The following is a 54,779-nucleotide window of genomic DNA, read 5'->3' on the forward strand; positions in this document are numbered from 1 at the left end:
TGTAGTGGAGTGTTGTGTGGTTGGTCGTGATTGGGGCGCTTGCGCTGTCGTTTATTCAGATGAGCCGCCGGGCCACTGCTGCAGTCGTGCTTCGGCAATGACTACGCCGGCTGGCACGCCCGAGTTTTCGATCCAGCGCTTTCTCATGGGTGCAAGGATGAACTTCGCGCATACGGCGGCCGCGATCGATATCACCGCCGCCGAGATGAACACGGTGCTCCAGCCGCCGTTGGCCGACAGAAGCGATGCGACCGGTACCAGCATCGCGGCCGTACCCTTCGCGGTGTAAAGGGTCCCCGCATTCGCAGCGGCGTGTTTGCTGCCGAACGTGTCCGCGCACGTCGCCGGGAAGATCGAGAAAATCTCGCCCCAGCACAGGAATACGGCGGCCGCGAAGAACATGAACGCATACGGGTTGTGGCCAAACTGCATCAGCCCCAGCAGCGCGACGCCTTCGCCCAGGAAGATCATGAACATCGTGTTTTCACGGCCAATGCGGTCAGATAGAAAGCCGCACAAGGGACGGGTGAGTCCATTGCAGAGGTTGTCGATCGACAGCGTCATCGTGAGGAGCGGCAGCGTGATGCCGAGCAAATTCACCGGCAGTCTGGCAAAGCCGTATTCCTTCGCGATCGGCCCGAGCTGTGCGGTCGCAATGATGCCGCCGGCCGCAACGAACACGAACATCAGATACAGCACCCAGAAGAGCGGCGATCGGATCATCTCGCCGGACGTGTAGTCGGTCTTGCTTGCGACGATTCGTTTAGCCGGGATCGCGGAGGCGGGGGGCTTCGGCCGCACCAGCATGGTAGCGAGCAGCAGGATGCAGACACCCTGGAAAATGCCGAAGAACATGAACGCGTGCTCGTAGCCCGAACGCTGGATCATGTTGGCAATCGGTATCACCGTGACGGCCGCGCCGGCGCCGAAACCCGCCGCAGTCAAACCGGCGGCGAGACCGCGTTTGTCCGGAAACCATTTGAGCGCCATGCCGACGCAGGTGCCGTACACACAGCCCGCGCCGATACCGGCAATGACTGCTGCGACGTATAGATGGGAGAGACTGGTCGCATGCGCGTTGATGACCCAGCCGAGCGCGGCGCACAACGCACCGCCGATCACAACCGGGCGCGGCCCGAACTTGTCGACGAGCCAGCCTTCGACGGGCACGAGCCAGGTTTCGGTGACGATGAAAATCGTGAAAGCGGTCTGGATTGCCGCTTGACCCCAGTGGTGGGCGTTGTCCATCGGCACGACGAACAGCGTCCATGCGTACTGAAGGTTCGCGACGAGTCCCATGCATACGATGCCGATCGCTAGTTGCACCCACCGGTGATGCCAGAGGGGTGCGCGGCCGCCGTCCGATACATTGGAAAATCCCATGTCTCCGTCTCCTGTATATTCCGTCGCGCTCAAGCGGCGCGTTGGACGTCCGTGATCGAATCGCTTCGCCGCCGGTTTTACCTGCCGGTAATGAAGCGCCAATGGTCGGCCAGAGGGAACTGCACTAACGAAATCTGTTACTCGTTGTTCGCACGACAGGTGAGTCGAAGCTGTTACACGTGCTGCTGTGAGAGAAGATGCTGCGCGAGATCAGCAATAAGTGAAAGTTAAAACATTTTATGGTTTGTATTAGGTAACAGTAATACAAGGGTTCGTTCCGATTGCTGAATTGACCAGAAAGGCTCTGGTCATCGCCCGGCACGGAAAAATCTACGCGCTGACCAACGGCAGGAGCCTCGCGCTGGGCTGCCGAAGATCAAGTGCAGCTGTGTCTTCGGGGGCGCTCGCCGGATTCCCTGCGAGGCCGAAATGGCGGGCAGCGTGGCGGGGGCAGATTGGTGCTCGCCACCGTCGCCGTGGCGGCTTGAGAAATCCATGCATCAACAGAACGCTATTCGTTTTCGTAAAAACTTTAGCCATTGTTAATCTATGCGCCCGTTCAGCGGCGATTGCGACCGTCAGTAAACTTGGCTGCATGGGCGGTCGTGAGCAATGACCCGTTAGCCTTTCTGCACGAGGAATAGCATCTGTGCATCCCACGCGTCGGCATCGAGCGGCTAGCCGTGCGAAAAGATGACGGGTTTACCCTAGCCAATCCTTGAAAAAATGCGCGTGCCGTCTTTGGTGGTTACCGTGTTCATCGTATGACGTTCTCCATGCTGTGTTCGGTGGCGATCTGCTTCAGATCGCGGTGCACGGCAGCGGGGCCGGGCAACGGACGCCCGGCGCTCCACTGGCTTCCTGCGGCCAGCGCGCGTTGTGCCTGCACGGCCTGCCATTCGGTTTTTGCAACGGCGGCCAGCATGCCGCCGTTCCTGATCACCTTGACGACGCCCGGCATCTTCAGAATATCGGACGTATTGGTTTGCATGAGCCTCGCCTCATAGACAGGCGGCAGCACCACGCGCGCATGCAGCATGTCCGGCATGAACATGTCCTGGACATAGCTCGGGCCGCCATCGCCTTGGCCGGAACGTCCAATCGCGGCTGAGATTCCCGCGGGGCGCGTGATGCGCTTGCTAGAGAGCTTCGATGCGAGTCCGCATAACGTCGATGCAGTCGTCCATGCAGCGTATTTGCCCAACCGCCGCCACTCCAGCAAAGTGCGCGCGCTGATTCAGTTTCTCGAAGCGCGCCTGCAAATTTCGCTGGAAGGATGAGCCACGGCGTGCTCACGCCTTGCAAGCGTCTTCACATCACGCGGCGTTATGCGTGACGTCCCGATTCGAGCAGGAACCACACGCGCTGTTCTGCTTCGTCGATCCAGTTTTCGAGCAGACTCGCCGTCGCGACATCGCCGTATTCGCCGCACAGTGAGTGCGTCTCGCGCATGTAGGCGGCGAGCGCCAGATTGTCCGCGCGCAATTCGGCCAGCATGTCGCTGGGCGTCACGAAGTCCGTGTCATTGTCGAGAATCCGCTGCAGCTTGGTGATCTGGCCGGTGGACTGCAGTGTCTTGCCGCCTACCTTGCGTGCACGTTCCGCGATCGCGTCGGTCGTTGCGAAGATTAAGAATTATTAAGGGCTTTGCCAAGGACTCGGTGAAACACCGTCGATAGACTGGGACACAGTTTTTCTCGCACTTCAGGCGAGTGCGGCATGTCTTCCCGTGTTCACCAAATCATTAGGACGTACAAAGCCATGGCAAATCCGAAACTCGAAGTCCTGACACCTGCAAATTCGCAGATCATCTTCATCGACCACCAGCCGCAAATGGCTTTTGGGGTCCAGTCCATCGACCGCCAGGTACTTAAGAACAATGTAGTGGGACTCGCGAAGGCAGCGCGGGTGTTTAGCATTCCCACCACTATTACGACAGTGGAATCCGAAAGTTTCTCTGGATATACGTACCCCGAGTTGTTGGACGTGTTTCCAGGCCACAAAGTGCTGGAACGCTCGTCCATGAATTCGTGGGATGACCAGAAGGTTCGTGACTCGCTTGCTGCAAATGGCCGGAAAAAAGTGGTGGTGGCGGGCCTTTGGACAGAGGTTTGCAACAACACGTTTTCGCTATGCGCGATGGACGAAGGCAACTACGAAATCTATATGGTCGCCGACGCGTCGGGCGGCACGTCGAAGGAGGCGCATGAGTATTCGATGCAGCGCATGATTCAGGCCGGCGTGGTTCCGGTGACCTGGCAACAGGTGCTGCTCGAATGGCAGCGCGATTGGGCGCACAAGGAGACTTACGACGCGGTAATGGCGATTGTCAAAGAACATTCGGGTGCGTATGGAATGGGTGTGGACTATGCCTACACCATGGTGCACAAGGCTCCCCAGCGCGCAGCAGGCTCTCACGAGGTTCTGGCGCCGGCGCCTGCAAAGAAGTAAACAGTCGCGCTACATCGTCCGGCGGGCGGCTCGAACACTGTGCGGGTCGCATCCACTTCGGATCTATGGAGCTGCCGCCGGCACGAACGTGCCGCTAGATGCAGCGGGCATCGAGGGCAGTGCATCGAAGTCCTGAATCCTGCATGCCGGCCGCCATCCATTTTGAATGCTTGATGGGAAGACGACCGCGGCAAGCGTTCGCTTCCCAGGAATAGCTCTGCGCGTGAAAACCGGAGCACTCCCAATGAGGATCGCCATGAATTCCAATACTTCTGAGCCGACGCCGGCCGATGTCGTGTTCTTCAACGGCAAGATCGCCACGCAGGACGACAAGCGCTCGTTTGCCGACTCTCTCGCGGTGGCGAACGGCCGCATCATCGCTTCGGGGTCGCGCGAGACTGTGATGCGCCACTCAAACCACAGCACGCGGCAGATCGACCTCAAAGGGCGCACGGTCATCCCCGGTCTCAACGATTCCCACCTGCACATCATTCGAGGTGGGCTGAACTTCAACATGGAGTTGCGTTGGGACGGCGTGCCGTCGCTGGCGGACGCGCTCGACATGTTACGCAAGCAGGTGGCGCGCACGCCGGCGCCTCAATGGGTGCGGGTGGTGGGCGGCTGGAACGAGTTCCAGTTCGCCGAGCGGCGTGGGCCGACGCTCGAAGAAATCAATGCGATCGCGCCGGACACGCCCGTGTTCATTCTGCATCTCTACGACAGCGCGCTATTGAACGCAGCCGCACTGCGGGCCGTCGGCTATACGAAAGACACGCCGAATCCCCCTGGCGGCGAGATCCAGCGCGACAAGCGCGGCAATCCGACCGGCATGCTCATTGCGCGGCCGAACGCCGGTCTGTTGTATGCGACGCTGGCCAAAGGTCCGAAGCTCGCACCGGAGGATCAGCGCAATTCCACGCGGCACTTCATGCGCGAGCTCAACCGGCTCGGCGTGACAAGCGCGATCGATGCGGGCGGTGGCTACCAGGCCTATCCGGATGACTACGCCGTCATCATGGATATGGCGAAGCACAACGAACTGACGGTGCGTATCGCGTACAACCTGTTCACGCAGAACGCGAAAAAGGAAATCGAAGATTTCGCGAAATGGGTGAAGATGACGAGGCCCGGCGAAGGCGACGATTTCCTTCGTGTTAATGGCGCGGGTGAAATGCTGGTTTTTTCCGCCGCCGATTTCGAGGACTTTCTCGAGCCTCGACCGGATTTGCCGGACTCATTGGAGGTCGAGCTGGAAGCTGTCGTCAAGCTGCTGGTCGCCAACCGCTGGCCATTCCGCCTTCACGCCACCTACAACGAATCGATCGAGCGCTTCCTGAATGTATTCGAACGCGTGAACGCCGAGATTCCGTTTAACGGGCTGCGCTGGTTCTTCGACCACTGCGAGACCATCACACAACAGAATATCGACCGGGTGCGCGCGCTCGGCGGCGGCATCGCGATCCAGCATCGGATGGCCTATCAGGGCGAGTACTTCATCCAGCAATATGGTGAAGAGGCTGTGCAGCACACGCCGCCTATCCGCCGCATGCTGGATGCCGGACTGCCCGTCGGCGCGGGAACGGACGCCACGCGCGTCGCGAGTTTCAATCCGTTCGTTTCACTGTACTGGATGGTGTCGGGCAGGACGGTCGGCGGCACCGCGATGTATTCGAGCGTGAACAAGCTGGACCGAATGGAAGCGCTACGCCGTTACACAGTGGGCAGCGCGTGGTTCTCGAACGAGGAAGACCGCAAAGGCGCGTTGGTTCCCGGCCAGTTCGCGGATTTCGCGGTGCTCAGCGACGACTACTTTACCGTCGAGGAAAGCCGCATCAAGTTCCTGACCTCGGTGATGACGGTAGTGGGCGGCAAGGTCGTCTATGCCGACGACGAATTCGCGCCGCTCGCACCTGCGGATCTGCCGGTGAGCCCGTCGTGGTCGCCAGTGGCGGAATTCGACGGCTACAGCCGTTACAAGCCGACTGCGGTGGCATGCGTGGATGGCTGCGTGAATCTGTGCGGCGTGCATGCGCATGCGCATGGCTGGGCATGGCGTAAAAACGTGCCGGTCAGTGATTCGAACGGGTTCTGGGGTGCATTGGGCTGTAGCTGTTTCGCGTTCTGATATCCGCGAATTCGTGGCGCCAGCAGAGCGAGGATCATGATGCCGACACTGACAGACGGTGTGCTGTTTGGCCTGGGCATCCTGGTCGTCGAATTTCTCGCCTGGCGCTTCATGGATCGGAGGAGCGACCAGACGCGCCTCGCCTTTCGTGCGCTGATGTTTGGTCTATCGACCTACGTGCTGTTCAGTTCAGGGATGAATCCGCTGCGCGCGGCGCCATGGCCGGATGAGCCGCTGCGCCATCTCCTCGCGCAGGCGTTGGAGGTGGTGTGGTGGCTGCAGGCCGCGCGCCTCGTCACCATCATGTTGGATCGGGTGGTATTGCCCGAAACATGGCATAAGGAGCGTCTGTTTCAGGATGTGCTCGGCGCGCTGGTGTTTATGGCAGCCGCAGTGGGGGCGATTGCGTTCGTGCTGCAATTGCCGGTGCGCGGACTGCTTGCGACCTCCGGCGCCCTCGCCGTCGTGCTCGGACTCGCGATTCAGAGCACCCTCAATGATGTATTTTCCGGTGTCGTGCTCAATGCAACCCAGCCTTTCCGGTTGGGCGACTGGATCACCATCGGCGAAGTGGAAGGCAAAGTCGTGGAGAGCAACTGGCGCGCGACGAGTCTGCTCAACGGGCAGGGCAATATCGTCGTGATTCCCAATAGCGTGGCGGCGCGTAGCAATATTGTCAACGCCAATGAACCGTCGCATACGCATGGCATCAGCGTCGTGCTGCCGGTCAAGCCGTCAATCCGGCCGTCCGTCGTACTCGAAGCGCTCGCCAATGCCGCCGCCAGTTCCGAAGATGTGCTGAGCGAGCCCAAGCCGCTCGTGAGCGTGCGCCGCGCGACAAACGACGCGATCGAGTACGAGATCGTTTGCTACGTCGATGCATTGAGCAAGAAGATCGACGTTCGCAACGATCTGTTCGATCTTGCGCATCGCCACCTGCTTTCGCGTGGAGTCGTGCTGCGGCCGCTTTCCGTGCCCGAACCTGTTGTCGGGAGCGAGGATGAAAAACATCGCTTGCTGCGCAGTGTGATGATTTTCCAGACGCTCGACGACGACGAGATTTCGGAACTCGAAACGAAGCTGACCATGCACGAGCTTGATGTTGCGGACACCATCTACACCGCAGCGGATGAGCGCGGCCACGAGCTTCATATTCTGGCGCGAGGCGTAGCGAAAGTGACCGTAGCGAAAGACGGTGTCGAGATCGAACTGCGAAGGCTCGCGCCCGGCGACTCGATCGGCCAGTCAGGAATCCTTGCCGGCGTCAGGACCGGCGTGATCGTACACGCACTGACCCGCGCCACCGTGTTCCGGCTCGACAAGACCGCGTTGACACCAGTCCTTGCGAGACGCCCCGAGGTGGCAAAGGAAATGTGCCGCTTGCTTTCCGAACATCACGCAACCGAAGAGATGCTGCTCGCGTCACCGGTCACTGTCGATGGGACCTCCGGCGGTTTGCTGCAATGGATTCGCGATGGCGTGCGGCGGTTCCATGAGCTGACGCTTTGAGCCGGATCTCTGGATGCCGTGTTGATTAAGCTTTTTTAAGAACCCGCCAAGGTCTTTATTCGATTTATTCGCTACGCTGCAATGGACAATCGGCAAGCTTTCTACCGAAGAGATCCGGCGCAATCAATCATGGAGATTCATGTGAGTACTTTCACAACATGCGACGGCACCCAGCTCTACTACAAGGATTGGGGCGTGGGCCAGCCGATCGTCCTGAGTCATGGTTGGCCGCTGAACGCCGACATGTGGGAATACCAGATGAAGTTTCTCGCCGACAACGGCTTTCGCGTCATCGCCCATGATCGCCGAGGCTTTGGACGCTCGGCTCAGCCGTGGTCGGGATACGACTACGAGACGTTCGCACGCGACGTCAACGAGTTGATCGAGGCACTCGATCTAAGGGATGTGATTCTCGGCGGGTTTTCGATGGGTGGCGGTGAGGTGGCGCGTTATATCGGCCGCTTCGGTACGCGGCGCATCGCCAAGGCGGTACTTGTTAGCGCGGTGACGCCTTTGATGATCCGCCGTGACGATCATCCCGAGGGCATGGATCCGGCAATTTTCGACGGCATCCGCGCCGGGCTGCTGAACGACCGTCCCAGGTTTCTCGACGATTTTGGCCCGCTCTTTATGGGCAGCGATCAGGAAGGATCGAAGGTGACCAGGCAGATGCTCGACTGGACCCTATCGCTCGGGCTTCAAGGTGGATTGAAAGGCACCTGGGACTGCGTGGCGGCTTTCTCCGAAACAGACTTCAGACCGGATCTTGCGAAATTCGACGTGCCCACGCTGATAGTGCACGGTGACGCGGACGCGGTAGTGAGCTTCGAGGTAACGGGGAAGGCGGCAGCCGCGCTGATCAAGAACTCGACGCTACGGGTCTACGCAGGTGCACCGCATGCGCTTTACGTGACGCACAAAGATCAGCTCAACCAGGACCTCCTCGACTTCGCGCGGTCCTAGACATCGCCCGGCTGCGATGGCCGTCTGGCACGCCGGTTGACGCATATCGGGAGGACCTGTCCGGCACGGAGGAGTTGACATGACGAAAACCATTGCGGGAGTCGCTATTCCCGACAGTGCGATGACCCGGAAGGCGACCGAGCAAATCCGGGCCACAGAGTCGCAGTTGATGTTCCATCATGCGCTAAGGGCATATCTGTTTGCTGCGCTGACCGGCTATCGCGAGAAGCTGACATTCGACGCGGAGCTGCTTTATGTCGGCGCGATGTTTCACAACGTCGGCCTGAACTTGAAGCACCAGCACTCTCCGTGGCGGTTTGAAGTGGATGGCGCCAACGAGGCACGTGAATTTCTGCGGCAGCACGGCGTGGCTGAGAGGGCGATCGAAGAGGTGTGGGAGGCAATTGCATTGCATACGACGCCGGGCATTACTGAGCATATGTCTCCACTTGTCGCTCTGGTCAGCGCCGGGGTGCAGATGGATGTTCGAGGCGCCCGCTACGACGAATTCACTGCGCAACAGCGCGACGAAATCGTGCAGGCCTATCCGCGCGAATCCAGCTTCAAGAAGAAAATCATTGAGGCGTATGCGCGTGGTATGGAGCATCGTCCCGAGACGACGTTCGGTACGGTAAACGCCGACGTTCTGGATCGGTGGAACCCGAACTATCGACGGTTGAATTTTTGCGGACTGGTGCTCGGATCGGACTGGCCCAATTGACATGGCTTGACGTGAAGTACTACCGCTTACCGATCGTATCGGGAGCGAACGGCGGATATCGAAAGGACAATCAGAATGGGCTACGTAATTTCATTAGGAGTTGGTTTCGCGGTCGGACTCCTCTATTGGCTACTCAAGGTGCAATCGCCCGCGCCGCCGTTGATCGCGCTGGCAGGTCTGCTCGGCATGGTGTTGGGCGAGCACGCCATACCAGTCGTCAAGGCACAGCTCTTTGCGCAGACGCCGACGGTCCAGGTCGCGGAGCAGATGAAGGGCGCTGCAGCGGAGAAAGCTGCGCCGGGCGCGACAAAAGAGGGCGGTTGATGTCGCTGGCGCGAGTCTTTCGCTTGCAGGGGAATCGTTCGTGAAAAAACATGAAGACACGATTCTTGCGCTGATTGCGGGTTACGTCGACACAGTTGGGTTCGTCGCGTTGTTTGGGCTATTTACCGCGCACGTGACCGGCAACTTTGTGCTGATCGGCGCGGAGGTTGCCGGCGTGGGGCAGGGCATGCTGCTGAAGCTGCTGGCGTTTCCGGCTTTCGTCGTCGGCATCGCATTGAGTAGCGTGATTTTCAAATTCCTCGAACGAAGTCTCTCGGCGCATGCCGCGAGCGCGTTGTATCTGCTTCAGGCGATGCTGCTCGCTTCATTCCTTGTAACAGGCTTGATTGCGACACCGATCACAGATCCGAGCGCAGCGATGGTGTTGGTGTGCGGCGTACTGGGAACGATGGCGATGGGCGTGCAGAACGCGCGCGGCAGGTTGCTGCAGGTGACCAGTCTACCGAATACGGTAATGACCGGAAACGTCACACAGATTGTGCTCGATGTGATTGAACTCATCCACAGGGGCATGGCGGGAGAGCATGGGCAAAAGGTGGAGGAACGCCTCATGTCGACGTTAGCGGCGATGTGCAGCTTTGCCCTCGGCGCGATTTGCGGCGCAATGGCGTATGTCAGTTTCTCTTTCTCCGCGATTGCGCTCCCGGTAGCCGTTTTGCTGTTTCTCGCATGGAGTAAAAGGGCGGCCGACGAGAGGCGATAGCCAGCATGGAAGACATCGCTTCACAAACGTTCGACGAACGATATACGGCCTCGATCAAAGGCTGACCTATCCAGACATTGCTAACACTATCAGGTAACGAAATGCTCAAGTCGCTTCATCGATTCCGCCAGATTGGCCTGCTGTCCGCTGCGATACTGATCGGATTGACGCCAGTTTCATCTGCTTTCGCCGATGCCGGGCCGTCGGAAGTGTCGAACGGTAAAGCCGCGCTCACCGCGAAGCACCCTGACGTATCAGTGGGCGCGCAGTACGACACCACCCACGTGTACGTCGCTTCAGCCGATCTCGATGCATTCGTGAACAGTTTCCTTGCGACGTTCGGCGGCAAGGCGTCACCGCGCGCTGTGTTCACGGTGACGCCCACGCCGAGCAAGACAGCATCGCAGTATGTGCAGACGCCGGTCGGCATGCTCTCCGTGTTCGGGTTCGAAACGCCGATTCCGTATCCATTCGGTAATGAGCGAACCGGCTACCTGGTCACCGATATCGATCAGGCGGTGAAGGCGGCACGCGCGGCGGGCGCGGACGTACTCGTCGACACATTCGATGATCCGATCGGCAAGGACGCGGTCATTCAATGGCCGGGTGGCCTGACGATGCAGTTGTATTGGCACACCAAGGCGCCCAACTACGCACCGTTGCACAGCGTGCCGGATAACCGCGTGTATGTGTCGCGTGACGAAGCGAACAACTTCATTCGCCGCTGGCTGCAATTCTCGCACGGCAAGGTGGTGTCCGACGACCCGCGCGCGGACGCCGGCGTGATCGGCCGGCCGGGCGAGACGATTCGCGAGATCCGGATCAACTCGGGTTTCGGGCGCATGGTGGTGTTCGTCACCGACGGCAAACTGCCGTTCCCGTTTGGGCGCGAAACGACCGGTTATGCCGTCGATGATCTCGCGCAGACGCTCGATCGCGCGCAAGCGGCCGGCGCGAAAGTACTGTATCCGGCGTATGGCAATGGGTCGGGGAAGACTGCCGTCATCGAATTCCCGGGCGGTTACATTGCTGAAGTTCACGATGGCCGATGAAGGGCAAGCAATGAAGCCGCTGAAGGCGCGCGGGCGCCCGAAGCGTAGTTCGGCGCTGCGAGCCGTCCGTGCCCTGCTGATCAGCACGGGTCTCGCGGCCGCGCTACCTGTTTCAGCTGCGGATACGGCGCTTGGCGGCGCTGACGATACTTCCGCGGATAGCACTGCCGCGGCGTCGTGTGCACGGCCCGTGGTCATGTTCAACCGATGGCAGGAAAACTGGTCGGCGTTGGCCAATCCGTGCGTGCCGAGACGGCCTTTCGATTCGCTGAAGTACATCCCGCTGTTCGGCAATCCGGACGCGTATATCTCGCTGGGCGTGGTGTTGCGCGAGCGGTTGGAAGTGAACAACGCGCCGCTGTTCGGACTCGGGACGGCGCAAGACGACACATACCTGTTGCAACGTCTGGAAGTCCACGCGGATGTCCGCCTCGGCCCACATGTGCAGATCTTCACGCAATTCGAAGACGCGCAACCGTACGGCAAGAACGTCGTCACGCCTGTCGACAAGAACCCGCTGGATCTGCGGCAGGCGTTCGTCGCCATCATCGAGCCGCTTGGACCTGGTACCTTCAAGTTCCGGGTGGGGCGGCAGGAAATGGCGTTCGACTTGCAACGATTCATCTCGGTTCGTGACGGCCCGAACGTACGTCAGGCGTACGACGCGATCTGGGCCGACTATGAAACCGGTCCTTGGCGCTGGATCGCCTATGCGACGCAGCCGGTGCAGTATCGCGACACTTCCGATTTCGATGACTTTTCCAATCGCGATCTGACCTTCAGCGGCGTACGCGTGGAGCGCAAAAATGTCGGGCCAGGCGATCTGTCCGCGTACTACTCCCGCTACAACCGCAGCAACGCGCACTTTCTCGACGCGACCGGGGACGAACACCGTGACGTATTCGATGCGCGCTATTCCGGCAACGTCAACCATCTCGACTGGGACGTCGAAGCGATGTATCAGTCCGGACATGTCGGCAGCACGACGATCGGTGCGTGGGCGGTAGGGTCGCTCGCCGGCTACACGCTGGCGACAGTGCCATGGACGCCGCGCGTTGGCATCCAGGTGGATGCCGCATCGGGCGACAGCCATCCAGGAGACGGCCGGCTCGGCACGTTCAATCCGCTCTTTCCGAACGGGTACTACTTCGCGCTGGCCGGTTATACCGGCTACACGAACCTGATTCACATCAAGCCCTCGCTCATCGTCAAACCGAACAGCAAGCTGGCGCTGCTGGCCGGCATAGGTCTTCAATGGCGCGAGACCACCGCGGACGCGGTTTACCAGCAAGGATCCGCGGTCGTGCCGGGCACCGCGGGACGTGGCGGACGCTGGACCGGCTTCTATACCCAGCTGCGCGCCGACTGGGCGGTCAGCGCGAATCTCGCCGCGGCGCTCGAAGCGGTGCATTTCCAGGTGGGACAGTCGCTACGCGACCTGGGTGCCCGCAATGCCGACTACGTCGGCGCCGAAATGAAATTCACCTGGTAGACACGGTATCTGCAAGTGGCCATCGCGTTGAGGTGTTAGATGAGATCGATTTTGTGAGTACCCGCGCTCGGCACGGATCTGTCCTTGATAAGGTTTTCCCAGCGGGTGTCCCACTGATAGACCTCGTCGTACACACGATCGATCAATGCTTCCTTGCTTGGAAAATAGCGGTAGAGAAGCGGCTGCGTCACGCCCAGTTGGCGTCCTGGTTCGCGGGTGCTGCCGGAAAAACCGTGCATCGGGGAATGGTCTATGGCTTTCAGCACGATCTGGCGTTCCCGCACGTCCGGTGCGAGGCGGCGCGTGACGCCCTTCTCGTTGTCATGCGCCTCACTGGTCGAGGTTGTTTCGACCGTCCGTACGTTTCTCGGCATGGCTGTTCGGTACCCCGGTATGTTCGGACGCACGATACAAAGTTTGCCACTGTCTGGCTAGGCGACGACCTGCCTGCGAGCAGGCAGACTGCGCGTGCCGGATACCCTCGGAAGTAGTGCGAACGGCAGTGTGCAGTCGCTGAGCGCCGCCCGCGCAGTGCAAAATTTTTGAACTATACGTTCAGTTTTTTCCGCGCATGCGCGTTCTGCGTTGCTCTAGACTTCGGGGACGTACCGCTGTGCGGTACGTCCTCAGTCGTTCCTCTACCCGCGGTGTCTTGGATACTCAGGCAATGCTTCGAATTGGCCCACTTCAAGTGGACGTCGCCAGCCGGGAACTGTTTCTCGACGGTCAACCTGTGCGGCTGGGAAGCCGCGCGTTCGACATGCTGGCCGTACTGATTGCAGCGAATGGCGCGCTGGTATCGAAGAACGAAATGCTTGAACAGGTATGGCCGGACACGGTCGTTGAAGAGAACAATCTTCAGGTGCACATGTCCGCGCTGCGCAAGGTGTTGGGCGACAATCGCGGACTGATCCAGACCGTGTCCGGACGAGGTTACCGGCTGGTCCGCAGGGCGACGGCGACACCTGATACCAGCCAGGCGGACGGCGGCGACGAACTGGAGGACGCCGATGACCTCATTCATGGCCGGACCGTCCCCAACAATCTGCCTTCCCATTCGTCGGCGCTGATCGGGCGGGACAAGGCTATCCATGACATCGCGCTCGCGCTGACTTCGGCCCGCCACGTCACGCTGGTCGGCTCGGCTGGGATCGGCAAGACCCGCTTGGCCATCGAGGTCTCGCGCGGTTTGCTGGAGCGCTTCCCGGACGGTGTCTATCTGGTATCGCTCGCCTCCACGTGCGACGCAGGCAGTGTCCTCGCGATGTTCGCGAGCAGCATCGGCATGAATCCGGCCACCGGGCCGCTCACGCTCGCGCGTGTCAGCAAGGAACTCGGTGAGCGGCGCGTGTTGTTCATCCTGGACAATTGCGAACATGTGCCCGGCCCTGCCGCCGAACTCGCCGAGACGCTGCAGAGCGTGAGTCCGGCCGTCCGCGTTCTTGCGACCAGCCGTGAGCCACTGCGTGTCGTGAACGAATGCCTGTATTGGGTCGCTTCGCTGGAAGTGCCCGACCAGGACGCGCAGACTCAGGATGTCCTGCAATGCAGCGCGGTGAAGCTGTTCCTGTCGCGCGCACGTGCGATCGATGCGCGTTTTTCGTCCGATGAGAGAAGCATCCATCTGACCGGCACGGTATGCCGCCGGCTCGACGGTATTCCGTTGGCGATCGAACTGGCGGCGGCGCGTGCGGCAATACTTGGCGTCGAGCTGCTCGCAGATCATCTCGACGACCGCTTCAACATGCTGACTGGCGGCAATCGCACCGCATTGCCCCGGCATCAGACGCTGAAGGCGACCCTCGACTGGAGTCATGGACTGCTCGATGACGCTGAGCGCGCGACCCTTCGCAGGCTCGGCATCTTCGTTAACGACTTCACGATGGAAGCAGCTATTGCGGTTGCCGGCGACGGCGCATTGCGCGAGTTCGACGTGATCGCGGCGGTATCGGGTCTGGTCGAAAAATCACTGCTGGTGGCGCGCGTAGAGCGTGGCAAAGCACGCTATCGCCTGCTTGAAACGACGCGCGCCTACGCGCTGCAGAAGCTCGAGGACAACGGCGAACAGCGTCTCGTCACGCTCAATCATGCGCGCTACTTCTTGAGCCTGCTGGAGCGCGATTCGTTGGACGGCGCGAACCCGGTGAGCGCTTTCTATGATAGATGGCATCAACGGATGCGCGAATTGCTCGACGATCTGCGAGCGGCGCTGGCATGGGCTTTATCGCCGAAAGGCGACCAGACGCTGGGCGAAACACTGGCTGTGAAGCTCGTGTTTCTGCTTTATGAGCTATCACTGGTCGACGAGTGCAGGGTCTGGGCACGGCGAGCGCTCGATACCGTGACCGCGACCCATCAACGTTCGCACTCGAGCAGGTACTTGCGCCTGCGTATGCAACTGCTGGCGGCACTCGGCGCGGCACTGGTCTATGTCGACGGGCCGAACCGTGAAGCCCTCGGCATCTGGGCCGAGGTCCTCGCATCGGCGATCGCTCTCGGCGACCAGCGGTTCGAAGCCCGTGCGTTGTGGGGTATGTGGAACGCGAGTCAGTCGTGCGGTGCGGTGCGCAATGCGCTGGCGTTCGCGAGGCGCTTTGCGTCGCGCGCCTCCGAAACCGGCGACGCGACCTGCGCAATCCTCGCCTGCCGGTTGCTGGGTATCGCTTCGCATTATGCGGGCGATCAACAGCAGGCCTGTTCGTCGCTTGAACAACTGCTGCTGCAGAGTGACGGCCTGCAGTATCGTCTGCCGCTCGGGCAGTCCGTCGATCAGCGCATCGCTGCTCGCGCGACGCTCGCACGCGTGCTGTGGCTGCAGGGTTTGCGCGACCAGGCGCTCAGGCTCGCGGAGGATTGCGCGGTGGAAGCATGCAATCAGGAACAGGCCATTGTCACGTGTTACGTGCTGGTTGAGGCGCTCGTTCCGCTGGCGCTACTGTCGGGAAAGCGGGATAGCGCTGCCAAGGCGCTTGCCTTGTTGCAGGAAGTGTCCGTGCGTGCCGGTCTGTGCGTGTATCAAGCGTGCTGCCGCTGTTTCGATGAATACCTGCGCTCGCTGGACGAGACTGCGCCGGAACGTTTGCCTGCTTTCCGCTCGTCGTTGGATGAACTCGAATCGGTCGAGTACGGCGCGCCGCGCGCCATGCTGGCCGCGCAATACAGTCTCGCGCTCGGCCGCGCTGGACGGTGGGAGGAGGGCATTGCTGCCGTCATCTGTGCGCTGGCGCAGTGTGACGACACCGGCGACTATTGGTACGCCGGCGAACTTAGGCGCGTTCATGGCCAACTGCTCTTGATGAGCCAGGCGGGCGGCCCACCATCCGATGACGTGGCGAGGGACGCGGAGGCATGCTTGACCGCGGCGCTCGAGGACACGATTGTGCAAGGCTGCCGTTCGCTGCAATTGCGAGCCGCGACGAGCCTCGGCTGCCTTTGGCACGCGCAAGGCCGAAGCGCGGAAGCCGTGCAACTGTTGAAATCCGCATGCTCGAAGCTTACGGAAGGCCGCGACTGGGACGACTTCAAAGCGGCGACGCACCTGATGCAGATCGCGGCCGCCGCCAGCGAGTCAGACAATGTTTGTACCGACCCACATGTAGTGGACGATTCGTTCGACGAACCGTCGTCCTGCAGCATTGAGGAACGTGGCTAGACGACCGTTATCCGTGCAACATCCTTTGTTGCGCGACCTCTTCGATCAAATCCGGCCGGTCCAACTGCTCGACCCACCAGCGCAGGGCTCTACCGGTCTCATCGTTGCGCCATGCGAGATAGAAATGCGTGGTGTCCCGCATGCCGATCACTTCCTTTTTCACCAGCTCGCCGCGGCTCAGCGGCTCGATAGCAAGACATTCCGGAATCGTGCCCACTGCCAGACCCTTGATCTGGGCGGCGAGCTTGGCTTCGAGCGTGGGTACTGTCAGGTATTCCTGATTGGCAGCGAGTGCGATGGTGCGTGGCGCCAGCTTGCGGGATGTGTCGCCGATCGCGACCGCTCGATGGCGCGCGACGATGTCCAGCGTAAGCGGCCCCGGTGTCGAAGCGAGAGGGTGATGCGGTGCCACCACGAACACATGCCGTAGCGAGCCGATCGGTTTGGCAATCAGATTGGGTATGGCCGGCGGCTCTCCCGCGGCTCCGACGATCAGGTCCGCACGGCGCGTCAACAGTGCGTCCCACGAACCACCCAGCACTTCCTTCGACAGATGCAGCCGCGTGTTCAGTTTCAACCGATAAAACGTATCGACATGTTCCCAGAGCAACTCGAACGGGATGATCTCGTCGATCGCAATGTGCAGCTCGGATTCCCAGCCGTGCTGGATTCTCTTCGCTTTGTTTTCGAGGTCTTCCGCGGCCTCCAGCAAACGGCGCCCTTCCTCGACGACCACGCGCCCGGCATGTGTGAGCGTGGCGCGGCGGCCGGTCCGGTCGAACAGCTTCACGCCAAGGTCGAGCTCCAGTTTCTGAACGAGATATGTCAACGATGACGGGACCTTGTGCAGCGTTTCCGCCGCGCTGGCGAAGGTGCCGGTTCGATCGATCGCATCGAGGACCTGGAGGACTTCAAAGGATAGGTTCATGACAAACTGCCGGATTGAATGGGGAACACGATCTTAAGAACGCTTCATGCGCGCTTCGTTGATGTACGGAGCGCCCGCCTAGGATGACGCACAACATGATTCAGCGCAATACGATGTCGGCATGACCAGGGTGATCGGGTTCAGATCGGGCTATCATGCGATGGTGTCGAGGACGGCCCGAGCGCTTTTCGCTCAAGCGGTTACGCACGGCGCACGGCATTCCCCCGCTTGCGCACGCTAGCAACCGCTCTCAGGTCACTTTTGATTCTGCGGACGCTCACCGCCCAGCGATTCAAGAAGCGGCCGGAGCGCATCGAGTTCCACGCCGAAGCCGGTCCAGTCTCCTGTTTTTAGCCGTTCGAGCGCGCGGTTATAGTGCGCGAGCGCCTCGCGGGCACGCGCGTCGGCTGTGCCTGACGACTTGGATATGGCGGGCGAAGTGTCCTTGAAGAGGGCTTCAAGGGCTTGCGCCAAGGTTTCCTGCATCACGACACGGTCACCATACGCGGCGATAACCCGCTTCAACTCCGGCAGCTGCCCGGACGCTGCGCGCAGGTAGAGCGGGGAAATGTAGAGAATTGAATTTTCGATCGGCACCACCACGAGATGGCCGCGGATGACCCGCGAGCCCATCTGGTTCCACAGTGAAATCTGTTGTGAGATCTCGGTATTCTGCTGGATGCGAGCCTCGATCTGGAACGGCCCATAGACGAGCTTGTCCTTCGGGAACGTGTAGACGATGAGCTTGCCGTACTCGGGCGGATCGCAACGTGCCGCGAGCCAGGCAATCATGTTTTCACGCTGACTGGGCACCATCGGCAGCAGGAGTACGAACTCGGCGCGTTGCTCGCCCGGCAATCGCATGATCATGTAGTACGGTGTCATTTGCGCGCCGGGCGTGTTTCCGGCATCGATGCCGCCCAGTTCTCGTGGAAACTGCCAGAGGTCCTCGCGATTGTAGAAGACTTCCGGCGCGTCCATATGGTAGGTGCGGTAGAGTTGCGCCTGGATCAGAAAGAGATCTTCGGGATAACGGATATGCTGACGCAGGTCCTGTGGCATTGCATTGAGAGGCTTGAACAGGCCAGGGAAGATGCGCTGGTATGTCCGCAAGATTGGATCGGCAGGATCGCTGACAAAGAACTCGACTGTGCCGTTGTACGCGTCCACAACTACCTTGACCGCATTGCGGATGTAGTTGGTACCGTCACCAGTGGCGGGCTGGGAGTAGGGGAACCAGCGGCTCGCGGTGTAAGCATCCAGTATCCAGAACAGCCGGCCGCCGCTCACGACAATATAGGGATCCTTATCGAACCCGAGGAAGGGCGCTATCGTGCGCACCCGGTCCTCGATATTGCGGTGGAGCAGAATCCGGCTTGCGTCAGTGATATAGCTGGTTAGCAGGATGTTGGGATCGCTGAGCTGCCAGGCGAAGAGGACGCGTCGTGTTGCAGTGCCGATGCCGATACCGTCGTGCCCGTTGTAAGCCGTGTAGACATTTTCCTTCCCTTGCGGAAAGTCGAATTCCGGCACGCTGCCCTTCACGATGACGTAGCCTTGACCGCCTTGACCAAAATAGAGGCGTGGTTCGCGAATAACAGGGCCGCCCTTGGATACAGGGGGAATGTCCTGCAGATAAAGTGACGGCAAACCCTCCGCGGATTTCTCGGTGACGGGAGACATCACGACACCATTGCCGTGCGTGAACAGGAGGTGCAGGTTCACCCAGGTCTGCGCATTGGCCGGAAGCATCGACGTATCGAGGTCGCGCGCGGAGAGCATCACCTGCCTGTAACCGGGCTCGAGCCAGTAGCGGTCGATGTCCACGGAAAGAAACCTGTAGTACGTCCTGATCTCCTGCAACTGCGCATAGGTATCCATCAGCGGCCGTATATCCCATAGACGGAGGTTGTCGATGGTTGCGCGATTGCTCTGCAACCCAGCCAGATTCAACTCCTGACCGGCAGAAAATGGTCTGACGGCGATTTGCGCGAGGCCGTAGGCCTTTCGCGTCAGCGCGATGTTGTGCCTGATATAAGGTGTCTCCAGTCTAAGCTCGCTTGGCTTGACATAGAACCGCTGATACAGCGCCGGATAGATGACGGCGAACACAAGCGAGCCGCCGAATACCAGCAGCACCGAGGCAGCGGCAACCCGGTAGCTGCGCCAGCGCATGTTGGCCCAAGAAGCAAGGGATGCGGCGATAGCAAGCCCGATGAGCAGCCACAGCACCGGCAATACGACGTGAATGTCGGTATAGCCCGCGCCGACCACGACGCCGTTGTCGCCATACAGCAGCAGAAAGCGATCGAGCCAGTAGGAGCCCGCTTTCACCGCAAAGAACAAGCCGAGCAGTGCTGAACCGTGAGCGGCAGCGGCTCGTGAGAGTCCGCGCGGCGGCTTCTCGATCTGTATGTCGCCACGCGCGCCATAGATCACTGCTGCAATGATTGCGCTGCAAAAGAGAACTCGTAGCAGCCAGTTCTTGAGCGCCACGTAGAGGGGTAGGGCGAAGAGATAGAAGCCGATGTCGTTGCCGAAGATCGGATCTCGTTCTCCAAATGGCATCTGATAAAGGAAGCGAAGCACGATGTCCCAATTCGAGACCTCGCTAGCTGCGATCAATAACCCCAGCGCAACGGCGGCCCCTGCGATCGCGGAGCGCCAGGGAATGCGCGGCGCGATCTGATCGGGGATTTTGCTCGGGAGTTCGAGAGCAACGGGCGACACATTTACGCCCATAGCGTAACGATGCGCGCAAAGCCCGGATACTGCGATGACCACCGCCGAGATAACGAACAGGGCAGCGAACAGCAGGACCCTGGAGTCGAGGATCGTCCAGAAAACGCCCGCATATCCAATCGAAGAAAACCAGAACCAGTCGACGAGGACACGCGTAATGCGCCCTGTAGCAATCAGGCAGAGGATAACAATACCAACAGTGACCGCGGCGCGTCTGACGCGCACGCGAGATATCGCTTGCGACGGCATCCTTCCTCCTTTCCCGGCGTGTCATTCACGACCAGCTTCGATCAGACTGTTCCTCTCTGCTGACTGCCGGTGCTGCGGCGGAAACTGCACAGCCATGCCATGTCCCGACTGATTGTAGACCGGCGAATACCGGAACCTCTCATCGCTCGAACGGTCTATACGAAGATCTCGCCCTTATTTTTGGGGGATCTCAAATGGCTGCCACGCAATCAGGGGCTATGCCCCTCTCCGATCAGGACGCCCGGCGCCAGTTGCGCCGCGCCGTCATCGCCAGCACGATTGGTACTACGATCGAATGGTATGACTTCTTCCTCTACAGTACGGTCACCGGCCTGGTTTTCGCAAAACTATATTTCCCGGGATCTGATCCACTCGTCGGCACACTGCAAGCTTTTCTGATCTACGCCGTCGGCTTTATAGCGAGGCCGGTTGGTGCGGCCATTTTCGGCCATTACGGCGATCGCATCGGACGCAAGGCCACGCTGATCGTGACGCTGTTGCTGATGGGACTCGCGACGTTTGCCGTAGCCTTTGTTCCGACCTATGCGACGATCGGCATCTGGGGTGCCGTCTTGCTGACGGTGCTGCGTTTCATCCAGGGTGTGGGCGTGGGAGGCGAGTGGGGCGGATCGGTCCTGATGTCGATGGAATGGGCGCGCACCAACGCGCATCGCGGTTTCGTCGCCTCCTGGCCGCAGTTCGGTGTGCCGGCGGGATTGTTCCTGGCCAACCTCGCAGTGCTGGCCATGAGTCAGATCTCCGGCAGCGGGTTCCTCACGTGGGGCTGGCGCGTACCTTTCTTCCTCAGTATTGTACTAATCGCGATCGGCCTCTACATCCGTCTGAATATTCTCGAGACGCCGATCTTCGCGCGGCTCCTGGCTGAACGCAAGATCGAGAAGACGCCGATGCTCGAGGTGTTGCGCCGCCAGCCGAAGGACATCCTTCTCTCGGCCTTTGCACGCATGGCCGAGCAGGCGCCTTTCTATATTTTCACGGCTTTCGTCTTCACCTATGGTGTCTCGGCACTGGGCGTGACACGCGACCTGTTGCTGACCGCGGTACTGGTGGCTTCAGTGCTGGAATTCGGCACCATCCCGCTCTTTGGCCACGTGTCCGATCTGATCGGGCGGCGACGGATGTATATGATCGGTGCCGCCGCGGTTGGCGTATTCGGCTTCCTCTATTTTGCAATGGTCGACACCGGGAATCCAATATGGATCTTCACGGCCATCGTGCTCTCGCTGGTACCGCATTCGATGATGTATGGTCCCCAGGCCGCTTTGATCGCTGAATCCTTCACGGGGCGGCTGCGTTACAGCGGTGCGTCCATGGGCTACCAGTTGGCTTCGGTCATTGCCGGCGGACCTGCGCCGCTCATTGCGACCGCACTTTTCGCTTACTACCATTCGGGCTATGCAATCGCGGGCTATATCCTGGCGTGCGCGGTGGTCAGCCTGATCGCGGCTTCACGGCTGGGTGACTACACGAACAAGGACATTTCGCGGGAATACGACGACGCACCGGCGAGCGGCGATAGCGGACACGCCACCCCGGCCGCCTGATTAATCGGCTTGTCGCGGTTTCCATCAATACGACGGGAAGAGTGTGGGTCAGGCCGGGTTCGGCTCTGATGCCAATAGAGCGATGTCGAATCGGTTAGGGAGTCGGTCTGAACGACCTGAGAGTTGGCAGTCAGCAAGCGGAAGAGTCTGGACAAGCTGTTTGCAGGCCGTCACTTTGACCGTGAGGTGATCATTCTCTGCGTTCGCTGGTACTTGCGCTACAAGCTCAGCTTGGGGCGCCTGGTCGAGATGATGGGGCCGTGAGCTGACACTATTCCGCAAGATCGCCCGCAGCATCCATGACAATATCGAGCTCCAGTTTCTGAACAGCATCGAGCTGATGCTTCGCATTCGCAAAGGCCAGTTCACCCTTGTGAAGTTCGGCCTCGAAGATACGGGAGCATCCGGACTCTGGAGTGCCCCGCGACTAAATGATTCGGGTTCCTCTGTAAGAGGAACCTGCGGTCAAGGTCAGCCATTTGCGTCACAGCCGCCAGTTGCCAAGCACATGGGTGCGCGGGACGACGGTGGCCGCCCGCGACGCGGGCTGAATCAGCCCACGTTTCGAATGCGATCTGCGACTACGACTTCGCGCCAAGTCGGAACTTGTGCAGCAGTGGCTCGGTATACCCGCTAGGCTGCGATCGTCCTTCAAAAACCAGCGCCTTCGCCGCCTTGAACGCGAGCGATGTGTCCAGGTGACCGGTCATTGGCTGGTAATGCGGGTCGTTGGCGTTCTGCGCATCCACCACCTTCGCCATGCGCTTGAACGTTTCGTTCACCAGCGCTTCCGACACCACCCTGTGATGCAGCCAGTTTGCAATGTGCTGGCTCGAAATGCGCAGTGTCGCGCGGTCTTCCATCAGACCGATATCGTGAATATCCGGCACCTTCGAGCATCCGACGCCCTGATCGATCCAGCGCACCACGTAACCCAGAATCCCTTGCGCGTTGTTCTCGATTTCCTTGCGGATTTCCTCGTCCGACCACTGCGCCTTTTCGACGACAGGAATTGTCAGCAAACCGTTGAGCAGTTCATCGCGTACGCTGTCGTAGGCAGTCTTTTCCAACTCTTGCTGCACGGCCTGAACGTCGACTTGATGGTAGTGCAGCGCGTGCAGCGTCGCGGCAGTCGGCGACGGCACCCAAGCCGTGTTCGCGCCCGCTTTCGGATGCGCGATCTTCTGTTCGAGCATCGCGTGCATCAGGTCGGGCATCGCCCACATGCCCTTGCCGATCTGCGCACGTCCGCGCAATCCCGAGCTTAAGCCCGCCAGCACGTTATTACGCTCGTAAGCCGCGATCCACGCCGACGATTTCATATCACCCTTGCGCATCATCGGGCCGGCTTCCATCGCGCTGTGCATCTCGTCGCCGGTGCGATCCAGGAAGCCCGTATTGATGAATGCCACGCGCGCCGATGCCGCCGCAATGCATGCCTGCAGATTGACGCTCGTGCGGCGCTCCTCGTCCATGATGCCCATCTTGATGGTATGACGCGGCAGCCCCAGCAGATCTTCGACGCGGCCGAACAGCTCATTGGAGAACGCGACTTCGGCCGGGCCGTGCATCTTCGGCTTGACGATGTAAATCGATCCAGTCCGCGAATTGAGCTTGTTTTGCAGGTCGTGCATCGCGCCCAGCGACGTCATCACGGCATCCAGAATGCCTTCGGGAATCTCATGACCGTCGCGATCGACAATCGCCGGATTCGTCATCAAATGCCCGACATTGCGGATGAACAGCAACGAGCGGCCGTGCAGCTTCACGGTCGAGCCGTTCGGCGCGGTGTATTTGCGATCGGCGTTCAGGCGGCGCGTAAAGGTCTTGCCGTTCTTGGTGACTTGCTCGGTCAGATCGCCTTTCGCGAGGCCGGTCCAGTTGCGGTAAAGCTGCACCTTGTCGGCGGCATCGACGGCGGCAACCGAGTCTTCGCAATCGATAATCGTCGAGACGGCCGCTTCCATCAGCACGTCTTTCACGCGCGCCGCGTCGGTCTTGCCGATGGAGTCCGTTGCGTCGATCTGGATCTCGAAGTGCAGGCCGTGATGCTTCAGCAGGACGGCGGAAGGGGAGTCTGCGTCGCCTTGATAGCCGATGAACTGCGCGGGAACCTTCAGTGCCGATGAGCCGTTCTTGAGCGTGACGGCGAGCTTGCCGCATTCGACGCGGTACGCGATGGCGTCGACGTGCGAGCCGTTGGCGAGCGGCGCCGCTTCATCGAGGAATGCGCGGGCGCGCGCGATCACGCGTGCACCGCGGACTGGGTTGAAGTAAGCGGTGCGCGCCGCGCCGTCGGTTTCGGGGATAGCGTCGGTGCCGTAGAGCGCGTCATACAGGCTGCCCCAGCGCGCATTCGCGGCGTTGAGCGCGTAGCGCTGGTTCGAGAGCGGTACGACGAGTTGCGGGCCGGCTTGCCCGGCGATTTCGGTGTCGACGTTCTGGGTCGTCGCCTGAACGGCCGCGCTCACCGGCACGATATAGCCGATGCTTTCGAGAAATGCGCGGTATGCCTTCAGATCGCGCACCGGCCCCGGATTTGCGCGGTGCCACTGGTCCAGCTCCGTCTGCAGACGATCGCGTTCTGCGAGCAGCGCGCGGTTTTTCGGGGCGAGGTCGTGGACGAGGGCATCGAAGCCTTTCCAGAAGGCTTCGCTGTCGATGCCGGTCCCGCTCAACGCCTCATCGTCTACAAATTTGCTGAGAACAGCCGCAACCCGCAGACCGTTTCGCTCGATCATTTCACCCATCATGTGCTCCAACAGTTTCAAATATCAATCAATCAGCCGTTGAGGCTGTTTGCTGCGGTTCTGGCCACTTGCGAATCCTGATCCGGCTTGACACCGGACACGCCCACTGCGCCCACAACGTGCCCGTCGACCACGACGGGGACGCCGCCTTCCAGCGTGCCGGCCAGCGGTGCGCTCAGGAACGCCGTCCGCCCGCCGTTGATCATGTCTTCGTACTGCTTCGATTCGCGTCGGCCGAGCGCTGAGGTACGCGCCTTTTCGGTCGCGATGTAAGCGCCTATCGGCGCACAGCCGTCGAGGCGGAGCAGGGCCAGCAGATGGCCTCCGTCATCCACAACCGCGATGGTGACTGCCCACTGGTTTTTCTCTGCTTCCGCGCGCGCGGCTTCGAGGATTTGAGTAGCTTCTACAACGGTCAATACGGCTTTGCTTTGCATGTCGGGGTTATCAAGTCAGTGTTTCGAAGTGAAGTGTCGCCACCGGCGCATGCCGGTGGCCGTGATACGTTTTGCGGCGAACCGGGTTAGCCACCCAGCGCGCCCTGCGTGTTGACGTGCACCGCATAAATGGACTGCGACGACGCCATGAACAGCCGGTTACGCGCGCGTCCGCCAAAACACAAATTCGCGCAGCGCTCGGGCAGGGCAATTCGGCCAATCATCTTTCCTTGTGGCGAAATGACCATGACGCCATCGAGTTCGTCATTGCCCATGCCCCAGCCGCACCACAAATTGCCGTCGATGTCCGCGCGCATTCCGTCGATCGTGCCGGCCCCCGCGTCGTAGAACATCCGGCCTTTACCGATGCCGCGGCCGTCCGCGTCCATTTCATAAACGTGAATCATCCGGTTGGGCACACCACGCGATTCGATGATGTAAAGCAGCTTCTCGTCGGGTGAAAAGCACAGGCCGTTCGGCCCTTTCAAGTCGCGAGTGACGATGGACGCTTCGCCGGTCACGCCATCGATCCGATATACGGAGTGCGGGAGTTCCTGCTCTGCCTTGATTCCTTCGTAGTGCCCGGAAATGCCCATCGGCGGGTCAGTGAACCAGATAGAGCCATCCGACCTCACTACCAGATCATTGGGGGAATTAAGCGGCTTGCCTTCAAAGGAATCGAGAAGGACGGTGATGCTGCCGTCGTATTCGGTGCGTGTGACGCGGCGGCCGTGTTCGCACGTAACGAGCCGCCCCTGCCTGTCGCGGGTGTTGCCGTTCGCGTAGTTGGAAGGTTTGCGGAATACGCTGACCACGCCAGTTTCCTCCTCCCATTTCAGCATCTGGTTGTTGGGAATGTCGCTCCAGAGCAGGTAGCGCCCATCGCCGAACCATACGGGACCTTCGGTCCACCGGTAGCCGGTAGCCAGCCGCTCGACAGCCGAAAAGGCCACGCGGTATTTATCGAAGGAAGGGTCTAGCGAAATCACCCGAGGGTCGGGGTATCGCTCAGCTTGTTGCCACATCTGAATCTCCTGTTCGGGTGCCCGGCATTTCCGCCTATGCGGCGGCACGACCGGTAGTATAAAGGGAAACGAGTAAGCGCTTTCTCTTGAATTAGCAACTGAACTACCATAAGATGCCGGAAATGTTTAAGCTTCGAGCAACGGTGCATCGAATGTAGGGGTAATGTGAGAAAGCGATTACTCAATTCAACCCCTTTTTTGACCGCCCGGCGCAAATTTCTAGAAGGCAATGCCTGATGACTGAGATGACGAGCAAGAACGTAACCGGGCCCGTGATCCGGTTGCATCCCGCTGACAATGTGGTAATCGCGCGCATCGACGTCGCAATCGGCACGCCGGTTCCGGCGGAAGATTTTGTTTGCCGCAGCCAGGTGGCCGCAGGTTATAAGATCGCGGCGACGCCCATCAAAAAAGGCGAGCCGGTTCGCAAATACAACGTGGTGATCGGTTTCGCCGCGACGGATATTGCGCCAGGCACGATGGTCCATAGCCATAACGTCGAGTTCCGCGAGTTCGACCGGGACTACGCATTTGGCGCGGACTACCGGCCCGTCGAGATGGTGCCCGAAGCCGGGCGCGCCACGTTCCAGGGCATCGTGCGAGATAACGGCGAGGTTGCTACGCGCAACTACATCGGCGTGCTGTCGACAGTCAATTGTTCGGCCACGGTCGCGCACAAGATCGCCGAATGGTTCACGCCGGAACGGCTAGCGGACTACCCGAACGTAGACGGCGTGGTCGCATTTACGCACTCGATCGGTTGCGGCATGGAAATGAGCGGTGAGCCGATGGCGCTGCTGCGCCGGACGATGGCGGGTTATGCGCGCCATCCCAATCTCGCTGCGGCGTTGATTGTCGGGTTGGGATGCGAGCGTAACCAGCTGGCGGGACTGATGGATCAGGAAGGTCTGAAGGCTGATTCGCGGCTGCACACGTTCATCATGCAGGAGAGCGGTGGCACCCGCCGGACCATCGAGGCCGGCGTGGCTGCGGTCCGGGCGCTGTTACCCGATGCCAATCGTGTGAAGCGCACGACGGTTCCCGCAAGCCACCTGAAGATCGGTCTGCAATGCGGCGGCTCGGACGGCTTTTCGTCGATCACCGCCAATCCTTCGCTTGGCGCGGCGATGGACTTGCTGGTCCGTCATGGCGGCACGGCCATCCTCTCCGAAACACCCGAAATCTACGGCGTGGAACATACGCTTACGCGGCGTGCGGTCAGCCGCGAAGTCGGCGAAAAGCTGGTTGAGCGGATCCGCTGGTGGAAAGACGAGTATTCGGTCGGCCGGGACGTTCAGATCAACGGCCAGGTCAGCCCTGGCAATCAGGTGGGCGGACTGGCGAACATCTTTGAAAAGTCGATTGGATCGGCGATGAAAGGCGGCACCGGGCCGCTGATGGAGGTCTATCGATACGCTGAACTGGTGAAGCAACCTGGACTCGTATTCATGGACACGCCCGGTTTCGACCCCGTCTCCGCGACGGGTCAGATTGCAGGCGGCGCAAATCTTATTGCCTTCACCACGGGGCGCGGTTCAATGTTCGGCGCGAAGCCCGTGCCATCGCTCAAGCTCGCCACCAACACGCCGATGTACACCCGTCTGACCGAAGACATGGATCTGAACTGCGGCGGGATCCTGGATGGCACAGCGTCGATTCAGAGCACAGGCCAGAAAATCTTCGACGCTATTCTTGCAGCCGCGTCGGGCGAGCGCACAAAAAGCGAAATGCTGGGACTAGGTGATCACGAATTCGTACCGTGGCAGATCGGCATCATGAGTTGAGTCCGCAGTGGCTCAGCGTGTCGCACGGGCGAACGGCCATTTCCACCCATAAGGATAACCGCCGCCCTTAGCCAGTCGAACCAAACAGCGGAGACAGCCCTTGAGTACCCAAACCCCGGCAATACAAATACCTGACAGCGCGGCAAGCAACTCCATCTACACGCGAGTGACCTGGCGCTTCATGCCCTTGCTGTTCGTCTGCTACGTGGTGGCGTATCTGGATCGGGTCAACGTGGGCTTCGCCAAGCTCCAGATGCTCAGCGATCTGAACTTCAGCGAGGCGATGTACGGCTTCGGCGCCGGCATCTTTTTCATCGGCTATTTCTTCTTCGAGGTGCCGAGCAATCTGCTGCTGCACCGGCTCGGCGCACGCCGCTGGATCGCCCGGATCATGGTCACCTGGGCCGTGCTCTCGGCCGCGACCGCTTGGGTCACGACGCCCACGATGTTTTACGTATTGCGTTTCTTCCTGGGCGTGGCGGAAGCGGGCTTTTTCCCGGGGCTGGTGCTGTATCTCACCTACTGGTATCCATCGCACCGGCGCGGCAAGATGATCGCTTTCCTGATGGCGGGCAACCCGGTAGCGGGCATTGTCGGCGGGCCGGTATCGGGCTTCATCATGCAGCGCCTGGCGGGTAACGCGGGGCTTGCCGGCTGGCAGTGGCTGTTCATTCTGGAAGCCGTCCCGGCGCTGTTCCTGGGAGCCGTCATCTTCTGGTTCCTCGACGACCGGGTGAAGGACGCAAAGTGGCTGCCGGTTGAGGACCGCGACTTCATTGCATCGGAAATCGATGCGGAAGCACGCACCAAAAGCCACGGTTCCGTGCGCGAGGTCTTCACGTCGCTCAAAGTCTGGACCTTGTGCACGATACTCTTCGGTATCGTGATGGGCTCTTATGCCGTTGGCTTCTGGCAGCCAACCATCATAAAGAGTTCCGGAATCACGGACGCCTTCACCATCGGCCTGCTCACGGTCGTGCCTTATCTTGCCGCCTTGATTCTCATGATTGTGGTCGGCCGCCACGCGGACCGCACGCGTGAACGCCGCTGGCACGTCGTCTTGCCGCAATGCATGGCAGCTGTGGGCTTCGTGATGTGCGCCTACGCGGGCAACAATACGTATATTGCGTTGCTTGGTCTGACGCTTGCCGCTTCGGGCGTGATTACGGCCTTACCCATGTTCTGGGCCTTGCCCACGTCCTTTCTTGGCGGCACCGGTGCGGCCGCCGGTATTGCCTTGATCAATTCGACGGGCAATCTCGCAGGCTTCGTAAGCCCTGCGCTGGTGGGGTGGCTAAAGACGGTCACGCATTCACTTGATTCGAGCCTGTTCCTGATTGCGGGGTCGCTGATTGTCTCCGCATGTCTCATCTTGACGCAGATGCCCGCCCGGCTTGTCAACAAGTAGTACCTCCATGGCACCCGATAGAAGTGCCAGATAACAAAATTCGGTATCCTCAATTATATGGAATAGAGACAACATGAAGACTGGGAAGTATCGTTACGTTGTCGCCTTGCTGCTGTTTATTGCGGGCGCGATCAATTACATGGACCGCGCGGCACTCGGCGTCGTCGCGCCTGTCCTCAACAAGGAGCTGAGTCTTTCGCCGGCGCAACTCGGCGTGGTGTTCAGCAGTTTCTTCTTCGGCTATTCCATCTTCGCATTCGTCGGCGGGCAACTCGCCGACAAGTACGGACCGCGCAGGGTGTTTTCCTGGGCAATGGGGACGTGGTCCATTCTCTGCGGGTTGACCGCGGCCGCGACTGGATTCGGCACGCTGCTGATCTTCCGGGCGTTGTTCGGCTTCGGCGAAGGTCCGATGAATTCGACGACCAACCGCACCATCACCAACTGGTTTCCCCGGCATGAAACCGCGACCATGGTCGGCTTTACGTTTTCGGGCCAGACGGTAGGCAGCGCGATCGCCGGGCCGGTGGTCGGACTGATTGCCATTGCCTACGGCTGGCGCACGTCGTTTGTGATCATCGCAGCGTTCGGGCTGGCGTGGATCGTCGCCTGGCGTATCTTCGCGACCGACAAGCCGGCGCAAAGCGCGTGGGTCGGCGAGGCCGAACGCGAGATGGTCGAAGCGAGCCGCAACGCGGTACATCCGGCAGAAAGCGGCGACGAAAGCACGCCGCTGCGCAGTTACCTGTTTCGTCCGAGCACGCTAGCGCTCGGCGTCGGCCTCTTCGCGGTGAACTACACGCTGTTCGTGTTCATCTCGTGGATGCCGAGCTATTTCACCAACGCGCTGCATCTGGACATGAAGCACATGAGCATTCTGAGCGCAGTGCCATGGGCATGCGGCGGGATCGGCTACTTCGGCGGGGGCCTTGTCGCCGACGCGTATTTCAAGCGCGCGAGCAACAAACTGCAGGCGCGCAAGGTCTCGGCGATCGTGCCGCTCGCGCTGTCGGGTCTCGCCCTGGTGGGCGTCAGCATGGTCGATTCCGTGACGCCCGCAGTACTGCTTGTCGCGTTCGCCGTGCTGTTCCTGACGGCTTCGTCGCAAGCGTGCTGGGCCATCATGCACGAGCTCGTGCCGGGCAGGCATCTTGGGGGCGTAAGCGGCTTTGTTCACCTGATGAGCAACATTTCGGGCATCGTCGGTCCGACCATGATGGGTTTGGCGGTCCAGTACCTTGGCGGTTACAGCAGCGGCTTCATGCTCGGTGCGGCGGTCGATCTGGTCGGCGTGCTGGCGATGCTGCTGGTCATCGGCCGGCGCGCGGCAGGCGAGACAGTCAAGACGCACACCACCGCCGCATAAGCGGTCGGCCCTGCCACGCAAGCCGTCGGGGCGGCGAAGGCGGAGCCACCCAACCGCGACCGTGCGCGCGGCCGGGCGATTGGTACCGCAGCATCGTTATCTTTTTCGAGTCGATCTACTGCTATGAAACACGTCATCGTCGAACCCGAGCAAGCCGACTATCAGGCACGTGCGCGGATCGTTGCGGTGGAGGCGCGCACCATCCGCGTGCCGCTTGACCGCCACACCGCATTCTCGACCCGTCTCGTCACTGCCCGCGACTACACGGTCGTGCGCGTCAAGACAGCCGATGACCACTACGGCATCGGCTTTTGCTATAGCGGCAACCGCGCCGGCATGCTGGTCACGTATGCCGTGCGCGAATTGTTTGCGCCGCTGTTGCGCGGGCGCTCCGCGCTCGATGTCGAAGGCTCGTGGAGCGCCATGTACGACGAGTCATTGCTGCAAGGGCGTGCCGGCTCGGTCATGCGGGCGCTGTCCATCATCGACATCGCCTTGTGGGATCGCAATGCACGCGCTACGGGCCTGCCGTTGAGCCGCTATCTCGGCGGCACATGTAGCGCCACCGTGCCGGCCTATGCCAGCGGCGGTTACTACCTCGAAGGCAAGACGCCGGAGCATCTCGGCGAGGAGATGGCGGGTTACGTGGCACTGGGGTTTCGCGCCGTGAAGATGAAGGTAGGGCGGCTCGATCCACGCAGCGAGGAAGCGCGGATCAGGGCGGCACGAGAAGCGATCGGCGACGACGTGCTGCTGATGCTCGATGCCAACAACGCCTGGTCCGACGTTCCGACCGCGCTCGAATACATGCGCCGGTACGAGCCATTCAACCCGTACTGGATAGAAGAGCCGTTCAGTCCGGATGACATAGAAAGCCACGCGCAACTGAGTCGGCGCACGCCGGTGACCGTTGCGACCGGTGAGATAGAAGCGGGGCGCTGGCGGCATCAGGCGCTGCTCGACAAGCGCGCGGCCATGATCCTTCAGTCGGACGCGGCGGTATGTGGCGGGATCAGCGAATGGCGACGGATTGCGGCGTCGGCCGCGGCCGTGGGTGTGACGATGTGCCCGCACTGGTTCCACGATCTGCACGTGCATCTGGTGGCGTCGACGCCCAATGCACGCTATGTCGAATTTTTTCCTGACGATCAGGTGCTGAATTTCCGTCGGCTGGTGGATACGCAGCTCTCGTTCGCAGACGGCGAGCTGACCGTGCCGACTCGTCCTGGCCTGGGATTCGACTTCGATGAAGCCGCGCTGAACGAATACGCGCTGGACGATTGGGCGTGAAGCCGAAGCAATGAGTAGCTAGAAAAGACCGCCGGTTGCGCATGCAACCGGCGGGTGTTTCTGCACGGCATCAGGCGGTGACTTCGACCCCCGGCATCGAGAAACCGCTTTCGCGCAGTGCGGTGGCGAGCGCATCGCACTGTGCTGGCGTCAGATCGACGAGAGGAGGACGTACGACGCCCCAGTCAGCGTCGTTCGAATACACGCCGATCGCTGCCTTGAGCGCGGGGATCATCGGGAACCTGGCGAACACCGCTCGCGTGGCATCCAGTGCTGCCTGACGGGCATCGGCGTCGGCCGATTGCCAGTGACGATACAACTGTACGATCGCCGCCGGATTGACGTTTCCGGTTGCCGTAATACAGCCGACGCCCCCCGCACGCATGGTGGCCAGCAGGAAGGTTTCACTGCCGGCGAACACATCGAAGCCATGCGGCTGGAAGCGCTCGAGCATGGCCTGGGTGTTGCTCCAGTCGCCCGAACTGTCTTTCACGCCGGCGATCACGCCCGGGAAAGCAGCTAGCAGCCGCTCGATGAGCGCGAGGCTGAGCGGCACCTGGGACACAGGCGGGATGTGATACAGGTAAATGCGCAGTGCGTCGGAACCCACGCGCTCGATGATCTGCGCATAGCTGCGGAACAAGCCTTCGTCGGTGACGCCCTTGTAGTAGAACGGCGGGAGCATCAGCACATTGTTCACCCCTAGCGAAAGCGCATGGCGTGTCAATTCGACTGAGTCGGTGAGTGCCGAGCAGCCGGTGCCAGGCATCAGGCGATCGACCGGAATGTCTGCGCCAACCAACGTTTCGAGCAGTTTCATTTTCTCGCTGACCGCCAGCGAATTCGCTTCCGAGTTGGTGCCGAAGACAGCGAGTCCGACGTCCTGTTCGATCAGCCACCGGCAATGACGGACATAGCGGTCGTGATCGGGAAGAAGGTCTCTTGTGAACGGCGTGACCACGGGCGAGTAGACGCCGCGGGGCCGGTTGACTGAAGTCATCGCGTGTTCCTTTTGCTTGAAGTGAGAGTGTTTCGCGCCATTCAGCCGGCGATCTGTTGCGCAGACGAGCGGGCGTTGAGCGCTTCAGGATTGACACAGGTCGACGAGAGCTGGCCGTCGAATGCATCGATGAGATTGCGTACCGCGCGCATGGCCATGTTCTCGCGCGTCTGTTGCGTAGCGGAACCGATATGCGGCACCGCTACCACGTTCGGTAACTGGAGCAGCGGCGAGTCCGGCGCCACCGGTTCGCGTTCGAACACATCGAGACCGGCGCCGAGAATGCGGCCATCACGGAGATGTGCGATGAGGGCGGCCTCGTCGACGACCTGTCCGCGAGCACAGTTGATGAGAATGGCCGACGGCTTCATGGCCCCGAGCTCGGCGCTGCCGATCAGGCGCTCCGTGGCGGGCGATAGCGGCACAAGCACGCAGACGAAATCCGCGGTCGCGAGCAGTTCGGGAAGCGGCCGCCATTGTGCGCCGTAGCGCTCCTCTGCTTCGGGGTTGCGGGAGCGGTTGGAATAGATCACGTCCATGCCGAAGCCGAGGGCGGCGCGCTTGGCAACCGCGCTGCCAATGCGCCCAAGCCCGACGATCCCCAGCGTTTTGTGATGCACGTCGACACCGAATTGCGCCTCGCCGACCGTACGCGTCCACTGGCCGCGCCGTGTCCAGTCGGCGAGTTCGGAAATGCGCCGGGCGGTCGCGAGGATCAGACTGAACACGAGGTCGGCTGTGGTTTCGGTGACTTCTTCTGGCGTATTCGTCAGAACGATGCCGCGGCGCGAGAGTTCGGGGACATCGAACGCATCGAAGCCGGCCGAAATGGTGGACGCGACCTGAAGCAAGGGCGCTGCATCGAGGATCTCGGGCGTTATCTTGAGATTGTTGCCGACCATTCCATGAGCCGTGCCCAAGGCGCGCCTGAACGGCGCGAGGTCGCCGGAGGAAACGTCGACCAGCTCGACGGAACAGTGCTCACGAAGTAGCCCCAGCACGGCAGGAGGCAACGAACGATAGGCCACGACATGCTTCATGAAGACCTCAGCGGAATGCTTTTAGAAAGAGTTGATAGGCGGCGTCGACTGCGACAGAAAAGAATCGCTTGCAGAGAGACTATAAGTATCGGTAACATTCCCGTCAAGATTATTGATAATCTCATTGAAGATCCAGGAGCGATAATGAGCGAGAAGAAAAGCGGCTTGCGGCAGGGCCTGACGAACTACGGCGACGAAGGTTTCTCGCTTTTTCTGCGCAAGGCGTTCATCAAGGGCGCGGGCTATACCGACGACGCGCTGTCGCGTCCCATCGTCGCCATCGCGAACACGGGCAGTGCCTACAACCCGTGCCACGGCAACGCGCCGCAATTGATCGAGGCGGTAAAGCGCGGCGTGATGCTGGCTGGCGGCCTGCCTGTCGAATTCCCGACGATTTCGATTGCCGAGAGCTTTTCGCATCCGACCAGCATGTACCTGCGCAACCTGATGTCGATGGACACGGAGGAGATGATCCGGGCCCAGCCAATGGATGCGGTGGTGCTGATCGGTGGCTGCGACAAAACCGTCCCGGCCCAGTTGATGGGTGCGGCGGCGGCGGGCGTTCCGGCCATTCAACTGGTGACGGGCGCCATGCTCACGGGCTCGCATCGCGGTGAACGGGTGGGGGCATGTACGGACTGCCGTCGCTTCTGGGCGAGTTTCCGCGGCGACCAGATCGATGAAGCAGAGATCGAAGCGGTCAACAATCAGCTCGTCGCAACGGTCGGAACCTGTTCGGTGATGGGAACCGCAAGCACGATGGCCTGCATCGCGGAAGCCCTGGGCATCATGTTGCCGGGTGGTGCGTCTGCGCCCGCCGTGACCGCCGATCGCATCCGCATTGCGGAGCGCACCGGCGCGCAGGCCGTGGCGATGATCGGTCAGGACCTGAGTCCGACGAAGATCCTGACGCCCAAGGCGATCGAAAATGCGTTGCGGGTGCTGCTCGCAATCGGCGGCTCGACCAACGGCATCATTCACCTCACGGCAATCGCGGGCCGGCTCGGGATTCGCATCGACCTTGAGCAGCTCGACCGGATGGCGCGTGAAACGCCAGTGCTCGTCGATTTGAAGCCATCTGGGCAGCACTACATGGAAGACCTGCATCGCGCCGGAGGGTTGACCACGGTCATGCGCGAGATCAGAGGGCTGCTGCATCTCGACGCGCTCACTGTGACCGGTCGTACGCTCGGCGAGGAGCTGGATGCCGCCCCGGCGAGCTTCGCGCAAGAAGTAGTCCGCCCGATTGACCGCCCGATCTTTCCGCAAGGCGGGATTGCGGTGCTGCGTGGCAATCTCGCGCCGGGCGGCGCGATCATCAAGCAGTCGGCGGCAAGCGCCAGCCTGATGGAGCACGAAGGGCGGGCTGTCGTCTTCGAGGACGCGGAGGATCTGGCTCGCCGTATCGACGATCCGGAACTGGACGTGGAAGCGCACGACGTTCTCGTGCTCAAGCGGATCGGTCCGGTCGGTGCACCCGGGATGCCGGAAGCGGGCTACATTCCGATTCCGCGCAAGCTCGGCCGCCTCGGTGTGAAGGACATGGTGCGCATTTCGGATGGCCGCATGAGCGGCACGGCGTCCGGCACGGTGGTCCTGCACGTCACGCCCGAAGCGGCTATCGGCGGTCCGCTCGCGATCGTACAAACTGGCGACCGGATTCGCCTGAGCGTGGCCGAGCGGTCTATCGAACTTGCCCTCAGTGACGAGGAAATTGCAGCTCGTCTCGCCGCGTTGCCGGCGCGCCAGGTCGATCCCGAAGAGCGTGGTTACCGCAAGCTCTTCCTGACGACGATCACTCAGGCCGACCAGGGCTGCGACTTTGACTTTCTGCAAGCTAGCCGGATGACCGCGACCGTTCCCGGCAACGGAAACAAGGGTTAAGGTCATATTTTCGTATAGGCTCGCGGCTTAGATCATTTTGCGGACCCTTTTATGAGCAACGCTGCCACGCCCAAACGCTCCGATGCACCCGCAGCGAAGACGGTCGAACGCGACCGCAATATCGACGAGACGCTGCGCAGCGTCTCGGACGAGCTCGAGGAACAGATCGTCCTGGGCGTTCTGCATCCGCGCGAACGGCTCGTGGAAGACGATCTGTGCGAGCGCTTCAACCTGAAACGCCACGTTGCGCGTCAGGTGCTGGTGGAGGTGGAGCGGCGCGGCCTGGTGGAGCGCCGCAAGAACGTGGGCGCGCTGGTCAAGTCGTTTACACCGCGCGAGGTCACTGAACTGTATGCGCTACGCGAACTGCTGGAAGCAGACGCGGCGAGGCGCATTGTTTTCCCGGTCAGTAGCGAGGTGCTCGATGCGTTAACGGCAATTCAGGCAGAGCACGACGAAGCAGCCATCGCAGGCGATCTGCGGCGCGTGTTTCGCGCGAACATGGCCTTTCACCATGCGTTCTTTGCATTGTCGGAAAGCCAGGTTTTAACCGAGGCGATTCGCGAGTATGAACGCCGCACGCATGCCATCCGTTCGGTGTCTATCGTGTTTCCTCAGTATCTGGAGAAGGCGCGCGCCGAGCACCACCAGATGATCGAGGCGCTGCGAACCGGCGACCGGGAATCGTTGATCAAGTTATGCCGGGAGCACCTGGTGCCATCGCGCGATGCGTATCTTGAAGCGCACCATCGCCGCTCGGCCGGCTACGCCGTGCAGAAAGGCGAAACCGATTAACCGTATTTACCTGAATCACAGAGAGGGTATCAATGACTCGAGTACTGATTACCGGCGCGGCCGGTCACATTGGACGTGTGCTGCGCGCCGGTTTCCAGGGCCACTATGCACTGCGCCTCGCCGATATCGCGCCGCAGGCACAGGCGCAGGCAGGCGAGGAAATCGTGACCGCGGACATCACGCGGCTCGAGGATCTGCTGCCGGCTATGGAGGGTGTCGACGTCGTGGTGCATCTCGCCGGCGTTCCTGACGAGGACCGCTGGGAGCGCATTCGCGATATGAACATCGAGGGTTGCTACAACGTGTTCGAAGCGGCGCGGCAAGCGGGCGTCAAGCGCGTGGTGTTCGCGAGTTCAAACCATGCGGTGGGTTTTCATCGTCGCGACCGGATGATCGACAACGCCGTCCAGCCGCGCCCTGATAGCCGCTACGGCATGTCGAAGGTGTTCGGCGAGGCGCTTGGCCGGATGTACGCCGACAAGCATGGCATGTCGGTTGCATGCATCCGGATCGGCTCGTTCCGCCCGGACGACCGGCCGACCGCACCGCGCCACCTCTTCACATGGATCAGCCATCGCGACATGGTGCAGGTGGCGCGCCGCTGTATCGACTATCCGGACCTCCACTTCGCGGTCGTGTATGGCGTGTCCAATAACGCGCGCAATCGCTGGGATAACGCCAACGTGCGCTATCTCGGGTTCGTGCCGGAAGATGACGCCGAACTTTACGCGGCTGAGATCGCGGCAACGGGAAAGGCGGAAGATGCGCGTGAAGCGCTGTTTCATGGCGGCTTCGGCTGTCTTGTCGAATTCGACGGTGATCCGCTCCGGATCGATTGAGTGCGGCGGCCATGAGCTTTGGCGTGATGGGCGGCGACCTGCAGCCGCAAGGGCATCTGCAATCGCTCGTGCGCATGCTCGGCTACGGCCAGCAGCCGCAGGCCGCGTGCGACACGCTGGAAGGTGAATCGCGACTTCACGGTCGGTGTCTAGACGACGCTTGATGAGGACACGGTGCGCGCTCGAGGGCCTCGGCCATACGATCAAGTCGCTCGAGGATCCGTATATCGACGTCGGCTCGGGGCAGTACATCTGGAAGCTCGACCGTAACAACGACGAGCGCGATCATGTTGCGGCGAGCGACACCCGGCGCGACGGACTGGCCGCCGGGTTCTGATCCGGGTAGCCGTACCGCGCAATACGCCTGAGCCTCGCAGGTGGCGCCCCGCCGCTTGCGAGGCTCGGCCTGAACGATGCGAGAGCCTCGTAGTCTGGGGCGTTGAACACCAGGCGGTGCATCAAGACGGCGCCGTTAGGACAGGAACGAATCCGACATGAAAGCCGCTGATCAGATCGGGCCGGGCTCGCACTAGTGGTTCAGACAGAAGCACGCGCTCGCAGCTTCGGCAGGCGACAGACCAGTGTGGAAGTAAGCCTCCAATCGCTGGACGATCGCAACTTCAGGTTCCCAAGGCTCGCGAATGAAGCCCTCGCCGACGGCTTTTTCGTACACGGCGTCTGCCCATGCGCACAGGTCGAGTTCGAGCGAAAAAGGCAGTACTATCTGATTGGACTGGATGAACATGACAACCTCCACAACATCGAAAATGTGCGTGGGCAAATCACGCAGGTGCGGATAACGGCAGCGGATAGTTAAGGCGTTTCCTCGTTTCAACGATTTGGATGCGCTGTGGTCTTAATCGTCGCGACAAGCACTGTCGCCACGACGGCAAGAAAGCCGGACATATAGATAAGCACGATGGTCATCATCGTCTGCTCCTCCCTTCGGATATGCCGCAATTGCGGCGGCCACCACCGGCTGACAGCACGGGCCACGATTGCGCAGAAGGTCCACGGTCCAAGCCGCGAGACACACGGTGAGCATCAATCGTCAAGAAACCGGATTTAGGTTCGCGTATTGATCGAGCGAACTGGTGATGAACAGGACTGACCATGTCAGGCGCATCGCGCTTGCACATTGGCCTTGAAAACAATGTACAGGTCCGAGGCTCACGAATCCATTCTACGAACGATTCGAACGCCAGTGCATGTAGATAGGAATCTCATACTTGCGTATAACTCGCGCAATTGCCGGAGGCGGCGAAATGTATCGCGGCCCGGCATGACGGCAGTCTTCTGACGAACTGGCAACGCGCTATGGTCAATCCAGCGCGAGATTGAGCAGCCGCTCGACAGTGGTGGCATCAACGGGCTTCTCGAGGAAAGGGGGGGCACCCCTGGCCTGGATCTTGGCCTCAAGGGCAGCAGTCGGGAATGCCGTGGTGAAAATGATCGGAATTGCGTAACCGCGGGCCAGCAGGCGGTCGTGCATTTCGATTCCGGATAAGCCCGGCATCCGTATGTCCGAAATCACGCATGACGTTTCGTCGATCGACCCTGACTCCAGAAATGCTTCCGCCGATGCAAACACTCGCGCCTGCCACCCTAGCGAACGAACCAGACTTGCGGTCGCCACCCGGGCACCCTCATCGTCATCGACGATGGAAATGATATGAGAAGACACAAGCGACGGGCCTCGGCACACTAGAAGCGGAGCGTGCCACGGGGATCGTGTGACACGCGACTCAAATCAATCGTAGCTCGCAAACCGCAGCACGGAAATGATACGAATGTATAGACCGTTCGAGAGCGTAGCGTCGATCCGGATGCGTCTCGATCATGCTCGCCAACATTAGCGGTGGTTGCCCGGTATTCCGCACCGGCTTGCCATTCACCACGCGCCGCTGCCAATCCAAGGCAGGCTAAGCCGGAACCTGGCCCCGCGCCCGGCATTGTTGGACGCCGACACCTTTCCTCCGTGGGCTTCGATGATCGAACGGCAGATCGACAATCCCATGCCCATTCCGTCGGCCTTCGTGGTGAAGAAAGCGTCGAACAGCCGATTTGCGTTTTCCGGATCGATGCCCGGACCGGAGTCCTGTACAGCGACGACCACGTGCCCATCGTCATCCCGATGGGACTCGATAAGTAGTTCACGTGGGTCGTCGCCGATGTCGGCCATGGCCTGGATCCCGTTGATGACCAGGTTAATCAGCACTTGCTGAAGCTGGACCCGATCGCCGAGCAGCGGAGGCAAGTCGGAGGCAAGCTTGAGGCGCAACGAAACCCGATGATTCAAGAGTTCGCGCTGAACCAGCGATACAACGTCATTGATCACATCGTTGAGTTCGAGCTGTGTCTTCCGCGGGGCAGCCTTCCTGGTGAGCGTGCGGATACGCCGGACAATTTCGCTCGCGCGCCTACCTTCGCCGATCATATGCTGCACACAGGCCCGCACCTCTTCCGGCTGCGGATTGCTGTGGCCGAGCCATCGCAGGCAGGCTTCGCCACTGGTCACGATCGCACCGAGCGGTTGGCCTACTTCGTGGGCGATGGATGCACTCAGTTCCCCAAGCGTTGTTACGCGAGTTGCATGAGCCAGTTCCACCTGCAACGCTTGCAACTGCTCATCTGCTCGTTCGGCGGCGCTCCGTCGCGCCGCGAGTTCCGCCTCGGCCTCCTTCTGTCCGGTCAGGTCGAGCACGAACGCTACGCCGTTTTCCTCCGAGCCCTCCATAAGCGCGCCGCCGACCAGCACCGGGATGCGACTGCCGTCCTTGCGGATATATTCCTTCTCATAGGGCTGGGAACTCCCGCGCTGCCGTAATTCTTCAACCGCCCGCGCGTCGGCGGCGCGATATTCCGGAGGCGTCATGGTGGCCCATTGGACCTGGCCGGACAGCAGATCTTGTCGCGAATAGCCGACGATCCGAAGAAACGCATCGTTCGCGTCGGTGGCGATACCGGCCACGTTCCAGAAGAACACTCCGATGATGTTCGACTCGACCAGCCGTCGGATGCGTGCTTCGCGCACCCGTAACTCCTCCTCGGCCAGCTTGCGCTCGCTGTTCTCCCGCTGCAGATCGGCATAGAGCAACGCGTTCTCCAGCGAGATCGCAGCCTGGGAGGCCAGCAGTTCCAGCACGGTCACGCGTTCGGGCGTGAAAGCATGCGTGGCCAGGTTGTTCTCCAGATACAGCAGGCCGATCAACGCAGAGCGCCGCATGATCGGCAGGCACAACACCGACTTCGGCCGCCGGCGGGCGAAGTAGTCGTCTGCCGCAAAAGGATTCGATTGCATCGCATCCGTCAGCAATACCCGCTCCTGGCAGCGGCGCACGTAGTTCGTGATGGACGCGGGCAGCGCCGATTCGCGTATGGACGATTCCGGCAACGCTCGTGCGGTCGGCGCGTGGCCCAGATGGCGCCGTACCTGGATCGTCTGCTGCTCGACGCTCGCTTCGGCCGCGAGGACCAGGCTGTCGTTGCGTGCGAGCAGCAAATGGCAGGTCTGCGCCCCGGCATTTTCAAGCAGGATGTGCATCAGCGTATCGACGAGATCCTCGAGCACGATCTGCCCAGAGATGGCTTGCGACGCTTTCGTGACCGACAGCAGATCCAGTTGTGCAACGTTGCCGAACGCAGTCGCGGCCGAAGCCGGAGCTTCGCGCAGTTGCGGCGCGCGCGCGTCGATCTGCCTGACCTTGCCGTCGGCGCCCCAGCGCGCAAAGCAGTCACGCGCCTTTCGTATATATGTGTCGGCAATTGTTTCGAATCCACGCGTGCGGTAGAACGCCGAGGCGCGCTCATAAGCGATTGCCTCGTTCTGGACGAAGTCATGCTCGCGTGCCGATCGAATGGCCTGTTCGTACAGCCGCATGGCGTCGGAGTCGTGCCCCTCGAGTCGGGCAATCTCCGCGGCTATCAGCGCGCTGCGGTCCGCGAAATTCTCGGGGCAATTGTTCGCCCACGTCTCAAGCTGCCTATGGTGAACGGACAACGCCTCCAGATGCCTCGCTCGTTCGTCAGCCGATACCGAATCGCAGTGCGCTGCGCGCGCCAGCGCGTCATAGTAATGATATTCCGCCACCTCGAAGCAGAATGGCGTCGTCCACAGCAACAACTCAGCATTCGATGCGGCCGCAATGGCGCAAGGGTAGTCACCTGCGTGGAAACGCGCTTGCAACTTGCGAATCCAATACCAGCAAGTGACGAGTGCCAGCCCAGGATCTGCGCCCAAATGCTGCTCGAACTGCTCTTCATCGAATGCAGCATCGTTGAAGGAGCCAAAATCGGGAGTCACGCCGCGGAGTACTTTCATCAGCCTGAGTTGCGTAGTCATGACGTCGGCGACGAATTCGAACCGCATTTTGTGTGCGAGCTCGAAGCCGCTTTCGGCTTCTCGCTGCACGTCGCCGAGCGGATCTCCGGCACCTAGAAGATTGGTGATCAGGTTGTTGCTGCAATAGCCCGAAAACGTCAGGTCGCCGGTTTGGTTGGCCGTGTCAAAGGCGAGCCGCAGTAGGGCCCGACCTGAACGTATAGGCCTCGTCCAGGGAATGATGAAGGCGCCAAAGCACGCGTAGACGCGGGCTTTGAAGCGATCCATCCCGTGCTTCTCGACAAGTTCGACGCCAAGCTTGCCGAACCGGAACCCGGCCTCGTAATCGCCGAATTGCGGCCCGAGGGTCATGCCGAGCATGACATAAGCGAATCCCGACCCGTCGCTGTTTCCATGTTCGAGGCTCAGATTCGCCATGCGGCCGGCGGTCAGACAATACAGGTTCATGTCGGTGGCATGGGCCGGCGGCTGGACGGCAGTTAGCACGTCCAGCGTGGCGCGGCAGACGGGATCGGTCATCAAAGGCAAATCGAGAAGCTGCTCGATAGCGCGGTTACCCATCCGTTGCCACAATCGCTCGTACTCCTGTTGCACCTCCTCCTTGCGCGGGTGCGCCGACCACGTGACGCCGACGGCACGGAGATATTCGAGGCTCACTTCAACCGCACGGTCGGCCTGTCCCGCGTTCATATAAAGCGACATGCGCAGACATGCGACGGCGGCCTTGTCGATGAGGTTCGCGGCACCGTGTGAAAGCATCGACAGTCGTTGTTCCGCCGTCGTCAGGTAGCCGTTCAGGAATTCGCATTCGGCACGCTGAAAGTCGAGCGAGAAGGTGAGCGCATCGTGCCGGTTCGTACCATCCTCTGCCGCCAGTGCGTGGCCGGCAGTGAAGTAGGCCAGTGCCGATGCGTAAGCCGTCGCTGCCTTGGCACGCATGCCAGCGGTGAGATTAAGTTTAGCTACGCGCTCGCGCTCCTCCCGTGCCGTGATCAGTGCGGCGCCCCGGTTGAACTGGTTCGCCACATCGAACAGATGCTCGGCGAGCTCGTTGGCCGTCATGCTCGAGAGGAGCACGCGGCCGATGCGCAGGTGTACTTCACTGCGGCGTTCTTCGGGAGTCAGCGAATATGCCGCTTGCTGGATCCGGTCGTGCAGGAATTTAGCGCTGCCGTGGGTGCGTAAGATCAAATTTTCGCGCACCGCAGGCGCAAGGTGTTGCTCAACCTCGGCGTGGCCGCTGACCAGCGCGAGCATCCGCAGGTCGAACTTGTTGCCGAGGCAGGCGGCTAATTGCAGCGCTTGCTGTGCCGGGATCGGCAGTTGCCGTAACTTGCCCAACATCAGATCGACGACGTTGTCGGCAAAGTCTTTCGCTTTGATCTGTTCAAGGTCCCAGCGCCATGCCTGGATCTGTGCATCACGCCGTAGCAACCCCTCCTTGTGTAGCGCATCCAGGAACTGAATGAAGAAGAACGGGTTGCTCTCGGTGCGCTCGCAAATGAGCTGTGTGAGCGGCTCGCAGGACGCGGGTGGCGCATGTAGCGTGTCGGCCACCAGCTGGTTCAGATGCGCGGCGGACAACGGCGCGAGCCGGATGTCGACCAGGGGCGTGCCACTGTGATGAATCGCACCGAGGCTCTTCATAAGCGGATGGGTCCCATTCACTTCGTTGTCGCGATAGGCGCCGATCAGCAGCAGATAACGGGTATCCGGGTGGGTGAGCAAGTGCTCGACGAGCGCCAGGCTGGCTGCGTCGATCCACTGCAGGTCGTCCAGGAAGAGGACTAGCGGGTGTGCCTTGCTCGTGAACACTGTCACGAATTGCCGGAAGACCAGGCGGAACCGGTTTTGAGCCTCCGTCGGCGGCAGCGCCGGTACCGGAGCTTGCGCGCCGATGATCAACTCGACTTTGGGCAGCACATCGAGAATGAGCTGGCCATTGACCCCGAGCGCAGCCTGCAGTTGTTGCCGCCAGCCAGCGAGGCGTGCAGCACTTTCGGCCAGCAGTTGCTGCACCAACTCGCCAAACGCTTGCGTCAGTGTGGCGTAGGGGATGTCTCGCTGGTACTGATCGAACTTCCCTGAAATGAAGGAGCCGCGTTTCGCGACAATCGGCTTGCGCAAGGCGTCGACCAGCGCCGACTTGCCGATGCCCGAGTACCCGGATACGGTCGCAAGCGCCGCCCGGCCGGTGGACGCCATGAGTTCGAATACACCGAGGAGCGTATTTGATTCCTGATCGCGCCCGTACAGTCTGTGTGGAATCTGGAAGCGATCCGATAGATCATCCGTGCCGAGCCGGAACGGCTCGATCCGGCCGGAGGCGCGCCATTGCGTCCGACACCGCTCAAGATCGGATTGCACTCCACGCATGCTTTGATAACGATCCTCCGGTAGTTTGGCGAGCAGTTTCATCACGATGTCCGACACCGGTTCCGGTACCGCGGGCGCGATGTCGCACGGTGGCGGTGGCATGCGGGCGATATGGCAATGCGTCCATTCCAGCGGATCGCTCGCCTGGAACGGCAGTTGACCGGTGAGCATGCGATAGAGCAGCACACCCATCGAATAGCAATCGGTCCGGTAATCCACTGGACGATTCATACGGCCGGTCTGCTCGGGGGACATGTACGCCCACTCGCCCACGGATACGCCAACGTCCTCTGGCGAGACGGTGTGTTCCTGGGTCGTCGCGAGGCTGAAATCCACCAGCAGAATATCGCCCGTTTCTGGCGCGACCAGAATATTGGCCGGCCGCAGATCTCGATGGATGACGTGGGCGGCATTGATGCCGGACAATGCATCGGCCAGATGATGCGCGATGGTCAGGAAGCGAGGCAGGTCCGGGCGTGGGCCGTGGCATAAAACGGTCTCGAGCGATTCGCCTGAGAAGTCTTCCAGAACCGACGCCAGGCGTCCGCGGTCATCGATCAGGCTAAGCGGTTTGGCAATGCCCGCGGCTTTCAACGTTTGAAGGAGCTGGTATTCGCGCTTGAAACGAGCAGATTGGACTGCGCCGGCGTGCTCGAAAAGGAGCTTCAGCAGCACCGGCATCTCATCCGTCAAGCGGCGGGCACGGTAGAGGGCTGAGCCCGCAGTCATGCAGACCCGCTTATTGATCTGACAATTCGCGATAATCATTGCCCCCCCTTGTCCGCCGGCGAGCTGGGCCGACACCTGCACGTTGCATTCCACTGCTAATGGGGCGCAGGCCCGCATGCGTGTTGGCCCAGCCAAAGTGATCAGGTCGCGACTCGCAACGATTTACAATTAGTTTACTCGGTCGCCAATCAGGTGCAGGAGCATTGGCAAGTTGATGAGCGCAAGACAAGACGCCATTAGGGGGACAGCCAACTGGAAAGCGACCGATGGATTCTGAGTGAGTTCGCTGAATTCGTGCCTGGTAAGGAATCCGTGCTGCGAGCTGTCAGGGATCCAGTGACGCGCTCGATAGTGGGGGCGTAAGATAGGTGCATGCCAGCGGAATGCGACCGCATTGGGCTTCGCGAGGTGTCCAGATGACTAGTAGACCGACCCGCCAAATGACGGATGAACCCGAAGCAACTGACGGTTCCGTCATCTACGTTGTCGATGACGACGAGGGAATCCGGCGAGCCCTTGACTTGCTTCTGCGCTCCGTAGGCTTGCGCGTCGAAACGTTCGAGTCCCCGGACGAATTTCTCCGGTTTCCTCACTCCGCGGGACCAAGCTGCCTCATCCTGGACGTGCGGCTCCGCGGGAAAAGCGGCATGGCTTTTCATCAGGAAATCGTTAATACCGGCATGCATATTCCCGTCGTATTCATGACCGGTCATGGAGACATCGAGATGGGGGTGAAGGCAATGAAGGCCGGCGCGCTCGATTTCCTGGCGAAGCCGTTCAAAGACCAGGATATGCTCGACGCAGTTGCTCAGGCCTTGGCGCAAGACAGCGAGCGGCTCGCGGCGGAAGCCGCGTTAGCTGACCTGCGCACTTCGTACCAGTCTCTTTCGCCGCGCGAGAAAGAGGTGATGGGCTTTGTCCTGTCCGGTCTCCTGAACAAGCAGATCGCCTCTGAGATGAACCTGAGCGAGATCACGGTCAAGGTCCACCGGGGACAGATGATGCGAAAAATGAATGCGCGCTCAATGCCGGACCTTGTCCGCAAGGCCGAATCGCTTGGTATCAAGCCTTGTCTGCCCGACGGCCGTCATCGCTGAGCGCCATCGTACGCGCGCGCTTCCGCAAACCGTTCGCGCGGGTTACGGTGCAGTGTCGACAAGGCATCGAGCCCGACGCCATTGATCGCTGGTCGTTGCAATACCATGAGCCACCTCACAAGCCAAGCTCCGATCTTCCGTAAGCGCCGGCGCCAGCGAAGCCGTGCTGCCTGCAGCATTGAGCAAAGGTCCGATCTCAGGCGCTGAGCGGTCATCAAGACTGTGTCGGCGTTCATTTCCAGATGGCCGCTCTGGTTGCTTGCGTTTGCCGCTCAACGGGAGATTCTCCTCACAGGGCAAGCTCAGTGAAGTCTCCTTGCCGTGCTTATACGTCCGTATAAGCGGGTTACCCCAATGCGGCATCGGCATATCCAACCGTAGAGTAGACTCGCCCTCCGGCTAGACCTACCCTTCTCTCATCGCGACACGCTTTCTGTTATTGCAGCGCAAGGCTCGCGGTTCGGCACGACGACCACATGGCACTTTCGGATGGCCGCCCGACCGGTTCCCTTCTTAATGTCTCCAAGGAAACACCGTGTCACATGTTCTACGTAGCTGGATCCATATCGGAAGCAACGCCTATAACGAGTACACGTTCGTGCCGTGGCTTGGCAGGACCATTTATCGCCGTACAGTCGACTTCTCCATCATATGCATGCAGTAGCCGCAAGTCGGGAGTTGTTCGACCTCTAAGGTTGTTCGCGGCTGCTTCATTATTTGATAAGGATGGCAAACGATCGTGAACGTTGAATCCAATACCAATTCTGACCTCCTGTCAGAAAATGAATCTTGTCATGAACCTGCTTTCCCTGCATTGTCCTCGTCCCACCATCCATCATCGCGTCGACCGGACCGACTCACTTCGACGCCCGAGGTTCGAGACCCGTGGGCGACGACGCCGCTCGCAGGCATCGATCGTTTTTTTTCTCCGCCAGACCCGATGTGGAATCCTCCGGACCTGTCCGGTCGGTCCCGCCAGGATGGCAAACCGCTCAATTCGCGTGAGTCGGACAGGGATGACGTGCGCACCTATACGGTGACGGTAGTGGAGGAACTGCCCAACTCACTCTTCGCGTTGCGCTGGCATGATCCGACGCTTTGCAACTACGAGGAGCAAGTCTGGACACCATGCCGCGCTCCCGCGGCGGGGCGTTGCGCCCTGTCTGGCGTGCACATCAGCAAGGGCGACCCGGTCTACCGTCCCCGAATCCGCGGACGGTTCATCCCACTTAACCGCGATGCGGTGATTCTGGCCAGCGAGCTGATCAAGGCCAGCACACGCGCCTGAGACGCGGTGGCGTTAACATATGTTCAATCAAGCTCACCAGTCAAGCATCGTTAGGGCACTGGCACCTCTCAAGGTGCGTTCCACCGTTTGGCCACAAGCGGTTCTACGTGAAACCAGGGCGCGTATCGAGGATCGCGTGCAATTCGCGCGATTCGCGATCGCTATCGTCAACGATGACGGAGAGCAGCAGCCCCGTCGTTCACCGGATCACCGGAGCGAAAGCGCTGCCGGTATTCGGCGGGACTGATCTGAAGCCGACGGCTGAAAGTACGCCGAAGTGTATCCGCGCTCTCGAAGCCGCAACGCTTCGCGATTTCGCCGATCGGGTGGCGGGTGCTCTCGAGGTAGCGGCGCGCGGCGTCGATGCGCGCGTCGTTCAGGAATGCGATCAGACTGACGCCGCATTCCTTGGTGAAGATGCGGGACAGATTGCGCGGACTCATTTTGAGCCGGCGCGCAAGCGACGTGGTCGTATGGTTCAGATGCAGATTGTCGAGCAGGTACTGCTGAATTGACTGGATCTGGGAATCGCTGGCGGCCTGGGTTTCCAGCAGCGGGCTGAACTGCGATTGGCCGCCCGCGCGGCGCACGTACACGACCAGATACTTCGCGACGTCGAGCGCCATTTTCTTGCCGAAGTCCTCTTCGATCATGACCAGCGCGAGATCGATGCCGGCGGTCACGCCTGCGGTCGTGTAGAGGCCGCTGTCTTTTACATAGATCTGGTCGGGTTCGACCTTCACCTTCGGAAACATCGACGAAAGTCGCGTGGCGTCCATCCAGTGTGTCGTGACCGTGCGGTTATCGATCATGCCGGCGGCGCCGAAGGCAAAAACGCCGTTGCAGATAGCGGCGATCCGCCTGGTACTCTTGTGCTGCTTCACGAGCCATTCGCTTAGCGTCGAGTCTTCGAGTACTTCGAATACGCCGAGGCCGCCGGGCACGATCACCGTGTCGAAATGCGGACACGGATCGAAGATGGTCCGGTCCGGCATCACCGTCAGCCCGCTGGACGACAGCACGCTGCCCCGCGTCGTGCCGACCGTCAGCATTTCATATTCGCACGCGCCCTGACTGAGAATGCGGACTTCCGCAAAGGCGTCCTTGGGGCCCGCGATATCGAGCAGCTGGAATCCTGGGAACAGGACCATTCCGACGGTGATCTTGCGCATAGGTGTCAGTCAAAATGGAGCCGAGGCGGGCGCGGCGCATGCCGCATGCGTTGGCCTAGCGGCTTGTCCCGAGTTCGTCGAAGCGCCGGGTCCGGTAAAGCACCATCGATACGATCCAGCTCGCGGCGAAGACACCGATGATGACGTAGCCCAACGTACCGAAGTTGTCGTTCAACGTACCGATAGCATCCCACAGCTTGCCTTCGAGCTTCAAGTGGTCAGAAATCAGGCCCAACGCCTCGATCGTGCCGACCAGCAGCGCAACCGCGACCGACACCAGCGTGATCGTCATGTTGTAGTAGATCTTGCGAATCGGCTTCAGATACGCCCAGCCGTAGGCGCCGAGCATCAGGTGGCCGTCGAGCGTATCGACGAGCGACATCCCCGCGCTGAAGAGTGCCGGGAACACCATCACCGCCCATGGCGAAATGCCGTGCGAAGCCTGCGACGCGGACATGCCGAGCAGGCTCACCTCGGTCGCGGTGTCGAAACCGAGTCCGAACAGAAAGCCAAGTGGGAACATGTGCCAGCTGCGCGCGACGAGCCGAAACATTGGACGAAAGATCCGCGCGAGGAAGCCGCGATCGGCTAGCAACATGTCGAAGTCGTCGTCGACGTAGGCGCCGCCTGCGCGTATGTGACGCCATGCCTGGAAGATCGATTTCAGAATCAGCAGGTTCAGGAACGCGATCGCGAACAGGAAGAGGGTCGATACCGACGTGCTGATCAGTCCACCCAATTCCTTGTATTGGGCAAAGCGCGTGTTCAACACGCTTGCGACTGCTGCGACCGCGAGCGAGGCGATGACGATGATCGTCGAGTGACCGAGCGAGAAGAAAAAGCCCACGGCGACAGGACGTTTCTTATCCTGCATCAGCTTGCGGGTCACATTATCGATCGCGGCAATGTGATCGGCATCGACCGCGTGGCGCAAGCCCAGTCCATAGGCGATCAGCGCGGTGCCGAGCAGGACCGGATGGTCCCAGAACGACACGAACGCCCAGATCCACGCGGCGGCATTAGTCACCAACAGCAGGCCGTAGATGCCGAAGAGCTTGCGCTGGACCTGCGGATCGGATCCGGTGAGTACGTTGGACAGTTGCTTGAGCATGATAGATATCCTGATGAAACTGCGTTACGCGATATGGCGAGCATTCTCGTGCCCTTGCCTCTACGCCGGAAGCAAGGGCGCGGCTCAGTTGCTGGACGGACGCAATGCGCGCAGATTCAGCGACGCCATGTCTGTGGCCGACAGCACCCCGGCCTGCGTCACGGTCTTTTCGAGGGCGAGCAGAAAGCGCTCGTAGTAATCCCACGGCGGCTGCCCCGCGCAGTATCCGTCTTCCCATTCGGCGATCGACGCTATGAGATTCTGACGGAAGTCGTCCCACTCGAAGTGCCCCGCCTTCGATAACGAAAGCGCGAGCCCGAATACCTGCCGTTCCCATGGCTTGTCGAACAGCAGTTTGCCCTGCATGCGCGGCGGAGAGTCCGGATGTCCAAGCATGCTGGCGGCGGCATATTCCTCGAAACGGGTAAACATGATCAGACCGCCAGCCGCGGCGATGCAGAAGGCGAGGGCACCAGCGCCACACCCATCATCGCTTCGGGCGTGACGAGCGTGGCCAGTTCCGCTTCGCTCATGCCTTCGGTGCCGGCGGGCCGCTCCGGAATGACGAACCAGCGGATTTGCGCGCTGCTGTCCCAGACCTTGACTTCCGTATCGTCCGAAACCGGCACGCCAAACTCCTTCAGCACGGCGCGCGGTTCGCGCACGCCGCGCGCGCGGAACACGGGGTCCTTATACCAGTAGGGCGGCAGACCCAGCACGGGCCACGGATAGCAGGAGCAAAGCGTGCAGATGATGAGGTTGTGAACGCCGTCGCCGTTGGCGACGGCGGCCATGTGCTCGCCTTCAGCGCCTTCCATCCCGGCCGGGAAGTCCATTTCCGCGATCGCCTTCGGTGTGTCTTCGACAAGGCGCTCCTTGAACGCCGGATCGATCCACGCGCGCGCCACGATTTTCGCGCCGTTGAACGGTCCGGCCATCGTTTCGAAATGACTGAGCACGGTATCGACCGAGTCGCTGCCCAGCACCCCTTTCTCGATCAGAAGCGCTTCGAGCGCCCGTACCTTGGCTGCGCTCGCGGCCTCGCGGTCGTCGTCGTATTTGAAAAGTTCGGTCATGTTGGTTACGTAGCAGATGGTAGGTGGAGATTCAGTTCGATTCGTCGAGATACGCTTCGTATAGATCGGCGTAGATCGTCGTGTTCGGTTCGCTCTTGTCCTTGCCCCAGATGTCCTCGGCTTTGAATGCAATGCGATAGACGGGCATCGGCTCGCCGATGCCGTCGGGTCCGGTCGAAACGAAGTAGGAGTAGGCACCCGGATAGACGAGGTCGATCACGCCGCGCTTGTTACGCAGGTAGCCCGGCAAACGCGTGTGATCGACGGCAGCCGGATCGGCTATGCACACTGCGGCGCCCGGTTCGAAACGCGGTGCCTGCTTCAGTGCGTTCAGTCCCGAATCGCCTTTTGCAAGGTAGTCGTTGATCTGCGAGGCGATTGCCGGATTCGGCTGCTCAGGCAGCGGCGCATCCGGATGGGCGCGGTAATGCGCGGTCTTCTGCGCGAGTTCGTCGGCCGATACATAACCTTGATCGATGAAGAATTGCGAAATCCCCATCAGCCACTTTTCGTAGTACCGGTATTTGAAGTATTCGAATGGCTGCATGCCTTCGGCGCCGGTGCGCAGGGATGCCCAGGTCCACGTATTCCTGAACGTAGTAGGCAGCGTCGCCACCGGGTACTTTGGCAGCGCGTCCGACAGATGCGTGCTTTCCGCCATCATCACCGTATGGATGCCGAAAATGCGCTTCTCCCACGGCTCGACGAAAACCTGTGTCTCGACATTGACGGGGCCGAGGTTTTCGAGCCCCCCAAGGCTGTGCTGTAGTTTCATGGTGTGCGGTTCCTGGAGGGTGAGGTCAGTTGAGTTGAGGCTGGGGCTTGTGGCTCAGTGCCTCGCCGACCGTTTCGGAGACGATGCCGAATACCGCGCCTGTGACGAGCGCGGCGGCAGCCACCAACGCGGGGTTCTGAATGCCAACGGTGGTAATCGCCTTGCCGGTGGCGACGGTGGTGCCGACCGTCGAAGCGAAGCCCCACACGACGGCCGGCAGCACATTGAGCAGCTTCAGTTTCGACATCTGCACCATCGCCGCACTCCCGGCACCGACGCAAATCGCTGCGACGAGAGGCGTCGGGCCGGCATTGGCGATCGCCAGCAGCGCGAGCGACGCGATGACGAGGCCGGTGAGATTCGATGCGACGCTCTGCACGAAGCCGCGCGGACCGCCGCCGACCACGAAGAACGAAGCCCACGCGATAAAGGTGACCCAAACTGGGACTGGAAACACCGTTGCCGTGACGTAGGTGTCGACGACGGCGAGCACGCCGATACTCACGGTAAGCGCATCAGTCTTCTTCATTGCAGAATCCTCGAGGTAGGTTGGGCTAGTGGATACAGCTGAGAAACGATTCGTGCAGTTGCGAAAAATTCAGATCGCGGCCTATGAACACGACCTTGTTCTCGCGCGGCTCGTCCTTGCGCCATGCGCGTCCGGGTTGGGCTTCCAGCAACATATGCACGCTATGGAAATGGAACTGCCGCGCTTCGGCGTGGAAGTTGAGAACCCCTTTCATCCGCATCAGTTGCTGGCCTTGCTGCTGCACGAGTTCGTTGATCCAACGGCTAAAGCGCGTCGCATCGAGGTCGCCCTTTTCGACCAGCGCGCAAGATTGAATCGACGTGTCGTGTTCGTGGTCGTGAGCGCCTTCGTCGAGCAGATCGGGCTCGATCGCAAGCAGCGTGGGGAGCGAGAAGCGGCGCATACCCAGCAGCGCGTCCGCGCGGATCTGCGAGCGGGTCGAGGTGATGATGGCGGCGGTTGGATTCAATGAACGGATCGTTCGCTCGACGGCGATAAGCTCGTCTTCCGTGATCAGGTCGAGCTTGTTGATCAGAATGACGTCGGCGAAGGCCACCTGTTCGCGCGCAATGTCGTCATCGAGTTGGCGGCGCAGATGCAGTGCGTCGACCACGGTGACGACCGATTCGAGATCCACGGCTTCGCGCAGGTCGGGATCGGCGAGGAACGTTTGCAGGACCGGTGCCGGATCGGCGAGTCCGGATGTCTCGACGATCAGTCGCTGCATGGGCGCCGCACCGGTCTGCGGGCGCGTCAGCAGCGCTTTGACACTGTCGACGAGGTCCGCGCGCACCGTGCAGCACACGCAGCCGTTATTGATTTCGACGAGCGCCTGTTGTTCGGCGACGATCAGTTGTCCGTCGATGCCGACTTCGCCGAATTCGTTGACGACCACGCCGATCGATCCCGGCGCGCTTTGCTGCAGCAACTGATTGACGAGGGTGGTCTTACCCGCGCCGAGAAACCCGGAGATGACGGTGACGGGAAGCTTGCGCGGTGTGGGTGTGCGATTCATGAGAGAGTCCGTTGCTGATCGAGACTGACTCAATAGAGCGAGTACCGGACCTGTCGCCGCCATCCGTCTGTGCCGGAAATCAGCTTGTCTTGAATGCACTGAAAATGTGGCGGTTTTTGTCCGAGACGGACAATGAGGACAAAATGGCGCGATGACGTGGCATGAATCCGATGCCAAGCGCTGGTGCAGGTGTGAGATTCGATGCCCCGCGACGGTGCGCAATGCTCCGTGAATATGCGGCGAGGTGGAGACGACCACCTGGAAAAACTCGATTGAAAGCGCGCACTTCGCAACAACCGACTGTGCCTATGGCTATGCCGCTCCCGTCGGGACCGGGGTGCGGAAATGCTCGGCCAGAAACTCGATGAACGCTCTCGCACGAATGGTCTGATTGCTTCGGCTTGGATAGTAGACGTACAGATCCGCCGACGGCAGCACGAATTCAGGCAGCACCACCTTCAGCCTGCCGCTCTGCAGGTACTTGGCCAGATCCCACTCCGAACGAATCGCAATCCCGTGACCGTCCAACGCCCATCCGAGCACGATATCGCCGTCGTTGCTCGACAGCATCCCGTGCACCTTCACGACTTCGCTCTGTTCGCCGTGCATGAAGCGCCAGATGCCGTAGGCATCGTCGTTCTGCCGATGGATGATGCAGCGGTGATCGCTGAGATCGTGAAGGCTGGACGGTGTGCCATGTCGCTTCAGATAGCCGGGCGAGGCGCACAGCAAACGCCGGTTGGACATCACACGTCGCGCGTTGAGGCGTTTGTCGGGCGGCAAGCCAAACCGGATTGCCAGATCAAAGCCGCTTTCGACCAGATCGATTGGCCTGTCAGTCACTTCAACCTGCACCGTGACATCCGGGTGGCGCTTCGCGAATGCGGAGACGATCGGCGCGATCGCCGTGCGACCGAAGCCGAGTGTAGCGTTCACGCGTAACAGGCCGCGTGGTGTCGAGCGGCCGCTCGACACCACGTCTTCCATTTCGCGGACTTCGGCCAGAATCCGTGTCGCGTGCAGCAGATATGTTTGGCCCTCGCTCGTCAAACTGACGCTGCGCGTAGTCCGGTTGACGAGTCGCACGCCGAGCCGGCTTTCCATCTGCACAAGCCGTCTGGTGGCAGCCGGCGGCGTGAGATCGAGCGCTCGGGCTGCCGCCGAGAGGCTGCCGTGGCGCGCGACCAGCACAAAAAACTCAAGATCAGAAGCGATGTCAGTTTTCACTGAAAGTAAATAAACAAGTGATTTGCAGTGAATTCTAAACGTGCATCTCGCGGATAAGCTATGACTTCCCATCTCCCCGTGCATTGACCCACGTGCGATGTCTCAGAAGGCGCCGGAATGAATTGCCCATCAGGCATACGTTCAGTGCCGACAGCAGGGCGATTTACCTCACCCGCGATGTCGATGCGCGCGGGACGGCATCGGCGCTGCAGTCCGCGCACGATGCGATGCCATTGCCTGCGGAGCGTGCCGACCATCGTTTGTGAGTACCACCAGAATGACAAACAAGACCGCCGCACATAACATTCGCGAAGCCGCACTCGATTACCACGAGTTCCCCACCCCAGGGAAACTGGCAATCACCCCGACCAAGCAGATGATCAACCAGCGCGATCTCGCGCTGGCGTACTCGCCGGGCGTTGCGTTCGCGTGCGAGGAAATCGTCGAGAACCCGATGAACGCCGCGCGATTCACCGCGCGCAGCAACCTCGTCGGCGTCGTCACGAACGGCACCGCGGTGCTCGGCCTCGGCAACATCGGTCCA

The 54,779-nt window shown here is 60.7% G+C and carries 39 protein-coding genes and 7 pseudogenes; 23 read left to right on the forward strand and 23 right to left on the reverse strand.

Annotated elements, in window-relative coordinates:
• Positions 1–51: 51 nt before the first annotated feature.
• From oxlT to P0D89_RS30700, 4 genes and pseudogenes are all read right to left on the reverse strand, one after another.
• A complete protein-coding gene (gene oxlT, locus P0D89_RS30685) occupies positions 52–1,383 on the reverse strand; it encodes an oxalate/formate MFS antiporter (protein ID WP_408363444.1) in 1,332 nt (443 codons plus the stop codon).
• A gap of 623 nt (positions 1,384–2,006) precedes the next feature.
• A pseudogene (locus P0D89_RS30690) lies at positions 2,007–2,144 on the reverse strand (alpha/beta fold hydrolase); the annotation flags it as partial.
• A 23-nt stretch (positions 2,145–2,167) separates the two neighbouring features.
• A pseudogene (locus P0D89_RS30695) lies at positions 2,168–2,496 on the reverse strand (xanthine dehydrogenase family protein molybdopterin-binding subunit); the annotation flags it as partial.
• Positions 2,497–2,709: 213 nt separating this feature from the next.
• Positions 2,710–3,012, reverse strand: a pseudogene (locus tag P0D89_RS30700) (Dps family protein); the annotation flags it as partial.
• Positions 3,013–3,144: 132 nt separating this feature from the next.
• On the opposite strand from P0D89_RS30700, the gene P0D89_RS30705 reads away from it, so the two are divergent.
• From P0D89_RS30705 to P0D89_RS30745, 9 genes are all read left to right on the forward strand, one after another.
• Positions 3,145–3,834, forward strand: coding sequence for a hydrolase (locus tag P0D89_RS30705; protein ID WP_408363442.1), 690 nt, complete (start codon positions 3,145–3,147; stop codon positions 3,832–3,834).
• 256 nt (positions 3,835–4,090) lie between these two features.
• Positions 4,091–5,959, forward strand: a complete 1,869-nt coding sequence (locus P0D89_RS30710; RefSeq protein ID WP_408363440.1) for an amidohydrolase — start codon at positions 4,091–4,093, stop codon at positions 5,957–5,959.
• Positions 5,960–5,998: 39 nt separating this feature from the next.
• The gene (locus P0D89_RS30715; protein ID WP_408363438.1) at positions 5,999–7,468 is read left to right on the forward strand and encodes a mechanosensitive ion channel domain-containing protein; all 1,470 of its coding nucleotides are present in this window, start codon (positions 5,999–6,001) and stop codon (positions 7,466–7,468) included.
• A 141-nt stretch (positions 7,469–7,609) separates the two neighbouring features.
• Entirely contained in the window at positions 7,610–8,431 is an 822-nt protein-coding gene (locus P0D89_RS30720; RefSeq protein WP_408363435.1) for an alpha/beta fold hydrolase, read from the forward strand.
• Positions 8,432–8,510: 79 nt separating this feature from the next.
• Positions 8,511–9,152 (forward strand): HD domain-containing protein, encoded by a 642-nt coding sequence (locus tag P0D89_RS30725; protein WP_408363433.1) that lies wholly within the window; start codon positions 8,511–8,513, stop codon positions 9,150–9,152.
• Between the two features lie 75 nt (positions 9,153–9,227).
• Positions 9,228–9,476: a DUF1427 family protein gene (locus tag P0D89_RS30730; protein ID WP_408363431.1), complete on the forward strand. Its 249-nt coding sequence runs from the start codon at positions 9,228–9,230 to the stop codon at positions 9,474–9,476.
• A 40-nt stretch (positions 9,477–9,516) separates the two neighbouring features.
• Entirely contained in the window at positions 9,517–10,200 is a 684-nt protein-coding gene (locus P0D89_RS30735; protein ID WP_408363429.1) for a YoaK family protein, read from the forward strand.
• Between the two features lie 101 nt (positions 10,201–10,301).
• Positions 10,302–11,252 (forward strand): VOC family protein, encoded by a 951-nt coding sequence (locus P0D89_RS30740; RefSeq protein WP_408363427.1) that lies wholly within the window; start codon positions 10,302–10,304, stop codon positions 11,250–11,252.
• A gap of 10 nt (positions 11,253–11,262) precedes the next feature.
• Positions 11,263–12,744 (forward strand): alginate export family protein, encoded by a 1,482-nt coding sequence (locus tag P0D89_RS30745; RefSeq protein ID WP_408363425.1) that lies wholly within the window; start codon positions 11,263–11,265, stop codon positions 12,742–12,744.
• Positions 12,745–12,812: 68 nt separating this feature from the next.
• On the opposite strand, the pseudogene P0D89_RS30750 reads toward P0D89_RS30745, so the two are convergent.
• Positions 12,813–13,118: pseudogene (locus P0D89_RS30750) on the reverse strand (helix-turn-helix domain-containing protein); the annotation flags it as partial.
• A gap of 293 nt (positions 13,119–13,411) precedes the next feature.
• Here P0D89_RS30750 and P0D89_RS30755 point away from each other — a divergent pair.
• The gene (locus P0D89_RS30755) at positions 13,412–16,396 is read left to right on the forward strand and encodes an ATP-binding protein (RefSeq protein WP_408363423.1); all 2,985 of its coding nucleotides are present in this window, start codon (positions 13,412–13,414) and stop codon (positions 16,394–16,396) included.
• Between the two features lie 7 nt (positions 16,397–16,403).
• On the opposite strand, the gene P0D89_RS30760 is transcribed toward P0D89_RS30755, so the two are convergent.
• The gene (locus P0D89_RS30760; protein ID WP_408363421.1) at positions 16,404–17,324 is read right to left on the reverse strand and encodes a LysR family transcriptional regulator; all 921 of its coding nucleotides are present in this window, start codon (positions 17,322–17,324) and stop codon (positions 16,404–16,406) included.
• A 255-nt stretch (positions 17,325–17,579) separates the two neighbouring features.
• Positions 17,580–20,315: a UPF0182 family membrane protein gene (locus P0D89_RS30765; RefSeq protein WP_408363419.1), complete on the reverse strand. Its 2,736-nt coding sequence runs from the start codon at positions 20,313–20,315 to the stop codon at positions 17,580–17,582.
• 194 nt (positions 20,316–20,509) lie between these two features.
• On the opposite strand from P0D89_RS30765, the gene P0D89_RS30770 reads away from it, so the two are divergent.
• Together P0D89_RS30770 and P0D89_RS30775 are read left to right on the forward strand one after the other, a co-directional pair.
• Positions 20,510–21,880, forward strand: a complete 1,371-nt coding sequence (locus P0D89_RS30770) for an MFS transporter (protein ID WP_408363417.1) — start codon at positions 20,510–20,512, stop codon at positions 21,878–21,880.
• 147 nt (positions 21,881–22,027) lie between these two features.
• Positions 22,028–22,135 (forward strand): annotated as a pseudogene (locus P0D89_RS30775) (IS6 family transposase); the annotation flags it as partial.
• A 326-nt stretch (positions 22,136–22,461) separates the two neighbouring features.
• On the opposite strand, the gene P0D89_RS30780 reads toward P0D89_RS30775, so the two are convergent.
• From P0D89_RS30780 to P0D89_RS30790, 3 genes are all read right to left on the reverse strand, one after another.
• A complete protein-coding gene (locus P0D89_RS30780; RefSeq protein ID WP_408377653.1) occupies positions 22,462–24,621 on the reverse strand; it encodes a malate synthase G in 2,160 nt (719 codons plus the stop codon).
• A 41-nt stretch (positions 24,622–24,662) separates the two neighbouring features.
• The gene (locus P0D89_RS30785) at positions 24,663–25,067 is read right to left on the reverse strand and encodes a heme-binding protein (RefSeq protein WP_408363413.1); all 405 of its coding nucleotides are present in this window, start codon (positions 25,065–25,067) and stop codon (positions 24,663–24,665) included.
• A gap of 86 nt (positions 25,068–25,153) precedes the next feature.
• Entirely contained in the window at positions 25,154–26,092 is a 939-nt protein-coding gene (locus P0D89_RS30790; RefSeq protein ID WP_408363411.1) for an SMP-30/gluconolactonase/LRE family protein, read from the reverse strand.
• Positions 26,093–26,328: 236 nt separating this feature from the next.
• On the opposite strand from P0D89_RS30790, the gene P0D89_RS30795 reads away from it, so the two are divergent.
• The 4 genes from P0D89_RS30795 (at position 26,329) to P0D89_RS30810 (ending at position 31,940) form a co-directional block, all read left to right on the forward strand.
• Positions 26,329–27,876, forward strand: coding sequence for a UxaA family hydrolase (locus P0D89_RS30795; protein WP_408363409.1), 1,548 nt, complete (start codon positions 26,329–26,331; stop codon positions 27,874–27,876).
• A 100-nt stretch (positions 27,877–27,976) separates the two neighbouring features.
• Positions 27,977–29,284 carry an MFS transporter gene (locus tag P0D89_RS30800; protein ID WP_408363407.1) on the forward strand — a complete coding sequence of 436 codons (1,308 nt, stop codon included), beginning with the start codon at positions 27,977–27,979 and terminating at the stop codon, positions 29,282–29,284.
• A 73-nt stretch (positions 29,285–29,357) separates the two neighbouring features.
• Positions 29,358–30,650 carry an MFS transporter gene (locus P0D89_RS30805; protein ID WP_408363405.1) on the forward strand — a complete coding sequence of 431 codons (1,293 nt, stop codon included), beginning with the start codon at positions 29,358–29,360 and terminating at the stop codon, positions 30,648–30,650.
• A 123-nt stretch (positions 30,651–30,773) separates the two neighbouring features.
• Positions 30,774–31,940, forward strand: a complete 1,167-nt coding sequence (locus P0D89_RS30810; protein ID WP_408363403.1) for a mandelate racemase/muconate lactonizing enzyme family protein — start codon at positions 30,774–30,776, stop codon at positions 31,938–31,940.
• 70 nt (positions 31,941–32,010) lie between these two features.
• Here the strand turns inward: P0D89_RS30810 and P0D89_RS30815 are convergent, their stop codons facing one another.
• Together P0D89_RS30815 and P0D89_RS30820 are read right to left on the reverse strand one after the other, a co-directional pair.
• Complete coding sequence (locus tag P0D89_RS30815) at positions 32,011–32,940, reverse strand: dihydrodipicolinate synthase family protein (RefSeq protein WP_408363401.1); 930 nt, start codon at positions 32,938–32,940, stop codon at positions 32,011–32,013.
• A gap of 41 nt (positions 32,941–32,981) precedes the next feature.
• On the reverse strand, positions 32,982–33,980 hold the full coding sequence (locus tag P0D89_RS30820; RefSeq protein ID WP_408363399.1) for a 2-hydroxyacid dehydrogenase: 999 nt from the start codon (positions 33,978–33,980) through the stop codon (positions 32,982–32,984).
• A 144-nt stretch (positions 33,981–34,124) separates the two neighbouring features.
• Between P0D89_RS30820 and P0D89_RS30825 the strand changes: the two genes are divergently transcribed.
• From P0D89_RS30825 to P0D89_RS30840, 4 genes and pseudogenes are all read left to right on the forward strand, one after another.
• The gene (locus P0D89_RS30825) at positions 34,125–35,864 is read left to right on the forward strand and encodes an IlvD/Edd family dehydratase (protein WP_408363397.1); all 1,740 of its coding nucleotides are present in this window, start codon (positions 34,125–34,127) and stop codon (positions 35,862–35,864) included.
• Between the two features lie 51 nt (positions 35,865–35,915).
• Positions 35,916–36,659 (forward strand): GntR family transcriptional regulator, encoded by a 744-nt coding sequence (locus P0D89_RS30830; protein WP_408363395.1) that lies wholly within the window; start codon positions 35,916–35,918, stop codon positions 36,657–36,659.
• 32 nt (positions 36,660–36,691) lie between these two features.
• Positions 36,692–37,498, forward strand: coding sequence for an NAD-dependent epimerase/dehydratase family protein (locus P0D89_RS30835; RefSeq protein ID WP_408363393.1), 807 nt, complete (start codon positions 36,692–36,694; stop codon positions 37,496–37,498).
• A 5-nt stretch (positions 37,499–37,503) separates the two neighbouring features.
• Positions 37,504–37,835 (forward strand): annotated as a pseudogene (locus P0D89_RS30840) (gamma-glutamyltransferase); the annotation flags it as partial.
• A gap of 192 nt (positions 37,836–38,027) precedes the next feature.
• On the opposite strand, the gene P0D89_RS30845 reads toward P0D89_RS30840, so the two are convergent.
• From P0D89_RS30845 to P0D89_RS30855, 3 genes are all read right to left on the reverse strand, one after another.
• Positions 38,028–38,243: a hypothetical protein gene (locus P0D89_RS30845; protein WP_408363391.1), complete on the reverse strand. Its 216-nt coding sequence runs from the start codon at positions 38,241–38,243 to the stop codon at positions 38,028–38,030.
• 576 nt (positions 38,244–38,819) lie between these two features.
• The gene (locus P0D89_RS30850; RefSeq protein WP_408363390.1) at positions 38,820–39,182 is read right to left on the reverse strand and encodes a response regulator; all 363 of its coding nucleotides are present in this window, start codon (positions 39,180–39,182) and stop codon (positions 38,820–38,822) included.
• 207 nt (positions 39,183–39,389) lie between these two features.
• The gene (locus P0D89_RS30855) at positions 39,390–44,984 is read right to left on the reverse strand and encodes a trifunctional serine/threonine-protein kinase/ATP-binding protein/sensor histidine kinase (protein WP_408363388.1); all 5,595 of its coding nucleotides are present in this window, start codon (positions 44,982–44,984) and stop codon (positions 39,390–39,392) included.
• A gap of 401 nt (positions 44,985–45,385) precedes the next feature.
• On the opposite strand from P0D89_RS30855, the gene P0D89_RS30860 reads away from it, so the two are divergent.
• Positions 45,386–46,042, forward strand: a complete 657-nt coding sequence (locus P0D89_RS30860; protein WP_408377655.1) for a response regulator transcription factor — start codon at positions 45,386–45,388, stop codon at positions 46,040–46,042.
• Between the two features lie 739 nt (positions 46,043–46,781).
• Positions 46,782–47,330 carry a DUF3331 domain-containing protein gene (locus P0D89_RS30865; RefSeq protein WP_408363384.1) on the forward strand — a complete coding sequence of 183 codons (549 nt, stop codon included), beginning with the start codon at positions 46,782–46,784 and terminating at the stop codon, positions 47,328–47,330.
• Between the two features lie 167 nt (positions 47,331–47,497).
• Here the strand turns inward: P0D89_RS30865 and P0D89_RS30870 are convergent, their stop codons facing one another.
• The 8 genes from P0D89_RS30870 to P0D89_RS30905 all read right to left on the reverse strand — a co-directional run bounded on the left by P0D89_RS30870 (position 47,498) and on the right by P0D89_RS30905 (position 54,235).
• Positions 47,498–48,502 carry a GlxA family transcriptional regulator gene (locus tag P0D89_RS30870; protein ID WP_408363382.1) on the reverse strand — a complete coding sequence of 335 codons (1,005 nt, stop codon included), beginning with the start codon at positions 48,500–48,502 and terminating at the stop codon, positions 47,498–47,500.
• 55 nt (positions 48,503–48,557) lie between these two features.
• Positions 48,558–49,613 carry a HoxN/HupN/NixA family nickel/cobalt transporter gene (locus tag P0D89_RS30875; RefSeq protein ID WP_408363380.1) on the reverse strand — a complete coding sequence of 352 codons (1,056 nt, stop codon included), beginning with the start codon at positions 49,611–49,613 and terminating at the stop codon, positions 48,558–48,560.
• A gap of 84 nt (positions 49,614–49,697) precedes the next feature.
• Positions 49,698–50,045 (reverse strand): nitrile hydratase accessory protein, encoded by a 348-nt coding sequence (locus tag P0D89_RS30880; protein ID WP_408363378.1) that lies wholly within the window; start codon positions 50,043–50,045, stop codon positions 49,698–49,700.
• Between the two features lie 2 nt (positions 50,046–50,047).
• Positions 50,048–50,689 carry a nitrile hydratase subunit alpha gene (gene nthA, locus P0D89_RS30885; RefSeq protein WP_408363376.1) on the reverse strand — a complete coding sequence of 214 codons (642 nt, stop codon included), beginning with the start codon at positions 50,687–50,689 and terminating at the stop codon, positions 50,048–50,050.
• A gap of 31 nt (positions 50,690–50,720) precedes the next feature.
• Positions 50,721–51,464 carry a nitrile hydratase subunit beta gene (gene nthB / locus P0D89_RS30890; RefSeq protein WP_408363374.1) on the reverse strand — a complete coding sequence of 248 codons (744 nt, stop codon included), beginning with the start codon at positions 51,462–51,464 and terminating at the stop codon, positions 50,721–50,723.
• A 25-nt stretch (positions 51,465–51,489) separates the two neighbouring features.
• Complete coding sequence (locus tag P0D89_RS30895) at positions 51,490–51,993, reverse strand: DUF1097 domain-containing protein (RefSeq protein ID WP_408363372.1); 504 nt, start codon at positions 51,991–51,993, stop codon at positions 51,490–51,492.
• 25 nt (positions 51,994–52,018) lie between these two features.
• Positions 52,019–53,008, reverse strand: a complete 990-nt coding sequence (locus P0D89_RS30900; RefSeq protein WP_408363370.1) for a CobW family GTP-binding protein — start codon at positions 53,006–53,008, stop codon at positions 52,019–52,021.
• A 312-nt stretch (positions 53,009–53,320) separates the two neighbouring features.
• Positions 53,321–54,235, reverse strand: a complete 915-nt coding sequence (locus P0D89_RS30905; RefSeq protein WP_408377657.1) for a LysR family transcriptional regulator — start codon at positions 54,233–54,235, stop codon at positions 53,321–53,323.
• A gap of 277 nt (positions 54,236–54,512) precedes the next feature.
• Here P0D89_RS30905 and P0D89_RS30910 point away from each other — a divergent pair.
• Positions 54,513–54,779, forward strand: a pseudogene (locus P0D89_RS30910) (NADP-dependent malic enzyme); the annotation flags it as partial.

The organism is Paraburkholderia sp. RL18-085-BIA-A (assembly GCF_046027075.1).
GTDB lineage: Bacteria > Pseudomonadota > Gammaproteobacteria > Burkholderiales > Burkholderiaceae > Paraburkholderia.

What these genes read in the sequence shown, in the direction of transcription:
- P0D89_RS30725 (WP_408363433.1), top strand. Translation starts at nt 8,511, where the DNA reads ATGACGAAAACCATTGCGGGAGTCGCTATTCCCGACAGTGCGATGACC.
- P0D89_RS30730 (WP_408363431.1), top strand. Translation starts at nt 9,228, where the DNA reads ATGGGCTACGTAATTTCATTAGGAGTTGGTTTCGCGGTCGGACTCCTC.
- P0D89_RS30880 (WP_408363378.1), bottom strand. Translation starts at nt 50,045, where the DNA reads ATGTTTACCCGTTTCGAGGAATATGCCGCCGCCAGCATGCTTGGACAT.
- P0D89_RS30835 (WP_408363393.1), top strand. Translation starts at nt 36,692, where the DNA reads ATGACTCGAGTACTGATTACCGGCGCGGCCGGTCACATTGGACGTGTG.
- P0D89_RS30845 (WP_408363391.1), bottom strand. Translation starts at nt 38,243, where the DNA reads ATGTTCATCCAGTCCAATCAGATAGTACTGCCTTTTTCGCTCGAACTC.
- P0D89_RS30710 (WP_408363440.1), top strand. Translation starts at nt 4,091, where the DNA reads ATGAATTCCAATACTTCTGAGCCGACGCCGGCCGATGTCGTGTTCTTC.
- P0D89_RS30780 (WP_408377653.1), bottom strand. Translation starts at nt 24,621, where the DNA reads ATGATCGAGCGAAACGGTCTGCGGGTTGCGGCTGTTCTCAGCAAATTT.
- P0D89_RS30755 (WP_408363423.1), top strand. Translation starts at nt 13,412, where the DNA reads ATGCTTCGAATTGGCCCACTTCAAGTGGACGTCGCCAGCCGGGAACTG.
- P0D89_RS30790 (WP_408363411.1), bottom strand. Translation starts at nt 26,092, where the DNA reads ATGTGGCAACAAGCTGAGCGATACCCCGACCCTCGGGTGATTTCGCTA.
- P0D89_RS30795 (WP_408363409.1), top strand. Translation starts at nt 26,329, where the DNA reads ATGACTGAGATGACGAGCAAGAACGTAACCGGGCCCGTGATCCGGTTG.
- P0D89_RS30830 (WP_408363395.1), top strand. Translation starts at nt 35,916, where the DNA reads ATGAGCAACGCTGCCACGCCCAAACGCTCCGATGCACCCGCAGCGAAG.
- oxlT (WP_408363444.1), bottom strand. Translation starts at nt 1,383, where the DNA reads ATGGGATTTTCCAATGTATCGGACGGCGGCCGCGCACCCCTCTGGCAT.
- P0D89_RS30815 (WP_408363401.1), bottom strand. Translation starts at nt 32,940, where the DNA reads ATGACTTCAGTCAACCGGCCCCGCGGCGTCTACTCGCCCGTGGTCACG.
- P0D89_RS30870 (WP_408363382.1), bottom strand. Translation starts at nt 48,502, where the DNA reads ATGCGCAAGATCACCGTCGGAATGGTCCTGTTCCCAGGATTCCAGCTG.
- P0D89_RS30860 (WP_408377655.1), top strand. Translation starts at nt 45,386, where the DNA reads ATGACGGATGAACCCGAAGCAACTGACGGTTCCGTCATCTACGTTGTC.
- P0D89_RS30825 (WP_408363397.1), top strand. Translation starts at nt 34,125, where the DNA reads ATGAGCGAGAAGAAAAGCGGCTTGCGGCAGGGCCTGACGAACTACGGC.
- P0D89_RS30900 (WP_408363370.1), bottom strand. Translation starts at nt 53,008, where the DNA reads ATGAATCGCACACCCACACCGCGCAAGCTTCCCGTCACCGTCATCTCC.
- P0D89_RS30855 (WP_408363388.1), bottom strand. Translation starts at nt 44,984, where the DNA reads ATGATTATCGCGAATTGTCAGATCAATAAGCGGGTCTGCATGACTGCG.
- nthA (WP_408363376.1), bottom strand. Translation starts at nt 50,689, where the DNA reads ATGACCGAACTTTTCAAATACGACGACGACCGCGAGGCCGCGAGCGCA.
- P0D89_RS30745 (WP_408363425.1), top strand. Translation starts at nt 11,263, where the DNA reads ATGAAGCCGCTGAAGGCGCGCGGGCGCCCGAAGCGTAGTTCGGCGCTG.
- P0D89_RS30715 (WP_408363438.1), top strand. Translation starts at nt 5,999, where the DNA reads ATGCCGACACTGACAGACGGTGTGCTGTTTGGCCTGGGCATCCTGGTC.
- P0D89_RS30805 (WP_408363405.1), top strand. Translation starts at nt 29,358, where the DNA reads ATGAAGACTGGGAAGTATCGTTACGTTGTCGCCTTGCTGCTGTTTATT.
- P0D89_RS30875 (WP_408363380.1), bottom strand. Translation starts at nt 49,613, where the DNA reads ATGCTCAAGCAACTGTCCAACGTACTCACCGGATCCGATCCGCAGGTC.
- P0D89_RS30895 (WP_408363372.1), bottom strand. Translation starts at nt 51,993, where the DNA reads ATGAAGAAGACTGATGCGCTTACCGTGAGTATCGGCGTGCTCGCCGTC.
- P0D89_RS30740 (WP_408363427.1), top strand. Translation starts at nt 10,302, where the DNA reads ATGCTCAAGTCGCTTCATCGATTCCGCCAGATTGGCCTGCTGTCCGCT.
- P0D89_RS30760 (WP_408363421.1), bottom strand. Translation starts at nt 17,324, where the DNA reads ATGAACCTATCCTTTGAAGTCCTCCAGGTCCTCGATGCGATCGATCGA.
- P0D89_RS30810 (WP_408363403.1), top strand. Translation starts at nt 30,774, where the DNA reads ATGAAACACGTCATCGTCGAACCCGAGCAAGCCGACTATCAGGCACGT.
- P0D89_RS30765 (WP_408363419.1), bottom strand. Translation starts at nt 20,315, where the DNA reads ATGCCGTCGCAAGCGATATCTCGCGTGCGCGTCAGACGCGCCGCGGTC.
- P0D89_RS30785 (WP_408363413.1), bottom strand. Translation starts at nt 25,067, where the DNA reads ATGCAAAGCAAAGCCGTATTGACCGTTGTAGAAGCTACTCAAATCCTC.
- P0D89_RS30770 (WP_408363417.1), top strand. Translation starts at nt 20,510, where the DNA reads ATGGCTGCCACGCAATCAGGGGCTATGCCCCTCTCCGATCAGGACGCC.
- P0D89_RS30705 (WP_408363442.1), top strand. Translation starts at nt 3,145, where the DNA reads ATGGCAAATCCGAAACTCGAAGTCCTGACACCTGCAAATTCGCAGATC.
- P0D89_RS30820 (WP_408363399.1), bottom strand. Translation starts at nt 33,980, where the DNA reads ATGAAGCATGTCGTGGCCTATCGTTCGTTGCCTCCTGCCGTGCTGGGG.
- nthB (WP_408363374.1), bottom strand. Translation starts at nt 51,464, where the DNA reads ATGAAACTACAGCACAGCCTTGGGGGGCTCGAAAACCTCGGCCCCGTC.